This window comes from Nitratireductor sp. OM-1 (genome assembly GCF_003296175.1).
GTDB lineage: Bacteria > Pseudomonadota > Alphaproteobacteria > Rhizobiales > Rhizobiaceae > Nitratireductor > Nitratireductor aquimarinus.
Map to the genome: position 1 here is coordinate 1749753 of NZ_CP029208.1, position 56424 is coordinate 1806176.

Below are 56424 nucleotides of genomic sequence, written 5' to 3' on the forward strand. Positions count from 1 at the left end.
ACGCGATCCAGAGTGCAGCCGACGATCTGCTCGCGCTCGACACCGGTTTCATCGGCGAAGTGGTGATCCACGCGCTCGACACGCACGGCAATCACCGTGTCGTCAATCTCCATGGCCAGGGCACCGTTGCCTACTGGTTCTGGGAGCCTTCCATGGCCGCTCCGGAAAAGCGGCAATCGCAACCGATCTGATTTAAGAAGGAGGAGTTCAATGAAATCTCTCGTGAAGAAGACCATCGTGGCGCTGGCGGCCTGTGCCGCGCTCGCCGGACCGGCGGCAGCCGGCATGCTGGATGACATCATCGAGCGCGGCAAGGTGCGCATCGGCGTGTCGCTGGGCGGCGAGCCCATCGGCTTCCGCGACGACAAGAACAACCCCGTCGGCTACGACGTGGACGTGGCCACCCTGCTTGCCGAGAAGATCGGCGTGCCGGTGGAGTTCACCGACGTTTCGGGCGATGCGCGTGTTTCGATGCTGGTTTCCGGCCAGCTCGACATCGTGGTCGCAAACACGTCTGCAACGCTGCCCCGCGCCAAGGCGGTGAGCTTCTCGATCCCCTACAACCGCGCCGGCCTGCGCGTGATTGCCCAGACCGATGCAGGGATCAAGACCCTCGCCGACCTCGATGGCAAGCGCGTCGTTGTGGGGCGCGGCACCACGGGTGAAGCCTTCCTGAAGCGTGAAGTGCCGGGTGCGGAACTGGTCTACACCGACACGTTCTCGCCGGATGGCGTTCTGCTGCTGCGCCAGAAGCGCGTTGACGCCGGCATCGAGGATTCCTCCATGCTCGACTATCTCGCAGCACAGGAAGAAGGTCTGGTCACGGTGCCGGGTCTCTATTCCAACGATCCGATCGGCATTGCCGTCGCCAAGGGCGATCCGGATTTCGTGCGCTGGCTCGACATGTTTGTCTCGGACTACATCCAGTCCGGCGCCTATGAGGCAAACTACAAGAAGTGGTGGGGCGAAGACGCCAACCCGCCGGAGCTGAACCCGCTCTGGTAAACCCGAACGGCCCGCTGGCGAGCAACCTTGCCGGCGGGCATTCTCATTGATCGAATGTCGGTTTGTCAGCCGGTGCTGCGCTCGACGAAACGGGTGCGCAGTTCATGCACTTCCGGGTGGTCGCGATAGCCGGCCGGATCCTTCAGAAACATCGAAATGCCATGGATCAGTTCCGCCTTGTCAAAGCCGATCGAGGAGATGTCGAAGGCGTTGAAATTGGCGTTCACCACGGCGTCGAACCCGTAAAGACGATAGTCGCGCGGCGGCAGAAGATCACGCGCCCTCAGCCCGTCCATCATGCCCATGGCCATGGCGTCCGAGGTGCAGAAAATAGCATCGGGAAGGCTTGCGCCGTCGATGCGGCCGGCAAGGCTGAGCCCCGACGCATAGGAATAGTCGCCCTGCAGCTCCTGAACGAGATCGAGACCTGCCCCGGCGCAGATGTCGCGATAGGCCTGAATGCGGGCCTGCTCAATGAGCGAGGTCTGACGGCCGGTGACCAGCGCGCCGGTCTTCGCCCCGCGTTCCAGCGCGCGCGTCACGGCCTCGCGAATGCCTGCCGCCTCGTCGATGGTGATGTAGGCGGACTTGGCGTCGAAGCGCCCGTTGAGCATCAGAACATTGTCGCTGTGGAACAGCGTGCGCACGCCTTCGGCGTCGGCGAAGTCGGAAAAGACGAGCGCTGCATGAACGTGAAACGCGGCGCTGTTGCGCAGAAAATCCTCGATCTTCTCGGTGTTGCCGACACGGATGATGACGGCCTGCTTGCCGAGCGCCTGGATCGCTTCGAGCAGCGGGTCGAACAGGTCGAGATCGGAAAGATCGGTGATGTGGTTGACGATGACCGCCACCATGTCGAGCGAATTGGTAGCCAGGCCGCGCGCCAGCGGGTTCTGGTTGTAGCCAAGCTCCGCGGCCGCCTTCAGAACACGCTCGCGCTTCTCGCGCGAGACCGGACGGCGCTCCGGCGAGAGCGCACGGGAGACAATCGCCGGCGCCACGCCCGCCCGCTTTGCGACATCGGCAATCGTCGGCCTTTTGCGTCGCGCGGGTTTGTCTTCGGGCATGGATTCTTCCGGTCTTCTTGTAATGTTCTGGCCTTCGCGGCCTTATGCCATCAAACACGAAAGAATTGAAATGATATGTTGTTTTGACATCGGCGGGTCCAAGGCCATCGTTGCCGACATGGGATCGGACAACAGGCCCGTCATTCGCGGCAGGCAGGCGACGCCCGCGCGTGATTACGACGCTTTTCGCGAAACGGTGAAGGCGATGGCAGGCGAGGGCGATGTGCCGGTGGGCATCTCCATCGCGGCGGTTATCGATCCCGTGACCGGGCTTGCGCGCAGCGCCAACATTCCCTGCATCACCGGCCGCAACGTGGCCGCAGATCTGCGCGAAACACTCTCGCGCCCGGTCTATGTCATCAACGATGCAAACGCTTTTGCGCTCGCCGAAGCGCAGACGGGCGTGGGCATCGGACACCGGCAGGTGCTCGCCGCAATCATCGGAACGGGCATTGGCGGCGCGGTGGTGATCGATGGCCGGGTGATGACGGGCGCGACCGGCAATGCCGGGGAATGGGGTCACGGCCCGGCAAGCGCGATGCGCACGGGCACCGTTTTGCCGGCGATTGAATGCGGCTGCGGCCAGGTGGGCTGTGTCGACACGCTGGGGGCCGCGCGCGGCATCGAGCGGCTGCACCGGCACCTGCATGGCATCGAGAGCGACAGCGTGACGATCCTTGCGCAATGGCATGCCGGCGAGGAATGGGCGACACGCACCGTCGATGTCTTTCTCGACATTGTCGGCGGCGCGCTGGCCAACATCGTCAACATGGTCGATCCGTCCATCATCCCGGTCAGCGGCGGGCTGGCGCAGGATGAAACACTCATTGAAGCGCTTGATAGAGAGGTGCGTCAGCGCTGCCTGATCGAGCGCAGCGAACGGCTGCTTGTCCCGGTTCAGGGCGGTGCGGAAAAGGCGCTGGCGGGCGCTGCAATCTTTGCAAGGGAGGCACACAATGCGGGCAACGCTTGAGGTTTGCGTGGACACGCTTGAAGGCGTGGAAACCTGCGTCGAGGGCGGGGCGGACAGGATTGAGCTGTGCTCGGCGCTGCCGCTTGGCGGGCTGACGCCATCGCCGGGCCTGATGCGGGCGGCGGCAGGGTGCGGCGTGCCGGCCTATGCCATGATCCGGCCGCGCCAGGGCGATTTCTGCTTCGGCGAGCGTGAGGTTGCGCTGATGGTGGATGACATTGCGGCGGCGCGGGATGCGGGCCTTGCCGGCGTGGTTCTGGGGGCGGCGACCGCTAACGGCCTTCTCGACGAAGCCGTGCTTTCGGTGCTCTGCGCGGCCAGCGACGGCATGGGGCGCACCCTGCACCGCGTGATCGACACGGTGGAAGACCGGCTGGCGGCGATCGACACGGCCATTGCGCTTGGCTTTGAGAGAATTCTCACGTCAGGCGGTGCATTGACGGCCATTGACGGGCTCTCGGCACTCAAAGACATGCAGGCGCATGCCGGCGAGCGCATCGAGATCATGGTCGGGTCCGGTGTCGCTCCCGAGAATGCCGTCGCGATTTCCGAGCGGACGGGCATAAGCGCGTTTCATGCGTCTTGTGGAATCTCTGTTCCCACCGATGAACGGCTTGCCGCATTCGGCTTTGCGCCGCAGACCGAGCGCCGGACCTCGGCGGAGAAAATCCGGCAGATGAAGACGGTGCTCGAAAGCCTTTAGAGGCGAGGCAGTGTTTCTGGAAAAACGCCGCCTCGCCCGATCAGGCGATCAGGAGGCGTAGCCGGTGAGGAACGAAGTCAGATTGTCTGACAGCGCGTCACACAGATAGCCGCCTTCCTGCACGATGACGCTTGGCAGGCCGAGGCTGGAGATCGCCTCCGCCATGCGGGCGAAGCCCGGCGTGCTGACGGACAGTCCGCCGAAGGGGTCGCCCTCGAATGCATCAAGGCCGAGCGCCACGACCAGCGCGTCCGGCGCAAAGGCGCGGATGCGGCGGAAGGCGGGCTGAAGCGCTTCCAGAAAGGCTTCATCGCCCGATTTGCGCGGCAGCGGCAGGTTGAGATTGTAGCCAAGGCCCGGTCCTTCGCCGCGCTCGTCGGCGTGTCCCCAGAAGAAGGGGTAGAAGCGCACGGGGTCGGCATGGATAGAGACGGTGAGCACGTCGGGCCGGGCATAGAAAATGCCCTGCGTGCCATTGCCGTGGTGCAGGTCGACATCGAGAATGGCGACGCGGGCAGCCTGTTTGCGAAGATGCTGCGCGGCGATTGCCGAATTGTTGAAGAAGCAGAAGCCGCCGGCGGCATCGGCAAAGGCGTGGTGGCCGGGCGGGCGCGAAAGCGCATAGGCGGCGGGCGCGCCGCTCATCACGGCTTCGGCGGCTTCCACAGCACTCCACGCGCTCCAGCAGGCGCTGTCCCAGGTCTCGGCCGAGATGGGGCAGGCGGTGTCGGCCATGTGGTAGCCGGCCTGTCCCACGGCAGAAGCCGGGTAGCGGCCATTGCGGCCAAGCGGGTGAATGTTCGGGATCACCTCTTCGGATGCGCCCTCAATGCGCTGCCAGCGCGTGTAGATGTGCTCCAGAAAGTCCAGATATTCCGGCGTGTGGATGGCTGCGATGGGACCGCGCCCGTGTTCGCGGGGACGTTCGATGGCGCAGCCGGCGGCTTTCGCGCCCAGAAGAAGACGCTCGGTCCGCTCGGGCTGTTCCGGGTTCGGCTGCGGCGCACCGCTTGAGAGGAAGGCTTTCGGATTGTGCTGTTTCTGCTCTACGGCGTAGAAGGCTTTCATCATCACTCCTGTCTTGTCTGACGGCTGGCCAGCGCCTCGAATGTCGCCGCATAGGCGGCATGCGCGTGCTCGTTTTCGTTCCAGCCAATGCCCAGCCGGGCGTAGAATGCTTTTGCGTTGCGGTTTTCGGCATCGACCGAAAGCCGCAGATAGGCTCCGCCGCGCGCCTGCGACCAGGCCGCCGTGGCGGCCAGCAGGGCCTCGCCCACGCCGCGCCCGCGCGCCGCTGGCGAGACGTAGAGATCCTGCACGTAGACGCCGGGTTTGCCGAGCCAGGTGGAGAACACGGGGAAGAAGAGGCTGAGGCCTGCAAATGCCCCGTCGGCCTCTGCGATCAGGCAGGAGAAGGCGGCGTCCGGCCCGAAGCCGAAGCGGCGGAAATCCTCCACCTGCGAGACCGCGCGGTCCTGCTCGCCCAGATAGGCGGCAAGATCCATGATGGCGCGGTGGATGGTCTGCGCGTCATCCGCCGTCGCGGGGCGGATCGAAAAGCCGGTGTCGGCAACGGCGTGGTTCGGCATGGGATATTCCCCGGGGCGTTCTCACTTGCTCTAGAATGCGACCCGGTCGCCTCCCTTGAGGCCCAGCAGGTCGCGCGCCTCGGCAGGAGAGGCGATCTCCAGCGAGAGGGCCTCCAGAACGGTTCGGATGCGTTTTACCTGATCCGCATTGGAGCGCGCCAGTTCGCCGCGTCCATTGTACAGGCTGTCTTCCAGCCCGACACGCACATTGCCGCCCATGGCTGCCGACATGGTGATCATCGGCATCTGGTGCCGGCCGGCGGCCAGAACCGAGAAGCTGTAATCGTCGCCAAAAAGCTTGTCGGCAATGCGCTTCATGTGCGTGAGGTTTTCCGGGTCCGGGCCAATGCCGCCCAGCACGCCGAACACGAACTGGATGAAGAGGTGGCCGGAGACCAGCCCGCGATCGCGGAAATAGGCCAGCGAATAGAGGTGGCCGACATCGTAGCACTCGAACTCGAACCGGGTGCCGCAGCCCTGTCCGAGCCGGGTCAGGATGTTCTCCATGTCGGCGAAAGTGTTCTGGAAGATGGAGCTGCGCGTCGCCTCAAGAAGCTGCGGCTCCCATTCGTGCTGCCAGTCGGTCTTCTTTTCCAGCGCCGGAAAGAGGCCGAAATTCATCGAGCCCATGTTGAGCGAGCACATTTCGGGCTCGGCGCGCAGGGCTGCGGCGATGCGGTCTTCCAGCTTCATCAGCGAGGAGCCGCCGGTGGAGATGTTCACCACCGCATCGGTTGACTGCTTGATGCGCGGGAGAAACTGCATGAACAGCGCCGGATCGGCGGAGGGACGGCCATCCTCGGGATCGCGGGCATGCAGATGCAGGATCGACGCGCCGGCCTCTGCCGCCGCGATGGCCTCGGAGGCGATCTGGTCAGGCGTGATCGGCAGATGGGGCGACATGGAGGGCGTGTGCACGGAGCCGGTGACCGCGCAGGTCACGACGACCTTGCGGTTTGGCTTTTTCTTCATGCCATCGGTCTTTGTGTCTTTGGTCATGGTGCAGCTCAGCGGTTGACGGGAAGATCGAGTTCGGCGGCCAGTGCTTCGAGCGTGTCGCCCAGAATGGCCGTGATGGACCCGATTTCTTCGCGTGTGACGATCATGGGCGGGCAGACGAGGAAGTGATCGCCCTCGACCCCGCCACGCGTGCGCCTGGAATAGATGATGAGCCCGCGCTCATAGGCCATGTCGACCATGCGCTGATGCGCGTTGAGCTCCTTGGGCAGGGGCTTCATCGTTTCCCGGTCGGAGACGAATTCGGCAGCGAGCAGAAGCCCCTTGCCGCGCACATCGCCAATGAAGGGGAAGCGCTCGGAGAGGCGTTCAAGCTCGCCCTTCAGCACCTCGCCCATCCGGGCTGCATTGTCGATCAGGCCGAGACGGTCGATCTCGTTGAGCACCGCGACACCGGCCGCACAGGCGAGCGGATTGCCCGCATAGGTGAAACCGTGCTGGAAACCGCCGGCATCGAGAACAGGCTTCACGAGGCGGGAGGGAGCGGCCATCGCGCCAAGCGGACAATAGCCGGAGGCAAAGCCCTTGGAGAGCGCGATCAGGTCCGGCTTGCAGTTCCAGTGGTCGCCACCGAGGAATTTGCCCGTCCGCCCCACGCCGCTCATCACCTCGTCATGGATGAGGAGAATGCCGTAGCGGTCGCAGATCTCGCGGATGCGCGGGAAATAGCTGTCCGGCGCAACCAGCGCGCCGGTCGAAGCGCCGCCGATGGGCTCCATGATGAAGGCGAGCACGCTTTCCGGGCCTTCGGCCAGAATCTTCTCTTCCAGCATGTCGGCATATTTGATGCCGCGCTGCTCCATCGTGAGATTGTCACGGTCGAGATAGGCGGTGGGAGCCGGGATTTTCGGCATCTCGCGCATCATCGGCGAGAACGGGTCGCTGAGCGCCGCATAGCCGGTCACGCCAAGCGCGCCCAGCGTTCCGCCATGATAGGAGGGGAAGCGCGAGATCACTTTCCAGCGTTCGCTCTGGCCCACGGCAAGCGCCCACTGGCGGGCAAGCTTGATGCAGGATTCCACCGCTTCGGAACCACCGGAAACGAAGAAGATGCGGTCCATGCCTTCCGGCAGGCGCTCCGCCGCCATGCGGGCCAGGTCTTCCGCCGGCTCGTTCTCGAAATGCAGGCGATAGGCGAAGGTCACGCGGTCCATCTGGCGCTTCATCGCGTCGAGCACGTTGCGGTTGCCGTGGCCGATATTGACGACCATTGCGCCGCTCGACCCGTCGATCATCCGGCGGCCTTCCTGATCCCACAGATAGATGCCCTCGGCGCGGTCCACCAGCGGCCGGCGCAGGCGCGAATGGTAGAAGAGGTGAGACGGGGGGCGTTGTGTCGAAGTTTCATTCTGCATGGCGTGTCTCGCTCAGCGGGAGAGGTAACGGTCGAGGACATTCGATGTGACGCGCTCGACCATCGCGTCACCGCGTTTCAGCGCGGCCACCCATTCGCAGCTTCCGGCGTGGAACACCTCGCCACGGCCGCGCGGGAAATTGACGATCATGCCCGAGCCGCGCTTGATGCGGTTCACGGCCTCGTCGGACTGGTTGCCGACCAGCGTTTCGGCGACGAATTTTGCGTCGGCATCGGAGAGAAACTGGTCGTCGGCGGGAATGTCGGCGCTCTCCTCCTTGAGGGAGGACATGCCGAGCGCCAGGATTTCGAGCCCTTCGGGCGCGCCGGAATCTTCCGTTGGTTCCGGCAGACCGCCGCGGATCACATAGTCGAGACCGTCCACTTCATAGCCGAAGGCGTGACCATCCGCGCCCAGCAGGTCGCCGTAATAGATGCCGGTTCCGGCGAAGGCCCAGTGCTCGGGCCGGTAGACCGGGAACCCGCGCACGCCGCGCGGCGCGCAGCCGCCCCAGCCCACATAAAGGCCGCGCAGGGCGTTGAGGCCGAATGTCCCTGCGGCTGGCCGTCCGGTCTCTTCAGCTTCCCAGCAGCCGGAGGTGCGGCGCCTGTCTTCCGACTGGTAGACCGGGTCTTCAGCGCGGGCGCGGTATTTGTAGCAGACCTGCTTCTTGCCATCGTCTTCAAGCCGCGTCTGCCACATGAAGTTGCCGGCGAAACGGGCAGCCCTGCCGCCATTCTCGACATAGTTGTCGACAGCGTCGCGCATTTCCCATGTCCAGTATTCGTCATGGCCGACGAAGACCACGCAGTCATAGCCGTCGAGGATTTCCGGCGTGAAGTGCAGCTCGTGCTGGCTCGCCAGATCGACCGCGTAGCCGGCGCGTTCCGCCCAGCGGAAGAAATGGCTGTCATAGCTCGCCCAGCCTGCGGAGGCGTATTTCTTGGAATAGCCATTGGCATAGGCCCATTCCATGTGCGGATAGCGCGGGGGTGCAGCCGGCGGGGTGTAGATCTCCAGCGGCACGCGTGGCGCACTCTCCGGCAGAACTGCGAAGCCACGGCAGAACGGGCGCTCGGTGCTGACCATGGGCGCATACTGGTTGCGTCCGGGGCCGGTGATGCCCTGATAGTGGTTGGAGCCGCCCCAGGTGTTGTAGGCGGTCCAGGTGCCGGTGGCGGCGACCTGCAGGACGCGGCCGGGCTTGCGACCGGCAAGCGGGCGCACGATGAACACATGGTGGCAGGTGACGGGGTTGCCGTCGCGGCCCTCTGCCGTCAGCGTGATGCGATAAGCGCCCGACGGCCAGTCCTCACCGATGCGGAACGCGTGGGAGACGGACCAGCCGCAACCGATGACGGAGCACTGGTCGGGCGTGTCCTGCCAGGCGGCGGCAAGGCCGTCCTGCGACAGGACAGGGGTTTCGGTAGCGCCGTCGCGCACGATCTCCAGCCGGTATCGGGAAGCGGTCGCGCTGACATGCAGGTTGACCGTCGCGCCCGGCGGATAGGCATAGGCGTCGGTGTAGCACCAGATTTCGCCGCGTGCGCCGTCCATGCCGGGAATTTCGTAATAGTGGCCCAGAACCGCCTCGCGGCGTTGCTCTGGCGTCAGCCCGAAATCGGGAAACTCGGTTTCGATGATATGCATGGTCTCAGGCGGCAAGATACTTCTTGAGGAAGGAGCGGGTGCGCTCCTGCTTGGGGGCGGTGAAGATCTCGCCGGGCGGGCCTTCCTCCACCACGACGCCGCCATCCATGAACAGGACGCGGTCGGCGACCTCGCCGGCAAAGCGCATTTCATGGGTGACGATCAGCATGGTCATGTGCTCGGCGGCGAGCTGCTTCATCACCATGTTCACCTCGTCGACCAGCTCGGGATCGAGCGCGGAGGTGGCTTCATCGAAGAGCATCACCTTGGGCTGCATGGCCAGCGCGCGGGCGATGGCCACGCGCTGCTTCTGGCCGCCCGACAGGCGGGAAGGATAGGCGTCGATCTTGTCGGCGAGGCCGACCTTGGAAAGAAGCTCCAGCGTGAGTTCGCGCGCTGCGGCCTTGCTCATCCCCTTGAGGATGATCGGACCCATGGCGATGTTGTCGTGCACGGTGAGGTGCGGGAACAGGTTGAAGTGCTGGAACACCATGCCCATCTGCTGGCGCACCGCATTGATGTGGCGCTCGAAGGCGCGTCCGGTGAGCGGCTGGTTGACCTGAACGCCATCGAGCCAGACCTCGCCGCCATTGAGCGTTTCAAGGTGGTTGATGGAACGCAGGAGCGTGCTCTTGCCGGAGCCGCTGGGGCCGATGATGGCGACGATCTGGCCGCGCTCGACGGAAAGGTCGATGCCTTTCAGAACCTCGAAGGAGCCATAGGCCTTGCGGGCGTCCTTGACCTCGACCATGGGGTTGCGGGTGCTCATCGAGAGACCTCCACTTTCTTTTCGACCTGCCGCAGGCCAGCTTCCAGAACGAGGTTCAGGATGTAGTAGAGCGCGGCGGCCGTGATGTAGAATTCGAACGGACGGAAGGTTTCGCTGATGGCGAGCTGGGCGGCGTGGACCAGTTCGGCGATGCCGATGACCGAGACCAGCGAGGATTCCTTCAAGAGGGCGATCATGTTGTTGCCGATGGGCGGCGCGGTGTTGCGCACGGCCTGCGGGATGACGACATAGCGCAGCGTCTGCCAGCGGCCGAAGCCGATGCTGCGCGCGCCCTCGGACTGCCCGGGATCGACGGCGGTGATGCCGGCGCGCAGAATGTCCGCATTGTAGACGGCGAAGTGCAGGCCAAGACCGATGATGCCGGCGCCAAGTGCGGGAATGTCGATGCCGATCTGCACGAGGCCGAAATAGATCAGGAAGAGCTGCAGGAGCAGCGGCGTGCCCATGAACAGCCACATGAAGAAGCGCACGGGATAGGCGATGACGGCCGGAGCGTAGAGCACGGCGACGGCAAACAGAATGCCGCTGAAGAAGCTCAGTATGGACGATGTGACGGTGAGAACGATGGTCCACCAGACACCCATCCACAGGAGGCCGAGATAGGGAGTGACGACGCTGAAATCCAAACCTTGCATGGGTCGCTCCCTCAGCTCAGCGCGTAGCGGCGGTCGAGCAGGTCGACGACACGCGCAACGGCATAAACGATGATCATGTAGAGAAGGGCGGCGACGCCGAAGATCTCGAACGGCTTGTAGGTGGAACCGATGAAGCGCTGTGCGGTGTAGGTGAGTTCCACCACGGAGATGGTCGAGACCAGGGCGGAGCCCTTCACCAGCGCGACCGTGTTGACGCCGAGCGGGCGGATCATCAGACGGGCGGCCTGCGGCAGAACCACCTTGCGCATGGTCTGCGCCCGGCCGAAGCCGATGGTGCGCGCGGCTTCCGTCTGGCCCTTGTCCACGGAGAGGATCGCGCCACGGATCGATTCAGCCATATAGGCGCCGATGTTGAGGCCAAGACCGATGACGCCGGCGGCAAAGGCGTCGAGATGGATGCCGATCTGCGGACCGCCGAAATAGAGAATGAAGAGCTGGATCAGGCAGGGCGTGCCGCGAAAGATGCTGACATAGACCGTGCCGATCGTGCGAATGATGCGCGAGCGCGACAGTTTGGCGGCGGCGGCAAGCGAACCGGCGGCAAGGCCGAGAACGAGCGCCAGCGCGGAAATCTGAACGGTGACCAGTGCGGCTTCCAGAAAGAACGGGAAGACGCGCACCATCAGGGAGAAATCCATACGGAAGCTCCGGAAAGGGGCAGGCGGGGCGACCGGCGCTGGAACGCGCCGGCCGGATGGTCATTGCGGGATCAGCGGATGTCGCTGCCGACCCATTCCATCGAGATCTTCTCGTAGGTGCCGTCTTCCATCATCGCGTCGAGCGCTTCCTGCATGGCGGCTTTCAGCTCGGGGCTGTTCTTGCGGATGGCGATGCCGATGGCCACTGCGCCGCCCTCGATGTCCGGGGTCTCGAGCATGCGCACCTTGTCGCCGGTTTCCTTCACGGCCACGCGCACGGGGATGTTGTCGACGACAATGGCGTCGATGCGGCCGGACTTCAGCTCAAGCAGCAGCTCGGGCAGGCCCTTGTAGGTACGGATGTCCCAACCGCCCTTTTCGCGCGCCCACTTCTCATGGGTCTCGCCGAGCGTTACGCCGAGGGTCTTGTCCTTCAGATCGTCAAGCGCCTGAACCTCGGAATCTTCCATCACGAACACGGCGCGGCCGGCATGGTAGTACGGGCCGACAAAGTCTACGACCTTCTCGCGCTCCGGCGTGATGGTCATGGAGCCGACGATGGTGTCGTATTTGCTGGCCAGAAGGCCGGCGATGATGCCGTCCCAGGCGGTGGTGACGATCTCGCCCTCGACGCCCAGACGCTTTGCGATTTCCATGCCGATGGACGCATCGAAGCCAACCACCTGGTTCTGGTCGTTGACGAAGTTGAAGGGCGGGTACTGGCCCGACATGGCGATTTTCATCTCGCCGGCTTCCTTGATCGCTTCCAGTTCGTTGGCCCCGGCGGAAAACGCGCCAAACGAGGCGGCGAGGCCGAGCGAGACGGCCATCAGGCGAGACAGAATCTTGGTCATGAGATTGGGTTCCTCCGTTCCTCTGGGTGAATGCTGTTCTGATTTTTTGCAGGTCATTCGCGTTCATGATTGCGTTTGCCAATGCATTACGCAAATAGATAATGGGAATAGAAGTCATAGATTTGGTGAATGATGAATCAGCGCACCGACAGGCTCGTCTGGGACCTCGACTGGAACCTTCTGCGCACCTTTGTGGTGATCGCCGAGGTGAAGAGCATCACCGGCGCGGCCGACCAGCTGAACCTCAAACAGCCCTCAGTGAGCAACGCGCTGAAGCGGCTGGAAGACCGCATCGGACGGCGGCTGGTCGAGCGCGACGCAACGCGCTTCGAACTGACCGAGGTGGGCGAGCTCCTCTACGAGCAGAGCATTGAGGCGTTCGGCGCGATCTCGCAGCTGCCGCTCCTGATGCGCGGCATCAGCGACGAGGTGACGGGGCATGTGACCATCGCGCTCGCAAGCCATGTGGAATCGCCCCTGTTCGACCGCGCGCTTGCGGAATTTCACAAAAACTATCCGCGCGCCAGCATCACGCTGAACGTGTTAACGAGCATCGATGTGGCCAGGCAGGTGCGCGAGCGGCGCGCCTCGTTCGGCATCTGCCTTGTCAGCCAGCGCGACCCGGCGCTGGATTACACGATGGTCTATCGCGAGTTCTTCGGTTTCTTTTGCGGCCCTGAACACCGGCTGTTCGGCCATCACGGGCTGAAGCTTTCCGATCTGAAGGGCGAGACCTCCGTGTCCTTCCATACGGACCATATTTCGGATTCGCTGCGTCCGGTGGCGCTGTTGCGCAGCGAGGCCAAGCTGGACAGCAGCGTGGTTGGCGTTTCCTCAAGCCTTGAGGAGGTGCGGCGCATGATCCTTGCCGGGCTCGGCATCGGCCCGCTGCCGCTGCATGTGGCGCGGCGCGACGTCAATGACGGGTTGCTGTGGCGTCTGCCGCCCTATGACCGGCCGCCACAGATCGACATCTTCATGCTGACCAATCCGGAAAAGGCTCTGAACCGGGCGGAGAAGGCGTTGATCTCCGGGCTCCAGACACTGATCGCCGAAACCCCGTTCGAGGAACGCGTTTACGACCGCTGAGGCGTCAGTCCGAAGCGACGAGCAGCGCTTCGCCGCGGGCGCGCAGGCCGGTTTCGAGTTCCGCGGAGCGGCGTGCCTTGAGATCGAAGCGCACCGTGGTGGTGCGGTTCACGGCGCGCACGACGCCATCGATGCTGCCGGTCATGACCTGCTCGAAACTCACCGACGAGCGCCCCAGACGCGTCACATGGGAGTGGATCGTCAAAAGCGCGCCGGCTTCGGTCTCGTGCTTGTATTCGGTTTCGCTGCGCACATCGGCCCAGCCAAGGTCGTGGTTGTCGATGGCCTCGGGGCCGGCCAGGTGGCCGAGCAGCTGAAAGCTGGCGTCATCGAACATCGCCGCATAGTGGCGCACATTCATGTGCCCCATCGTGTCGCACATCCATGGATGCGCCACGCTGACGAGGGTTGTGAGCCGGGAAGGTGCCATGATGCGCCTCTTGGTCTGCGGGTGGTCGATTGACCGGTGCAATCTACGCGGCCTGACGCAATAGTCCACCAGGCGCACCTCGCATGTTGACGGGCTTTGCCCGGGTAAGGCAGGAATGGCGCTGGCGCGAAGTTGGGATGTCGCGCCGGAACTGGCGAAGTGGCGGGGCCTTGAGGGCTGCGCTATCGTGACAGGGGGAGGTTGATGCGCCGAGGAGGCGCGGCGATGCCGTGCGGCCTGGCCTCCCTGGGAGGAGAGCCTTTGCGCAGATTGTTACATTGCTGGGTGGTGTCGGCCTGCGTCTGGCTGTCGGGGGCGGCGTTTGCACAGGCCGCCGACACGGGGTGCCGGCTCCAGATCATCACCTCCTACCCCGAAAGCTTTTACCGGCCTTTTGTGGAGCGGTTCTCCAGCGATTATGGCCGCGCCTGCGTGACCAACAAGAACACGATCGCGCTTATGCGGCACATGCGTGAAGGTCGCCGCCCGGTCGCCGATGTGGTCTGGACAAGCTCGCCCGTTGCCTTTGCTGCGCTCGACGCCGACGGCCTGCTCGATCACCGGCCGGAGCTTTCTTCCGATCCGTCGCATTTCGGCGGGCTGGTGGTGGATGATGCAAGCGGCGCGCGTTTCGGCTTCGCGCTGTCGCAGATCGGCCTGATGTGGAAGCCCGATGGCGAGACGATAGGGCCAACCGCCGAGGTGGAGCTTCTGGCGCAGGACCGCTATCGCAACCGCATCGGCATGACATCGCCGGCGCGCAGCGGCACCACGCATCTGTTCGTGGAGACCGTTCTGCAGAACCAGGGCTGGGATGAAGGGTGGGCGCTCCTGTCGCGTATCGGAAGCAATCTGGCCACCGTCACGGCGCGCAGTTTCGGCGTGCGCGAGGGCATCGCCCGAAACCGGTTCGAGCTGGGCATTGGCATCGACTTTCTGGCCAAGGCGGCCAATGAAACGCAGCCGCCCATCGCCTTTGCGCCGCTGCGCGACAGTGCGGTCTTCCCGGCCAGTGTCGGCATTGCCCGCACCGGCGCGGAGAACCCGCTGGCGGTGGATTTTGTTGAGTTCCTGCGCTCCGACACGGGGCAGAACCTGCTCTTGCGCCCCGCCATTGCGCGCATCCCCGTCAATCCGGACCTCTGGGGGCAGGTGGGGTTCGAGCCTGAACACAGCGCAGGTGCGGCCTTCGATGCGGCCCTTGCCGCGCGCCGCCTTCCCATCGTCAATGCGCTGTTCGACGAGATGATCACCTATCGTTATCTGGAACTCGCCGAGATCCGGGCCGGCATCGACCGCCTCGTGGCGGCCCCGGAAGCCGTTGACGATCCGCAATTGCGCAATCTCATCGCCGAGGCGCGCGACCGGGTGGAGACCGTGCCGGTCGCCTCCTTCATGTCGGATGCCGCAGAGCTGATTTCGCAGCTCGAAGGAAGCGATCTGGTCGATCTTTCCGCCGATGGCGAAGGCACATTGCGGGACAGCTGGTCGCGCGACTTTTCAGGCCGCTTCAGCCGCGCCCGCGAACTGATCGCGCGCGGAGACGCCCGGCTGGCCGAACTCACATCCGGGCGCGCGCCGTGAACGGCCATTCCACCTCCCTGCGCAGCAAGCTTCTGGTCGCCATGGCGACGATTGCCGGCTTCGCCATCGTGGCGATGCTGGTGGCGAATTTCACGCTGGGCAATGTCGGCAACACCATTTCCAATCTGGCGTCGGACAATCTCAAGACGGCGGCGGCCAGCGCCCGGCTGGCCGAAATCGGTCAGGCCATTCGCGTCGATGTGCCCATGCTTGGCAGTGCGCGCACACGGTTCGAACGGGAATCCGCGCTGGAGCGGCTCGAGGACCATTTCGGGCACCTTCGCCAGCTTCTGGCGACGGGCATGGGAAAGGATGAGGCGTTCAGCGGGCTGGGCGGCGTTCTGGCCGAGGTGGAGGCCAATGTGCTGGCGCTCGACCGCAATGTGGCGCGGCGCTTCGTTCTCGCCAAGCAGCGGGAGGAGGAGACGGCGCGTCTCAACCGCCTGCACGGCGATTTTCTGCTGGAGGTCGATCCGCTTCTGGTGGACGCCAAGTTCAATGTGGAATCGGCGCTTGAGGCGCGGGCGGGCGAAGGCCTCGCCGACAATGCGCGGCGCAGTCTCGTCGAGCGCGAGGTGCGTCTGACGGAGGCGCTTGGCCGTCTGCACGCCAGCGCCAATCTGGCGGTGGGGATGATCCTGCGCGGCGCGAGCGAGACCGATTTCCGCCTGATCGAACAGTTGCAGGGGCGGCTTGCGGAAACGGTCGATGAGGGCAACGCCAATGCGGCGCTGATCGCGAGCAATGCAAGCGCCATCACGCTGCGCCAGATCTGGGACGACATCGCCCTGTTCGCCACCGAGCCCGACAACCTTCTGGATCGCCGGTTGAACGAAAGCGGGCTTCTGGCTGAAAGCGCGCAGTTGCAGGAAATGAACGCCTCGCTGCTTGAAGAGCTAGGCAATGTGGTTGCCGGTGCGGTGCGCGAAAGCGGCCTTCGGTCGAGCCTTGCGTCTGCGGAAATCAACGATGTCCTGTCGGGCTGGCGGGTGTTCAACGCGTTCAGCACCGCCATTCTTCTGCTCCTTCTGCTCGCCTTCTCCTACTTCTTCGTGCGCGGGCATCTGTTCCAGCGTCTGATGAAGGTGCTGGAGGCGATGGGGCGCATTGCGAGTGGTGAGAAGGGCATTCAGGTGGGCGTGTCGGGTTCCGACGAAATCGGCCAGCTTGCGGATGCGGTTCGCCTTTTCCGCGACAAATCCGAAGCGCTCGACCAGCGGGCGCGCGAGCTGCGGCAGGCCAATGTCAGCCTGACATCGGAGATCGAGCGGCGCAGACAGGTGGAGACCGAACTGCGCGAAACGCAGGCAGAACTGGTGCAGGCGGCAAAGCTTGCCGCGCTTGGGCAGCTTTCGGCGGGTATTGCGCATGAGTTCAACCAGCCGCTGACGGCGATGGGGTCCTATACGCACAATGCGCTGCGCTATCTGGAGCGCGGCGACATCGACAAGGGCAGGGAGAAGCTGGGCGACATCGAACGGCTGATCAAGCGGCTGGCGAAAACCTCCAATCATCTGAAGACCTTCGCCCGCAGGCCGCAGGATGTGCTGGTGCGCAACGATGTGACGGAGGTGGTCGCGAACGCGCTGACCCTGTTCAAGGAGCGGATCGAGCGGCAGGGGGTCGCGCTTGTCATGGAGCACCCGCCGCACCCGGTTCACGTGATGACGGAGCCGGCACTTCTGGAGCAGGTGCTCGTCAATCTCGTTTCCAATGCGCTCGACGCCACCGAGCCGGTTCACCCGGCACGGCTCACCATCCGCATCAGCGAGACCGAAATGCTGGCGCGCATCGAGGTGGAGGACAATGGCGAGGGCATTGCCGAGGGGCTTGAAGGAAAGCTGTTCGACCCGTTCTTCACGACAAAGCCGCCGGGCGAAGGGCTCGGGCTCGGCCTCTCCATATCGTACAATGTCATTCGCGATCTGGGTGGCCGTCTGGAACTGAAACGCAGGGAGGAAGGCGGCGTGATCGCAACCGTGGAGCTGTTCAAGACATGAATGCGATACCGGTAATTCTGGTGGATGACGACATGGAAATCCGTGACGCCTGGGCGGAGACGCTGGCGCTGGAGGTCTATGAACCGTTCACCTTCGCTGATGGGCGGGAGGCGCTGCGCGTGCTTGACCGGAACTGGCCGGGCGTCGTCGTCTCGGATCTCAGAATGCCCGGCATGGATGGCATTGCCCTTCTGGAGGCCGTTCAGGAGATCGACCGCGATATCCCCGTCATCATTATCACCGGTCATGGCGATGTGCCCATGGCGGTGTCGGCGGTGCGCAACGGCGCCTATGATTTCATCGAGAAGCCGGCGGAGCCGGAGGTGCTTCTGGCGGCGGTGGAACGCGGCGCCAGAATGCGCCAACTCATCCTTCAGAACCGCCAGCTGCTCAGCGGCGCGGGCGCGCCCTACGCGCTGGAAAAGCAGCTCATTGGCAACAGCGAGGCCATTCAGCGCTTGCGCAAGCGCATCGCCGCCGTTGCGCTGGCCGACGTCAACACCGTCATCTATGGCGAGACCGGGTCGGGCAAGGAAGTGGTGGCCAATGCGCTGCATTCGCTCGGCCAGCGCAGCGACGGCCCCTTTGTCGCGCTCAATTGCGGCGCGTTGCCGGACACGCTGATCGCCAGCGAACTGTTCGGCCACGAGCCGGGTGCCTTTACGGGGGCGGATCGCCGGCGCATCGGCAGGCTGGAACAGGCGAGCGGAGGAACGCTGTTTCTCGATGAGATTGAGAGCATGCCGCTTGCCCATCAGACCCAGCTTCTGCGCGCGCTCCAGTCGCAGACCATCACGCGGCTTGGCGGCAAGGACGAGATCGGCATCGATGTGCGGGTGGTCGCTGCCGCGAAGAAGGATCTCGAAGAGGCATCCGAGGAAGGCACGTTCCGCGCCGATCTCTACTATCGCATCGCCGTCGCGATGCTTTCCATTCCGCCGCTCAGGGAGCGCCCGGAAGATGTGCCGCTTCTTTTCATGCACTATGTACAGCAGGCGGGCCGGCGCATTCAGCGCGGCTTTGTCGAGCCGGACCAGAACCTGCTGGAAGAGCTGAGCCGGCGGCCATGGAAGGGCAATGTCCGCGAGCTGATCAATGTCGCAGAGCGTCATGCGCTGGGTATTGATGGCGAGACGCAGGGCAGCGCCATGGGCGGAGCGGAACCCGGCCTTGCCGACCAGCTTGACGCATTCGAAAAACGCGTTCTTGCCGCAGCCCTGCGCCGGACTGGCGGACGGGTGCAGATGGCCGCCGATCATCTGCGGATTCCGCGCAAGAAGCTCTATCTCAGAATGCAGCGCCACGGCCTCGTGCGGGAGGATTTCGTGGAGGATGAACGTGTCGAAAGTGACACGTGATTAAGGCGGATGGGTCAAAAGCGACCCGTTCGAAGGTCAGTCGCGCGTCCTGAATTTCCCATGAACATCAATGGATTGCCGAAAAATTCCGGCCAGCGCGCAAACTGGCACGCCGGTTGCTCCTGATTGTTCGCGATGAAAAAGATCGCGGTATATTTCTGGGAGGAATTTTATGCCTGACATCAAACGCAAGCCGTATCGCACGCTGGGACTGGGGGTCGCGGCAGCGGCCTTGCTGGCGGCGTCGCCGCTTTATGCGGCCGACGACAAGCTCGTCATCGTAACGTCCTTTCCCTCCGATCTGACGGATGTTTTCAAGACCGCCTTCATGAAGGAGAACCCCTCGATTGCCGTTGAGGTGGTGAACAAGAGCACGTCTTCGGGCGTGAAATATCTGATCGAGACGGCGCAGAACAACCAGTCCGACATTTTCTGGGCTTCTGCGCCGGATGCGTTCGAAGTGCTGAAGGGCGAAGAGCTTCTCGGCAGCTACTCCAAAGAGGTCGATGGCATCCCGGCCGATCTCAACGGCTATCCGATCAACGATCCGGACGGCCAGTATCTGGGCTTCGCCCTCTCGGGCTACGGCTTTATGTGGAACACCCGCTACATGGACGCCTACGAACTGCCCGCGCCGAAGGAATGGGACGACCTCGAAAAGCCGGTCTATCACGGCCATGTCGGCATTTCCTCGCCATCGCGTTCCGGCACCACGCACCTGACCATCGAGACCATTCTCCAGGGTGAAGGCTGGGAGGAAGGCTGGAAGACGCTGAAGGCGATTTCCGGCAATGCGAAGACGATCACCGAGCGCAGCTTCGGCGTGCCGGACGGCGTCAACAGCGGTTCGTTCGGCGTCGGCATCGTGATCGACTTCTTCGGGTTCTCGTCCAAGGCCTCCGGCTTCCCGGTCGAGTTCCATTATCCGAGCGTGACGGCGCTGGTGCCGGCCAATATCGGCGTTGTCGCCAATGCGCCCAATGAGGGGCCTGCGCAGAAGTTCATCGACTTCCTTCTGTCGGAAAAGGGCCAGGCACTGCTCTTCGATCCGAAGATCATGCGTCTGCCGGTGAACAAGAACGCCTATGCGGGCGCGCCGGAAGGTCTGCCCAACCCGTTCGACGGTTCGATCGAAACCAAGGTGAACTTCGACAGCGACGTGTCGGAGCAGCGCTACAATGTGATCAACTCGCTCTTCGACGTGATGATCACCTACCGGCTTGACGATCTGCGCAACGCCACGGCTGCCGTGCAGGCGGCGGACGCCGCGCTCGCCGAAGCCGGCTCCGGCAATGCCGAGGCCGCCAAGCTGATCGAGGAAGCAAAGGCCCTCATCAACGCGCTTCCGGTCTCCGCTGAAGAAGCCGCCGATCCGGACTTCAATGCGATCTTCACGGTGAAGCGCAAAGAGGCCGACACCAAGGTCGAAGGCCGCCAGGCCGAGATCGAGCAGCAGTGGGACGCCATGGTGGTCGAGAACTACCGCAAGGCCACTGAACTGGCCGAGAAGGCCAAGTCTCTGCTTTAGGTCGTCCGGCGTCCATTCGGACGCTCAAGGAACGATCTGATCCATTGATTGAGCATCGGGCCGCGACCGGTTCCCGGTCCGATGCTCCAGGGCCGGTTTGGCCATTCAAGATTTCCTGTTCCCACGGAGCATTTCCATGCCCACTGCAGCCCTTCGGCGGCCGGCGCTCAACGTGTCTGTCGGACCCTATCTGGCGGCTGGCATCGTCGTCCTGTTTCTCGGCGCATTTCTGGTTGTCCCGGTTCTGAAAGTCATCCAGGTCGCCTTTCAGGATCCCTCCAGCGGCGCGTTCACACTGGTGAATTTCCAGGACTTTTTCGCCAGCACGCTGTTTCGCCAGTCTTTCTACAATTCCGTCTATGTGGCGGGCATGTCGGTGGTCATCGCATCCGCCATCGCTCTGCCGCTGGCCTATTTCACCACGCGGTTCAACTTCTCCGGCTCGGTCATCATCCAGACACTGGCCTTCGTGCCGCTCATCATGCCGCCCTTCATCGGCGCGGTGGCGATGCAGCTTCTGTTTGGCGCGAATGGCAGCGTGAACCTGCTTTTGCGTGAATATTTCGGCATCACGATCCCCTTCATGAAGGGGCTGAACGGCGTCATTTTCGTGCAGAGCCTGCACTATTTCCCATTCATCCTGATCAATCTTTCGGCCAGCCTGCGCAACATCGACCGCTCCATGGAAGAAGCGGCCCAGATGCTTGGCTCCAGCGGCGTGCGCATGTTCCGGCGCATCGTGTTTCCGCTGGCCATGCCCGGCTATATCGCCGGCGCATCGCTGGTCTTCGTCAAGGTGTTCGACGATCTGGGCACGCCGCTTCTGCTCAACGTCAACACCATGCTCGCCCCGCAGGCCTATCTGCGCATCTCCTCGGTCGGCATCTCCGATCCGATGGGCTACGTGATCTCGTGCATCCTGATCGTGTTCTCGATCTTCGCCATGTGGGTGTCGTTCCTCGGCATGCGCGGCAAGGATTATTCGACCACGCAGAAGGGCGGTGGCGGACTTTCCAGGCGCGATCTCACACGGCGCGAGGCGGTGCTCTGCTACATCGTCGTTCTGTTGATCCTGGCGCTGGTTCTCGCGCCGCATCTGGGGCTCCTGCTTCTGTCCTTCGGCACGGTCTGGTCGTTTGGCGTCCTGCCCGACGGGTTTACGCTCGCGCACTATGAGACAGCGCTCACCTCGGCCTGGGGCTTCATCCAGAACACGCTTCTCTATGCCGGGCTCGCGGGCCTGATCGACATCATCATCGGCACGGCCATCGCCTATCTGGTTCTGCGCACAAACATCATCGGGCGCAAATGGCTGGACTATATGGCGGTCTCCGCACTCGCCGTTCCCGGCGTGGTGCTGGGTATTGGCTATCTGCGTGTCTATTACGGTGTGGAGATGCCGCTCACCGGCCAGCCTCTGGCAACCTGGTGGGGCATCATCGTGATCGCGCTCGCGGTCCGGCGTCTGCCCTATGCGCTGCGCTCATGCACCGCCGCGTTGCAGCAGATTTCACCGGCACTCGAAGAAGCGGCCGAGAACCTCGGCGCATCGAAACTGCGCACGGTCCGGCGTGTCGTCGTGCCGCTCATGGTGAGCGGTCTGGTGGCCGGTTTCGTGACCAGTTTCGCAACCGCAGCCGTGGAGCTTTCGGCGACGATCATGCTGGTTTCCAGCGAGAAAGACGCGCCGCTGGCCTACGGACTTTATCTTTTCATGCAATCGGCGGCAGGCCGCGGCCCCGGCGCAGCGCTGGGCATCATGGCGGTCGTGATCGTCGGGCTTGCGACCTACCTGTCGCATCGCCTGGTCGAGAACGCCCGCCGCAACCAGGCTGCCGCCAGCGCCCCAGGGGGAGGACATTGAGATGAACATGCCCATGAAATCCATGACGGGCGACGGCCCCGCTGAAACCGCAGACAAAGGCGCAGGCCGGGTGGAGCCGGTCGAGATCGACATTCGCAACGTCTCGCTTTCCTTTGGCAGGACGGAGGTGCTGAAAGGCATCGACCTGAAGATCGAGCCCGGCGAGTTCTTCGCCTTCCTCGGTCCCTCGGGCTCCGGCAAGTCCACATTGCTGCGCGCGATTGCCGGTTTCGGACCGACGCCCAGAGGGCAGATCCTGCTTGGCGGGCAGGATGTTGTCGGCACCGCGCCGTGGAAGCGCAATGTCGGCATGGTGTTCCAGAGCTACGCGCTCTGGCCCCACATGACGGTCGCGCGCAATGTCGCCTTCGGTCTTGATGAACGCCGTGTGCCGAAGGCGGAGACTGCAAAGCGCGTCAGTGCGGCGCTGGAGATGGTCGGCATGAGCCAGTATGCCGAGCGTTATCCCTCGCAGCTTTCCGGCGGCCAGCAGCAGCGTGTTGCGCTTGCCCGCACCATCGTCGTGGAGCCGCGTGTTCTGTTGCTCGATGAGCCGCTTTCCAATCTGGATGCGAATTTGCGCGTACAGATGCGGCAGGATCTCCTGAAACTGCAAAGGCGGCTCGGCATCACGACCATCTTTGTCACGCACGATCAGGAGGAGGCCAACACGATCTGCGATCGCATCGCGGTCATGGCCGATGGCGTCGTGCAGCAGGTGGGGCGGCCCGACGAGGTTTACGACACGCCGGCCAATGCCTTCGTGGCAAAATTCCTCGGCACGGCCAATGTGCTGGAAGGCGTGGTGGAACAGCGGACGGACGGAAACGCATTCGTGCTTCCGTCCGGCATCGCCATCCCCTGTGCGGCGGATGCAAGGGCCGGCGCCGGCAAGCTCGTTCTGCGGCCGCAGAGCATTTCGTTTGCGCAGAATGGGGACGGGAGCCTCACCGGCACGGTTCAATCCGCCGAGTTCCTTGGCGGCATGATCCGCTACGCGGTCGAGGTCTCCGGCCAGACGCTCCTCGTGGACGAAGTCCATAACCGTGGCAGCGGGCGGCGGCAGGCCGGTGAGGCGGTCAGCCTCGACGTGCGCCATCAGGAGGGCGTTCTGATCCATGACTGACGAGATGCTTGCCCGTGAAGCGGGTCATGCCGGTGACGCATGTGAGGCGTCGGGCCGGGAGCCCGGTCTTTATCCGCCCATCCTGCTCATCCGTCACGGGGAGACCCAGTGGAACCGGCAGGGGCGGTTGCAGGGGCGCAGGGACGCGCCCCTGACGCTCAATGGCATGCGGCAGTGTCTTGCCGTCGCCGCAACGGTCGATGCGCATATGCGAACCCTGCCCGGGGATGTGTGCTTCTGGGTCAGCCCATTGGGCCGCGCCCGGCAGACGGCGTCCATTCTGGCGGATTGCTGGCAGATCGGCTTTGACCGTTTCATCGAAGCGCCCGACATCGCCGAGCGCGCCTATGGCGCCTGGGAAGGAAACACGCTCAGTGACGTGGAGACCGACCGGCCCGAGGAATTCAGACAGCATGCAGCCGATCCATGGGGCTACCGGGTGCCCGGGGGCGAAAGCAAGGATGAGCTTTTCGCGCGGATTGAAGGCTGGCTCGATGGGCTCGACCGTCATCAGGCGCATGTGGTCGTCACCCATAGCGGCTGCTTTCGCGCCATCCGCGCCCTGTGCACGGGCGCATCGCGCGCGGCGACGGAAGCCTATCGCGAGCCGCAGACCACAGCTTTCCTGCTTCAGTCGGGCAGTGAGCGGGAAGTCGCACCGCCGACGGCGCTGCTACAGGCTTTCGGCGTTGGCGGCTCCGGCCGCACGGTGGAAATCTGAGCCTTGAAGCCGGGCCGGATCTGAAGTCCGGCCCGGCGCGCAATCGCGTGTCCGGGGACGGAAAACCGGTTCCCACTTTCCTGAGACTTCTCTAGTGAACGCCGGCCACGCCGCGCCTCCAGTAGGACACGACCAGATGCTGCCGGTTGGGCAGGCGCAGCTCCTTGCGCAAATGACTGCGGATGGATTTGAAGGCGGAGAACTCGCATCCAGCCCAGACGAAGAGATCGGGGTCGTCTCCCTTGATATCCAGAGCTTTTGCCGCCTCAACCAGAAGCGTCGTCGTTCCAGCCTCTGCATAGCCGCGCACGAGCCATTCCAGATCGAGTGTCGCGCGGGTGGAAAGCAGCTGCTTCTCCTCCTCACTGGCGATCTCGATGCGCACGATGGCGTTCGTCTCCTTCGGCAGTCCCTCCAGAATGCGGCCGATGGCGGGCAGGGCGGTTTCATCGCCCAGAAGCACCAGCGTGGCGGTGTGCGGGGCTTCGCCGCCGCCCGGTCCTGTCATGCCGACGATATCGCCCGGCTTTGCACGCGCCGCCCAGCCTGCGCCGGGATAGGCGTCGCCCTCATGGAGAACCATGTCCACGTCGATCAGCCCGGCGGCCACGTCAATCGTGCGGATCGTGTAAACGCGTGCGACCGGGCGGTTTTCATCGTCGGGCCAGACGGCGTCGCCATTCCTGCCGATCTGCGGCCAAGAAGGGGAGGCGCTGCCGGCGGGCGGAAACAGAAGCCGCATGTGAAGCCCGTTGCGGGAGAACCGTTCCAGATCCTCACCGGCAAGCCGGACACGCCGCATGGAGGGCGTGATGTGTTGCGTGGAGACCACCTGCATCTTGCGGAAATAGGGGAGCAGCATGCCGGGCCTGTTGTCGCTGTCCCATGGAAGCTCAATGCCCTTTTCGAGCGATTGCAGGCGGTGGCTGATGCTGAGCTGCAGATAGGCAAGCGACGTACGGTCATCCGCATCGAGGCTGATATCAAGGCCCGATGCCTGCGTCTCGACGGCGATGCGGCCGAATGTGTGCGCGAGCCGCATGCCCTGCGTCGTCTCTTCGAGAGGCTCTGCGCCCATACCCTTGATCAGCGCATCCGTTAATCGCGAACCGGCCATCTGCGGGAGACGCAACTGCGCGCGAAAAGAACCTGGCATCGTCATGAATGCACCCTGCTGCAACCGTTGAAATTAAACTTGAGTCTTATAGTCTAATTTATGATTGTTGCAATCGTCGCCGCAGGGCTTTTGCCTGAGGCGGGGCATCCATGGACGGGCGTTCTGCGCCCATCCGGAAAACTATGTTGTCGCCTGTGAAGCGGTTTTGCGGGCGTTGTCGATTGTTTCGACCTGCCTGCTTTCACGCATCATCAGAACTGCGCCCACCAGAAAGCCCGTGGCTCCAAGGAACAGATGGATGTTGGCAACATCCGCGATCCAGCCCGGTTCAGGCCCTCTGGGCACAAAGGCCAAAACGCCGGCGGTCAGAAAGAAGATGCAGCCCAACAGGTTGGAAAAGGCGATCCACCAGTCGATGTCGCGCGAGCTGTATGACCAGTAGCCATGGCTGATTTCCATGAAGGCCAGATAGCCGGAGATCATGAACAGGATGGAGCCGACAATGCCGGGCAGCCAGATGGTCAGGTCCTGCGCATACCAGCCCGGCAGCGGATGGATGGCGTCGAGCGTGTTGAAGTTGAAGGCAATGGTGCCGACGAACTGCGTGATCGTGCTCAGCCAGCCCAGATTGCCCGGCCGCCAGCCGATCACCCGGAAAGGCTGCGGAGCAGCCCGCGCCTTGGGAGGTGCGTCGTCGGGCGCATTTGCGGCCTGCAGGTTCTGCATGAAGGCAGCGGTGGTGAAGGGGATGGACCCCAGAAAGAAGACGAGGCCGATCTGCCAGTTCGCCAGCGAGGTATGCACGAGGGAGAGCGCCGCGCCGAGCATGAAAAGCGAAGCGCCACAGGCGAAGATGAGACCCATCCACCAATTGTAGGCGGGTTGCCGCCAGGCAGGCGCATCATCGTGCTGCAGGAAGCGGATCAGCCCCTTGCGCCGCTCACGCGATTTCAGAACGATGTGCTGGCCGTGCAGCACGAAACTGCGCAATGTGATGAAAGGCCAGGGGCCACGAGCGTGCGTGGCCCCCTTGTTCTCGGTATCAGACAGCGTGCTCATCGCGTGTCCCGGTTGGAGGGCAGCCGTGCGGCCGCGCTCAATGGTGGAAACCGGAGAAGTCTTCGCTGCCGAGCGGCGTCTTCTTCGGGTGCGCTTCGAGATGCTCGAGCGCGGCCTTCATGTCCTCGATCAGGAGCGAGCAGAGGTCGAGGCTCACGCCGTTGCGCACGAGAATGCGCTGCACCGCATGGTCCTGGCAATTGGCCGGCAGCGTGTAGGCCGGCACCTGCCAGCCGCGCACGCGCAGGCGGTCCGCCAGATCGAACAGGGTGAAGCCCGGCTCCGTGCCGTCCTTGATCTTCCAGGACACGGCCGGAATGCCACGCGCCCTGTCGCCGTCGAACACGATCTCGAACGGGCCCAGCTTGGCGATCTCGTCAGCCAGATACTTGGCACTCTTGTAGCAGGCGTTGTGAACCTTGGCGTAGCCTTCACGGCCAAGACGCAGGAAGTTGTAGTACTGGCAGACGATCTGGCCGCCCGGGCGCGAGAAGTTCAGGGCGATGTCGCGCATGTTGCCGCCGAGATAATTGACCCAAAAGATCATCTCTTCGGGCAGGTCGGCTTCTTCGCGCCACATGACCCAGCCCACACCCAGCGGCGAGAGGCCGAATTTGTGGCCCGACGCATTGATGGAGCGAACGCGCGGCAGGCGGAAGTCCCATTCCAGCTCCGGTGCGCAGAACGGAGCGAGGAAGCCGCCGCTTGCGCCATCGACATGGATCGGAATGTCGAGGCCGGTTTCGGCCTGCAGCTTGTCGAGCGCGTCGCTGACAGCCTTGACCGGCTCGTACTCGCCGGTAAACGTCACGCCGAGCGTCGGCACGACGCCGATCGTGTTCTCGTCGCACAGCTTCAGCACCTCTTCGGGCGTCATCAGCAGGCGGCCGTTCTCCATGGGAATCTCGCGGTGCTCGATGTCCCAGTAGCGGGTGAACTTGTGCCAGCAGATCTGCACCGGGCCGGTGATGATGTTGGGCTTGTCGGTGGGCTTGCCTTCGGCCTTGCGTTTGGCTTCCCAGCGGCGCTTCATGGCCAGACCGCCAAGCATGGCAGCCTCGCTCGAACCGGTGGTGGAGCAGCCGGTGGCGGGGCCTTCCGGTGCGTGCCAGAGATCGGCAAGCATGCGCACACAGCGCATTTCGATCTCCGCAGTCTGCGGATACTCGTCCTTGTCGATCATGTTCTTGTCGATGCAGTCATCCATCAGCTGATGGATTTCCGGCTCTTCCCAGGTCTGGCAGAAGGTGGCCAGGTTCTGGCGCGCATTGCCATCGAGCATCAGCTCGTCGCGCAGGGCGGAATAGACATGGCGCGCATCGCGCTCGGTGCCGGGGAACTGCGACTTGGGCAGCGCCTGCGCCAGATCGCCGGCGCCGTAGACTTCGTCCAGATTGTCGTTTCGATGTTTGCTCATGGGGGCTCTCCATCGCGTGGCGGACGGGGGTGTTGCACCAGCCCGTCGGTTATCGAATTCGGTTGGGGCAGGGAGGAGCGTCATGCGGCGGCAAGCGTTTTGCCGGCCGCATGACGTCGTTTCGTGATCAGGCGGCCTTGGCCTGCTTGAGAAGGTCGGTCGCGTCTGCGGAGAGACCGTCGAACTTGTCCATCTGCAGCACGAAGACCTCTTTCGAACCAGCCAGTTCATTGAGGTCGAAGCAGGTGTAGTTCAGGCTGCGATAGGTGCGCAGATAGAAGCGGCGGCGGGCCAGATCCGACAGGTTCGTCCAGCAGGTGAACTCCGTCGCATAGGCTTCGCTGCTCGAATTTGAGAGGCCTGCGACCTCCAGATGGCCGCCATCCTCGCTCGGATAGTCAATGGTCACGCCGCGCGGGCGGTCGAAATTGTTCATGACATGCGCCAGCGTCTGCACGGCCTGATCGGCGGTCTTCGCCTTCTCGGTGTACTGGGCGTAGTAGGCGGCCCGGACGAAACGTCCCACCGACGTGTTGGAGGCGGGAAGGCCGGCCGTGGCGATCCCTGAATCCGGCTGCACGGCCTTGTAGCTTCCGAAGGTCGCGCTCGTCTTGTCCACATTGCTGAGGAACGTGTAATTGTCGAGATTGGTCAGGTGCCAGCTGAACTCCGGCCCGTTGGTCATCACGCCGACGGGGTTGTCATAGAGCTTCATCTCACCCTTGTTGAACTCGATCACCAGGCAGGCGCCCGATGCGTCGTGAACGACGTAGTGGAACGGCGATTCAACGCCCCCCAGAAGCGCCAGCGCTTCCAGAAGCACCGGCTGCTCGCCGAGGGCCTGCTTGACCTCGGCCACAGTGGCGAACTGGCTGAGCGCCCACGAACCCAGATCCGTGGCCGAAAGCACGGCCTGCGTTGCAGCGACGGCCTTCTGGGCGCCACCGGCAGCGGGGTAGGAGAGGAGGCTGAAGGTCAACCCGTTTTCGTTCATGCCTTCCAGCGGCTTGAGATCCTGAAAGCCCAGCGGGGCCTCTGCCGTCGGCAGGCGGCCGGGCATGGTTACGGCGACAAATCCGTATTTACCTGTAAACTTGAGGGCCGGGTGACCTTCACTTTCTGAGGAAAACGGAACACCGGCCGGGAAATAGACGACCTGGTATGGCAGGTCGGTCGTAAGCTCCAGTGTCCGCCCGAAATAAACGTTGTCGGAGACGTCGCGGTAAATAAGAGATGTGCACATATACGATATTCCTCAATGCGATTCAGGGAAACACTAAGCTGGCGAACAATACTTGTCCATTAACGTGACACGAGTTCGGTGTTTGCGATTACAAATTTGTAATCTTCTCCAATCTGAGCTTTGAACTCTTTGTTAACCACGCTGTTTCGGTCTCCGGAGCACGGCTTTATGCCCTGGCCTGAAGGCCACAGAGCCGGTTGCGCATGTCCTCCAGCGTCACGCGATACCCATCAAGCTGCTCATTGGGCGCGCGCTCGCTGCGAGGCTCGAAATAGGCCATGTCCAGCATCTCGTCAGCGTGTTCCAGATCGCCAAAGGCGCGCATGGAAATTGCCAGATCGCTGTCGCGCCGATCCTTGGTTTCGCCAGCCAGAGATTTGAGATCGCGACTGACGCGGTCGAGCGTGTCGCGCACCTCGTTGACGACGCTTTTCGGCCAGAACTGCGTGAAAATGACGTAGATCACGAAGATGCCGACGAAAATGCCCATGATCCTGTCGCCGGCCTGCGAGAACTCGAAGCTGGGGCCAAATCCGTTCAGCGTGGTCAGCAGGAAGGCGAGGGCGATCTGGACGCCGCTATAGGAGATGCGCTCGTTTCCGGAGGAGACCCACGCGCCCACCAGCGTGCCGGCGAAGACGAGGATCATCAGTCCGCCAATGCTGGTGAGGTGCGGCATGACGAACAGGAGCGCGCCAACGCCCATGGCAGCGCCGATGAGGCAGCCAACGATGCGCAGCGTGAGCTTGCGCACGGTTTCACCCGTCGTGCCGAGCGCGGCCACATAACAGGTGATCAGGGCCGTGTGGATGCCGTCCCACTGAATGCCGGTGTAGATCAGGTAACAGATGATCGCGGCCAGCGAGGTTTTCAGCGCATAGCGCTGGTGATCGGGGTTGGTGAAGGCGTCAGCCGCAAGAAGCCGCTGCGGGGCGGGCTTCGGCGACGCGCCGCCATCGGGTTGTGAAAGCGCTGCAAGCGCCTCGGACAGTTTGCGTGCGGCAGCACTGTCATCGGTCGCGTTTTCGGGTGCAGGGGCAGCCGGGATGTTGCCCGAGGCGATCTCATCGGCAGCCTGCCGGAGGGCGTCTGCCAGTGCACGGGCGCGTTCCGGGGTAATGCTGCCCGCAGGTGCGAGCGACGCAAGCATGACGCGATAGCTGGTCTCGACAGCACCGTTCAGCCATGTCGATTTCTCTTTGGAGATCAGGTGAAGCAGCTTCACCGTCAGCATCTGCTGCAGGGAAAGGTCGTTGCCTTCGGCCAGCAGCTCCTGCAGTTCTTCGCCTGCGTCAGGGTGCTCCAGCACGTCTGCACTGGCGCGCAGCCGGCGCACGATCCTGTTGCGCACCAGTGTCTGTGCGGGAATGCCGAGGACCAGATTGAACAGGATCATCAGGGCCATGGGCATGCAGGCCATTTTCCAGGCCGCGAGAAGCCCCTGATTGCCGATCTGGCCAATCGGCACATCCGTCACCAGCGTCATGATGAAAGCGACGATGAGGCCGACAATGGCGGCCTGCTCTCCGAGCGGTGTGGTCGAGCTCAAAAACAGGAAGACATAGGAGACGCCGAACATGATCGCCAGCCGCATGGCCGGGCTGTCGATGCTCATATTGATCACCGGGATCATGAGCACGACCACCAGCGTGGCCAGCAGGATCAGCCCGAAACCCATCAGGCAGTTCTGAACGGCGTCTTCCTTCATCAGGAAGATGATCAGGTAGCAGCTGATCGACGCTTCCGGAATCTTGAACATCATCGCCGCAGCGGTGACGATCGCGCACAGAAGCGCGACCCGCCAGGTCAGCCCGAAGCGGCCGGCAAAAGGCTGCAGGTCGGCCCAGGCCTGGCTGAGCAGGCGCGAAAGGGGTGAGCTAGCAGGAGTCATCGCGGTGGATCACCGAAACGGCGGATGCGCCCACTCTCATGAGATCTTCCGGGGGATCGACCAGCCGGATGCGCACCGGAAAGCGCTGCTGAACGCGCACCCAGTCGAGCGACTTCGGCACGATCGGCAGGCCCACGGGCAGCCTGATGAAATCCTTTGACGAAACGCCCCAGCCGATACTCTCCACGGTTCCCTTGATTGCCCGCTTGCGGTCGGCAAGTGCGTAGACGGTGGCGCAATCACCGACGGAAATGCTCGGGAGAACGGTTTCGACATAGGCGGCGGAGGCAAACCACGCATCGGTCTTGATGAGGGTGAACATGGACTGCGCTGGCAGCACATATCCGCCCTTGCCGACCGTCAGATCCACCACGCGCCCATCGGCGGGTGCGCGGATCACCGTGCCGGCCAGCTCATGTTCGGCGATGGCGAGGGCGGCCTGACGGGCGCGGATCAGCGCTTCGACGCCTTCTTCATCGCCCACCAGCGCCTCGGCGGCTTCCTGCTGACGCAGCGCCTCGTTCAGGCTGACTTCCGCATCGCGCTTGACGGTCCTGGCGTCATCGATCTGCTGCGCGGAGACATAGCCCTTGGACTGCATCGGAAGCAGGCGGTCGAGCGTCTGGGTCGCCAGTTCGAGATTGGCCGTGGCGCGCGCAACCTGCTCGGCGGCGATCTGTGCATTGGCGCGCTCGGCCTGGATGTTGCGTGTCTGGTCGTGGGCGGCCGCCGTTGCGATCTCCAGGTCCGCACGGGTCTGCTCCACCGCCATCCGGTATGCGGAATCGTCCAGCTCGACAAGAATGTCGCCCTCGCGGACCATGGCGTTTTCGCTCACATGCAGGGCCTTGATGCGCCCGGCAACGCCGGCGGCGATGCTCACCGTTTCGGCATCGAGCGATGCATCGTCGGATAGCGGATTGGCCTGTGTCTCGAGATGGCTGCGATAGGCGAGCGCGCCTGCGCCAGCGATGATCGCCAGACTGATTGCACCACCGAGGACGGCGAGAACGCGACGGGAAGGGGAGTGCTTCATTTTCTAGCGCCCAAATGCCAGGAAAGAGATGATGAAGGTGAGCCCCAGAGCCATGCTCATATAGACAGGGACACGCCAGCGCAGGATGTCATCGAGACCGATCAGGACGAAAACCAGCCGCACGATGACCGTCAGAATGACGCCGGCAAAAAGGCTGAGCAGCCAGTAAGGGAAAAAACTGCCGAACATGGGCACCGAGGGCGCTGCCGCATGAGCGGGCGCACTGGCGGCCAGAAGCGTGGCCAGCGGCAAGAGGAACCTGAAACGGCCACCGGTGCGGGGGCTGGATTGTCTTCGCACGGTAACCTCCTTTTCGTCTGTCGGTCGTCGCTCCGGACGACGCTGCTGGTTGCGGGCGGTTTCGGGCCATGCATGCCCGAAACCGTTATGCCGATTGGTCAGAAGCGATAGGTAAGACCGATAACCGGCCCGCTCATGGTCGTGTCGAACACGTGCCCGTCATCTTCGTAATTGATGTCGAGATATTTGTAGCCGGCTGACACGGACAGGTGATCCGTCATCGTGTAATTCGCCGTGGCCAGAACCGACCAGGTGGAGTTCGATCCACCGCCAAACCCGCCGACATCGGCCTGTGCCTGAAGCGAGAGCTTCTCCGTCATGCGCAGAAACGCGCGCGCGCCGATGACCGGATCGACCCAGCCGAAATCCTCGCCATAGCTGATCCTGCGCTTCTGGCCGGCGACCTCGACGTCCAGATCGACATCATTCGAGATGTGCCAGAAGCGCACGCCGCCGAGCACGTCGAATGTGAAGTCAGGCGTTTCGATCACGCGGTAGCCGGCCTGCAGCGTCGAGGTGAACTGCCTGGTGTCGATCGATGCATCAAGCCGCACGGAGACGGGCGGGCGCGGGATCGTGCCGTGGACGACCTTGCTGTCCGTGGTCGAGACGTAGAGCATGTCGGCTGAAAACACGAAGCGCTCATACCGGCCCCAGACATTCACGAAGCCGGCAAAGTCGAGATCCTCAATCACATCGGAGAAGCTCTTCTTGATGCCGATTGTCGGGCCGCGGCGAAACGGCGATACATCGCCGCTGAGGCCCGTGCCCCACACATAGGGCGTGATCTGCAGCACCCACGGGCGCTCGGTTTCGCCCTCGTTCCCTGCGGGAACAGGAAGGTCCGAGGCATTCGCGCCAAGTGCAGTCGCTGTAAGGGTGGCGGCAGCCAGAACAGCCAGTGATGCACGCATTCCTATGCTCCCAGTGTATTTTTCTGGATGCGGCCATCCTTGATGATCAGCTTCATGCTGGTCTCGGGATCGGCGATCAGGTCGATGTTTTCCAGCGGATTGCCGTCGAGCAGCAGAAGATCGGCAAAGGCGTCGGCTTCAACGACGCCGAGCTTGCCGGAATAGGGGTTGCGCGGTCCCGACATCGCCAGCAGGTCGGCATTGCCGCTCGTCAGCATCCGCAGAACGTCGGCATTGTCATACCAGCGGGCGAACTTGGTCAGCTGCTTGCCCTGGCTGGCGGTCGCCTGCGGGTTGAACAGGATGTCGGTGCCCAGCGCCATCTTGACGTCGAACTTCTTGCCCAGCTCCACGGCGCGCACCGTGCCTTCGGCAATCAGCTTCTGCTGCTCGCGCTGCAACGGATTGGGATACATGTTGGAATCTTCATCGGCGAGGAATGGCTGAATGGACCACCACGCGCCCATGTCGGCCATCTGGCGCGCCGCCTCTTCATCGGCAAGCTGCCCGTGCTCGATGGAGCGGACGCCGCCGGCCAGGGCGCGCTTGATGCCATTCGAAGTGTAGACATGGGCGCACACATAGGTGCCCCAGTCTTCAGCGGCCGTCACGGCCATGCGGATTTCTTCCTCGGTGAACTGAAGGCTGTCGAGCGGATCGTAAGCGGAGGCAACGCCGCCGCCCGCCATGATCTTGATCTGGCTCGCTCCGAGCATGAGCTGTTCGCGCACCCGGCGCAGAACTTCCGGCACGCCATCGGCGATCGCCGAAATGCCCGCTTCTTCCGCATGGCTCAGATTGGTCTGGGGCGAACGCGGCAGCTCGTAGAGCGGGCGGAAGTCGCCATGGCCCGAAGTCTGCGACACCATGGCACCGCACGGATAGATGCGCGGGCCGGGGATGCGGCTTTCATCAATCGCACGCTTGACGGAGAAGGAGGGGCCGCCCGCATCGCGAACCGAGGTGAAGCCGCGCATGACGGTGCGCTCCGCCTCTTCGGCCGCAACGAGATGCACATAGGGCACCTGCGCTGTCATCGCGGTCACCTGGGAAATGCCGGCAAGCATTGTGTGCCAGTGCGCGTCGATCATGCCGGGCATGATCGTGCGTCCGCCGCAATCGATGATTTCGGCATCGCTCACGGTGTCGTCCTGCGCCGGCAGGGCTGCGATGCGCGCGCCTTCGATCAGGATGGATTTGCCATCGATGAGCTGCGCCGAACGGCCATCGAAAATACGCACATTCTTGAGCAGGATCGGCTTTGGAGCCGGCTGTGCGAAGCTTGGCGAGGCAACGCCAAGAGCGGGCGCGGCCAGTGTTGCCGCGATGCCGCGCAGGACCGAGCGGCGCGACAGGCCCTTGTCGACACGCTGAAAAAGGCTGAGCGCTTCAGGACTGTGGCAGGCACAGTTAAGGCCGTGAACCAGGTGCCCGTATTTCTTTCCCAAACGAAGCCGCATCATATTCTCCTGGGCGAATGGATTGTGTTCCGGCGCAACAATGACCGGAACTAGCGAACCGCCTGTGACGGTGCGTTCTTGGAGGTCATGTTCCCGAGCGAGAAGGCGAGCGTGGAGGCCGCGATCAGCGAGGCGGCATGGGCGTCGGCCTGCGCCTGTCGCGCGTCCAGAAGCCCGGTCTCCGCCGTCGTCACATCGGTGATCGGCACGAGCCCGTTCTTGAAGGCCTCGAACGACGCGTTGTAGGTGACGCTGGCCGCATTGACGAGTTCGCTCGCAGCGTTGTGCGAAGCCAGCGCCGAGCGCAGCGTGTCGGAGGCGACGACAATCTCGCGGATGGCTGCGGTGCGTACCTGCTCATGGGTGGCGATGGCCGCCCTCGTTACCGACTGCGCCTGACGGCGCTGGTTGGCGCGCAGGCCGCCATCATAGATCGGCACCGAAGCGCCGACGACGATGCCGGTCGAGGTGTTCTGAAGCCCGAGGCCCGGCAGGCTGCCGGCCTGAATGCGGCCATTGTTCGCGGCTGCCATCGCGCCGAGATAGACTTTTGGCATGAAGGCGGCGTCGGCGGCGCGGGCATTGGCCTCGCTGGCTTTCACCGCTGCGTAGCTTGCCAGAACGTCGGGCCGGCGGGCGAGCGCGGTCCTGACCAGCTCTTCGGTCGGCAGGGCGCGCGGACGCGGCAGACGACGCGCCGCATCGCTGGCAATCTTGATGTTGGTGTGGGGCGAGAGGCCAACTGCGCCAAGCAGATCCTGATAGGAATCGCGCGCCGTGTCTTCGGCCTGCACGAGGCGGAAACCGGACTGGGCGACGATCTGTTTCGCCTGTGCGGTTTCGATCGTGGTGCCAACACCGTTCTTGTAGCGTGTGTTGGCGGCATCCTGCAGACGCCGGCTGTTGGTCAGCGTCTGCCGCGCGATCTGCAGGTTCCTGCTGGCCGCACCATACTGATAATAGGCGCGCGTGATGTTGTAGATCAGCGCCTGATGCGTGCCGTTGAAGCTCACGCTGGCTGCATAGGCGTTCTGCTTGGCGGCGTCGCGCCATGCCTGTCGTTCGCCGAAATCGAAGATCAGCCATTGCAGGGTGACGCTCGGAACCGCGCCGCTGACGGTCGTGTCGAGATAGGCTGTGCCGCCTGTCAGCGTGGGGATCGGCGTTGTCACCTCCTGCTGACCGGCGATGATGTTGGCCGTGATGACGGGCAGGAAGGTGGCCTCGACCATGCCCACGGCGGTGGCCGCCTGCCGCGCCTGCTCCCATGCAACGCGCGTCGCAGGGTTCAGCCGCTGCCCCATGTCGATCAGCTCGGGCAGCGTGTAGGCGTGGTCCCTGCGGATCTGCGGGGTGGACGATGCGGGAGAACGTTGGTCGGCGCTGGAGATGGGGGAAGCCGCCTCCATATTTGCCGGCACAGAATAGTCGCCGCTCTTGCCTTCAGCATTCCACGCCTGGTCGGGCGCGGGCGAGGTCAGCTCGGACATCTCGGATACACAGGCTGCCGGTAAGGCGCTCAGGGCCAGTAGCAGGGCAAGCCTGGGGAGACGGGAAACAGTGACTCTTGTTGTTCGCGACACACAACGCCCCATTGCTACTCAAACCCGCAGCGGTCGCGCTGCACTTGCTTCCAGACTTAGGTCACCAATTCGACACCAAGATTACAGCGTTCCTGCAAAAAGCGTGTCGGCGCCAATAGCATCTATTGGAGTTCTTTCGTTTCCCGAAGGCAAGGTCAAGACCGTCGTTTTACTTCTTCTCACGCGTTTAGCCGCGGCAGGACTCCGGAAAAATACGTCATGTTGACGGTTGACTCGCCGGAAATTCGGGAAAAACCGTCTGAATCCGAATGGATGGGCCAAAGAACCGTGTTTCCTGTGAACAGGTTTTCAGAATGCGCGGGTTTCATTCGTACAGGGCGCAGGATAATGCTTCGATGCGCATAATCGTAATATGGCTAACCGTTTGGCGTCAGGCCCCTCACATACGCTTCGATATTTATTGCTTGGAAGATTGGCGAAATGATTCGTAATCCAGCCTGGACACTCGCAGCGCCCATTGTGGCGCTTGGCTTATCGTTCTTCATCGAACATCAGGCCGGTGAAACGACTTCAGTCTTTCTGTTACTCCTCGCTGCGCCGTTTCTGTTTCTGTCGGTTTTTTCCGCAGTCCATCATGCCGAGGTGATTGCCCATCGGGTTGGCCAGCCCTTCGGTTCGATCCTTCTGGCGCTGGCCGTGACGATTATCGAAGTGTCGCTGATCGTGTCCGTTCTTTTGGCTGATCCCGCAGGCGACAGCCCGGTGGCCCGCGATACCGTTTTTGCAGCCATCATGATCGTGTTGAACGGCATTGTCGGCGTCTGCCTGCTGGTCGGCGGCATTCGCTATCATGAGCAGGGCTTTCAGGGGCGCAGCGCCACGGCGGCTCTGGGCGTTCTGGGCACGCTGGCCGTGCTCGGTCTTGTGCTGCCAAACTTCACGGTCGGCGAGCCGGGGCCGGTTTATGCGCCGGCACAGCTTATCTTCGTCGCCGTCGTTTCGCTCAGCCTTTATGCGCTGTTCCTGTTCGTCCAGATGTTCAGCCATCGCGACGACTTTCTCGATATAGGAGAGCCCCAGGGACATGGGCAGGATCATGCGCATGAGCCTCCGCCACGCCGTATGCTCATATCCTCGCTTCTGGCGCTGCCTGTGTCGCTTGTCGCCGTTGTCATGCTCGCGGAAATCCTGGCCGATCCCGTGGGGGAGAAGATAGAACAGGCCGGCCTGCCCGACGCACTGGTTGGCGTGGTCATCGCCCTGATGGTGCTCATGCCCGAAGGCATTGCGTCCATCCGCGCGGCTGCACAGAACCGTCTCCAGACCAGCCTCAATCTGGCGCTCGGTTCGGCGCTCGCCAGCCTCTGTCTGACCATTCCGACCGTTGCGTTGATTTCGGTTTTTCAGGGCAAGACGCTGATCCTCGGTCTGGCGTCCGAGCACATGGTGCTTCTCGTGCTGACGCTCTTCACCAGCACGCTGTCGCTGGCGACCGGGCGAACCACGATCATGCAGGGCGGCATTCACCTGGTGATCTTCGCCGCCTTTATCACCATCTCGATCCTTCCCTGATTTTCCGTGCACGCCACCATGACGAACCAGCAAACGCCACCTCGTAATCGCGGCCTTCTTCGCTTTACCGCCATCTGGTTTCAGCGTCTGGCGCTGGCTGTCATCTGCGCCATGACCCTGGGCGTCGCGGCACCCGCGGCCGCACAGGACGAACCTTTGATCGTCGGGGTTCACGAAAGCCCGCCCTTCGTTTCCGAAGAGGAAGGGCGCTTCTCCGGCATGGCCATCGATCTCTGGGAGTATCTGGCCAAAGAACTGGAGCTGGAATATCGTTACGTGCCGTTCGACACCGTCAGCGAGATGGTCAATGCAACGGCCGCAGGCGAGTTGGATGTCGCCGTCACCAATCTCACGATCACCGAGACGCGCGCCGAACGCATCGAATTCACGCAGCCATGGTTCGATTCCGGTCTGCGCATCATGGTCAATGACAGTGGTTCGAACGGCTTGTGGGAGCTGCTGCGGGGCCTGCGGGATTCAGGCTTTCTTACAGCCTATGCGTGGCTTGGTTTCGTCGTTCTTGCCGCTACGTTTGGCTACACGCTCTTTGACCGGCATTTCGACACATCATTTCCCAAACGCTGGCGCGACGGGCTGGCGGAGAGCTTTTACTCTGTCATGACGATTGCCACCTCGGGCAAGCCGCCTGCGCGCAAGAACCTGTTTGGCTGGTTCGGGCGTGTCTGGCAGGGCCTGTGGCTCGTCTTCGGTGTGATTGTCGTCGCATTCGTGACCTCTTCGGTAACCAGCGTGATGACCACCCTGTCCCTGCGTGGCGAAATTCACAGCGTTGCCGATCTCGGTGGCCGCGTTATCGCGGTTACGGACGGGAGCACGGCCGAGGAGTTCGCACAGGCTGCGGGACTGGCCGTGGTGCCGTTCCCCAATATTTCGCGCTCCGCCGATGCCCTTCTCAAAGGGCATGTGGATGCGATCATCGGCGACAAGCCGGTGCTGGAGTATTTCGCCAACAACCACCCGGCAGCGCCTTTCTCGGTTGTCGGCGCGGTTTTCAATCCCGACAAATACGGCTTCGGCCTGCCGCCGCAGAGCCCGCTGCGCAAACCGCTCACCGTCGAGGTGATCGGGGCCCGGGAGGACGGGACGATCCGCGAGCTTGCGGTGCAGTATTTCGGGAGCAATCCCTGAAGGCATGAGAACGGTTGAGGTCCTGACCCTAGCTCAGGTCGGGACTGCCGATCTTTCCGGCTGCGCTGAAGGAATAGCCGACGCCGTAGACGGATTTTATCGGTGGGTCGATGTCGGTCTGGTCGAGGATCTTGCGTCGTAAGCGGCTCACCACCGCGTCGAGATGGCGGTTGTCGAACTGGGTCTGCCGCCGGGAGAGGATCCGGGCCAGTTCCTCGCGGGAGCGTGGCGTGCCGGAATTCTCGATCAGTGCGCCGATGAAGGAATTCTCGGTCGCGGTGAGCTTTACCGAACTGCCATCGGGAGAAAGCAGGGTCCAGCTCACCGTATCGAGCACCCAGGTTCCTGTCTGCCCGTCATGTGCCTGGTTCTGGGGCAGGCGGCGCAGCAGGCTGTGAACCGCTGCGGTGATCTCCCGCAGGCTGCTGTGCTTGACGAGATAGATATCCGCGCCGCTGTCAAAGCCGCGCACCCGACTTTCTGTGTCGCCATGCGCAGTCAGCATGATGATGCCGCAATCGAGCCTTGCCCGGATCATCTCCGCCAGATGGAAGCCGTCGCCGTCCGGCAGGGTTATGTCGAGGATCACAACGTCGGGCCGTGCCTGCACTTCAAGGGCTTTTTTCAGCTCACCGGCCGTTCCAACGCCGGCTGCGTCAAACCCCTGCAGGTGCATGTAGTCGATCAGGTCGCCCCTGAGAGCATCTTCATCTTCGACAATCAGTATCCGGCTCATGCGGTTTTCTCCTCCCACCGCTCCGTATCGTTCATCGGCACCAGGCCGGGCATCGGCAGCATGACGGTTGCGACAGTGCCGCCGCCGCTGCGCGCCTTCAGGTTTACCGCGCCACGGTGGTAGCCAAGCAATTGCCGGCATGTGTGAAGCCCAAGACCGTTGCCCGCCGTCTTTCCCGTGTTCGGGGCGCGAAAGAAGCGTCGTCCCACATGGCTGAGCGCCCCTTCGGGAATGCCGATGCCGCGATCAGACACCTCCATGATGAGAAGTTTGTTGCGCGCGGAAATGGCGATCTCGACCGGTTTGTCGTCGGCTGAATATTTGAGCGCGTTGTCGATCAGGTTGACGATTACGGTGCGCAGCATCTCGACATCCGCCCAGTAATCGGAAACCGCCTCGATGGTCGTGAAGTGCAGTCGGTCGCCAAGACCAACCTGATCGAAATGCCGCTGGATGTCCTGCGTCAGTTCGCCGATGTCCAGCTGCTCGACCTTGAGCACGCCCTCGACCTGTCGTTCGGTCGACAAAAACCGGTCGATGAGCATGGTCATCCGGGAGACGGCGTCATCAATGCTCCTGAGGCGCTTGGTGACGGCCTCCGAGCGGCGCTTGAGCATCATCTCGAGCATCTCGCTGGCATAGCGGATGCCGGCCAGCGGGGTGCGGAATTCGTGGCTCACCATCCGAATGAGCTGTCGCTGCTCTTCGCGCGCGGCCTTTTCCGCATCAAGGCTGGCGGAGAGTTCGCCTTCCAACCGCCGCCGTTCGGCAACCTCGCCGGCGAGCGCCGAGTTCCTGTCGCGCAGGTCGTTTGAAAGGCGCATGCCGACCATGAACAGAAGGCAGATGAAAAAGCCGACGATGAACAGATGGCCCTGGAAGAAGTACCAGGCGTTCACATCGCTCAGCAGCGCGCCATTCGCGAAAGTGTCCGGGTACCAGTAGAGCAGGAAACTCTGCAGGAGGCTTGCGCTGATATATTCCCCCAGCAAAGCGATGGTGATCCAGCGCAGGAAGGGCGGCTGGGTGCGGTCCATGTAGAGGGTCTTGATCATGACCCCCATCATGACGACGGTGAAAGCCGTGGAGGCATGGATGCGTAGTTCGAGGCGCTCGGGTGCGAGCGCCACCGCCATGGACCAGAAGACGAGATGTGCGACAAGGCAGAAGATGCCGATCCTCAGGCATCTTGGCTGGCCGAGAAACCGGGCCATGCCATCGGCAAGCAGAACCAGGCCGATCTTGATGATCATGTTGTCGAGTACAATGCGCAGCGCCGAGGCTTCCTGACCGCGCTGAAGCAGGAGAAGCAGGCCGAGCGCGATGGCCACGAAGCCGGCGGCGATGACTTTCAGCTCATAGAGATGACGCCAGGACATCCACACGAGAACCCAGGCGATTGCCTGGAGTGTCGTCGTGCAGAATTCCAGCAGCAGCAGCGTCTTGAGGTCGAGCATGACCTTTGATGACGCAAGCTTTGGGCCGGTGCAAGAAGGCAAGGCCGGTGAAAACCGTCATTTCTCGTGAAGCGGCTAAAAAGCGGCGATACCTGTAAGATTTGGTCAGTATTCGTCAGAATTTGCAGGAGTTCGCTGGCCAGGTATGGCCCCGAAGGCGGCTTGCGCATCCATGGGCGCCTTTTCGACGGCCTGGAGGGGTGGGGAGTGTGTGAGTCGCTGGCGCTTTTTTAGAATGCGAAGCTGTCAACACGTATGGATACCAGTTTTTGAGAATAGACCAGTCGACATATATCGGTTTATATCAGGCGGTTTCTTGATTGTATATTTTCAATTTTTATTTATGTAGTCAAGTATATTAAAAATTCCATATGAATTCATTGCGTGTGTGAGTCCGGTGTATTAATGGTTTACATAGGTAATGGATTTCAGTGGGGCTTGCTGGGGCGATGAATTACTTTTCTCTTGCGCTTCTTGTCGCTTTCGGTGGAGCCGTTGGCTCGGTTGGGCGCTGGTCGGTCGGGCTTCTCGCCAACCGCATCTGGGGAGATGCTTTCCCCTGGGGCACGATGATCGTCAACATCATCGGCTCTTTCGTGATCGGTGTTGCTGTCGAGATCATATCGCGCGCCGCCGTCAGTTCTGCAGAGTGGCGGGCCCTTGTCGTTACCGGCGTTCTGGGCGGCTTCACGACATTCTCCTCGTTCTCGCTTGATACGATCCAGTTGATCGATAAGGGCGAAAGCCTTGCCGCCTTCTACTACGTCTTCATCACGATCGTCGTTTCGTTCGGATTTGCGTTCATTGGCGTGCACGCCGCCAAGTTGTATTTCAATGGAGTGCAAGCGTTTTAGTATATGTATGGCGTTTTTCTATGTTAACCTCTGGTTAATCAATAAAAAATGAAATACGCTTGTATGCGTTCTGTATTATATGGCAGGTATTAGAGGGTTTTTGAAGGAGGGTGGCTTTTACGTGGCGGCGCGACGTTCGCCTTGGGTGTTTTTACAATCAAGCGGGCTTTTTTGTCTTCTTTGAGCGATAAAAGCATTTGGGAGGTGTGTCGCTAAATCGTCGTCAAACAGCTCTGATCCGGAGGAGTTGCGCTTTTTCTGGATCTGCGGCTGGCAGGGATTGTCTGCATGTCGGTGCCCCACCGACCTGCGCGACGTGCAAGTTTATCCATTCTGACAGGGAAGAAGTACATGCACTTTACACCAAGAGAGATCGACAAGCTTCTGATTTACACGCTTGCGCAGGTCGCTCAGCAGCGGAAGGATCAGGGGCTGAAGCTCAATCACCCCGAGACCGTTTCGCTCATTTCAGTGGCCGCTCTCAACGGCGCGCGCGCCGGCAAGACCGTCGAGGAAGTGATGGAGATCGCCCGCAAGGAGATCACCCGCGACGATGTGATGGAAGGCGTCGTCGAGATGATTCCTTTCGTGCAGGTGGAAGCCGTGTTCACCGATGGTAGCCGGCTTGTGACGATCCACGATCCTATCCAGTAGTGCGTGCCGCGAAGGGAGCTTCTTAAATGACCGAACAGAAAAAAACGCCAGTCGGCGGACTGGTGCTTGGCGAAGGCGACATTGAAATCAATGCCGGCTACCCGACCACGGACCTGAAGGTGCGCAACACGGGCGACCGTCCGATCCAGGTTGGTTCCCACTTTCATTTCTTCGAAGTGAACGCCGCTCTGGAATTCGACCGGGAGCAGGCCTTCGGAAAACGCCTGAACATCCCTGCCACGACAGCCCTGCGCTTCGAGCCGGGCGATGAAAAGGAAGTCACGCTGGTCCCGTATCAGGGCAAGCAGCGCGCGATCGGCTTCAACGGCCTCGTCAATGGCTGGGTCGGCGACGAGAGCTACGACGATTCCCGTCCGCGTCTCGCCGATGCCATGGAGCGCGTCGAGCGGTACGGCTTCAAGACGGAAAAATAATCGCCCGGGCGCAATCTCGTTTTACAGGACTTATGAAATGGCAAAGATTTCCAGGCAGCAGTATTCCGACCTTTACGGACCGACGACCGGCGACAAGATCCGCCTCGGCGATACCGATCTCTACATCGAGATCGAGGAAGACCTGCGCGTCTACGGTGAAGAGGCCGTCTATGGCGGCGGCAAGACGCTGCGCGACGGCATGGGCTTCGACAATGAGCTGACCAGCGCCGCCGGCGCGCCCGACCTCGTCATCACCAACGTCACCATCGTTGACGCGGTGCAGGGCGTTATCAAGGCCGATGTCGGCATCAAGAACGGTCTGGTCTGCGCCATCGGCAAGGCCGGCAACCCGGCGATCATGTCGGGCGTTACGGCCGGTCTCGCGCTTGGACCGGGCACCGATGCGATCTCCGGTGAGCACCTGATCCTCACGGCCGGCGGCATCGATGCGCACGTGCACTTCATCTCCCCGCAGCAGGCCGAGGCCGCGCTCAGCAATGGCGTGACTTCGCTGTTTGGCGGCGGCATCGGCCCCACCGACGGCACCAATGGCACGACCATCACGCCCGGCACGTGGAACGTGGAGATGATGCTCCGCTCGTTCGACGGCTGGCCGGTCAATGCAGGCGTTCTGGGCAAGGGCAACTGCTCGACCCGTCTGCCGATGGAAGAGCAGCTGCGCGCCGGCGTCATGGGCCTCAAGATCCATGAGGACTGGGGCAGCACGCCGGAAGCGATCCGCACCGCGCTCGGTGTCGCAGACGATTTCGACATCCAGGTCTGCATCCACACCGATACGCTGAACGAAGCCGGCTTCGTGGAAAACACGATCGCCGCTTTCGAGGGCCGCACGATCCACACCTACCACACGGAAGGTGCGGGTGGCGGACACGCGCCGGACATCATCCGCGTTGCCGGGCAGTCGAACGTCATTCCGAGCTCGACCAACCCGACGCTGCCCTACGGCATCAACTCGCAGGCAGAATTGTTCGACATGACAATGATCTGCCACAACCTCAGCCCGAAGATCCCGACCGACGTGTCGTTCGCGGAAAGCCGCGTTCGTCCGGAAACCATCGCCGCAGAGAACGTGCTGCACGATCTCGGTGCGATCTCCATCCTGTCCAGTGACAGCCAGGCCATGGGCCGTGTCGGCGAAAACTGGGTCCGCGCGATCCAGACCGCAGATCTCATGAAGAAGCGCATGGGAGCCTACGAGGGCGACACGTCCGGCAACGACAACCAGCGCGTGCTGCGCTTTGTCTCCAAGGTCACCATCAACCCGGCCATCGCACAGGGCGTCAGCCATGTGGTTGGCTCGATTGAAGTGGGCAAGATGGCCGATCTGGTTCTCTGGGAGCCGGCATTCTTCGGCGCGAAGCCGAAAATGGTCATCAAGGGCGGTTTCGTCTCCTGGGCGCTGATGGGCGATCCGAACGCATCGCTGCCGACGCCGCAGCCGGTTCGCTACCGCCCGATGTATGGTTCGTTCGGTTCGGCGCTGCCGAAGACGCGCGTCACCTTCACGTCGCAGGCGGCCTACGAAGACGGCATTGTCGACCATTACGAGCTCAAGTCGCACGTGATTCCGGTCCACGGAACGCGCACGATCAGCAAGGACTCGATGGTTCGCAACAGCGCGCTGCCGGTGATCGAGGTGAACCCCGAAACCTTCGCGGTCACCGTCAATGGCAAGCATGCAACCATTGAGCCGGCAACCAGCCTGCCGCTGAACCAGCTCCACTTCTTCAGCTAAGAGACATGACGCCCGCGCAGGAGCTTCGGCTTTTCTGCGCGGGCGTCTCAATACCCTTCACAGAAGTCTGTTTCGGAGAAACGCCGATGCAGTTTCCGCCGCAGCCCGGCGGTTTCGCGGGCATGGCGGACGAATTTTGGCGCAACCGCTACAGCATCCAGGGATAGAAAATGATTCTTGTCGAAAATGCTCTTGGAAACCTGAACGATCCGGTCTGGCAGGAGAAGGCCAAAGACCTGCAGGTGGATTATCTGGCGCTTGAACAGTGGGAAGCCCCCAAAAGCCGTCTGCGCAAGATGAGCGAAGGCGGTGTCGAGATCGCGATTTCGCTGCCGCGTTCGCAGCACCTGCACAATGGAGACATCCTCCACCATGACGAGGCGAAGAACCTCATCGTCGTGGCCCGCATCGCGCTCAAGGAAGTGATGGTGATCGAGCTTGAGAGCCTCGAGAGCCGCACGCCGCAGGAAATCCTGAACATCTGCTTCCAGCTTGGCCATGCGCTCGGCAACCAGCACTGGCCTGCCGTGATCAAGGGAAGCACGGTCTATGTGCCGCTTTCCGTCGACCAGAAGGTCATGGCTTCGGTGATGAAGACCCACGCCATTGAAGGTGTGAAGAGCCATTTTGCGCCGGGCGAGGAAATCGCCGCCAAACTGGACGCAAGCGAAGTGCGCATGCTGTTTGCCGGTGCCGACGCGACGCCGCACCATCACCACCACCACGTGCACGAACACTGAAGGCCGATGGCGGATCGAAAGAAGGGGGCGAAACGCCCGAAGAATGACATGCTGCTTCTGTCGCGGCTGCTGCAATTCTCCGACTCGACGCTTCCGGTTGGTTCGTTCGCGTTTTCGAATGGCCTGGAATCGGCGCTGCAGACCGAGGTTGTCACCGATGCTGACAGCCTCCAGCGCTTCGTCGAGGTTGTTCTGCGGCAGGCGGCCCACATGGACGGGATCGCCCTGCTGCACGCGCACCGGGCCATCACCGCGGGCGACTATGACGGCGTTCTGGCGGCAGACCAGGCATTGTGGAACCGGCGTGTCGGCGAAGAGCAGCAGCTCATGCTCGCCCGCATGGGCCGCAAGCTTGCCGAACTGTCGCTGAAGATCAGTGCGTTTCCGCATCTCGAGCGCTGGCTGGCCGGGATCAAGGCAGGCGAAACGCCCGGCTGTTTCCCGATCGGTCAGGCCATGGCTTTTGCGCAGCTCGGCGCGGACGAGAAGCAGGCTTTCGTCGTCCATCAATATGGCGTCGCCGCGATGATCATGAGCGCGGCCGTGCGCCTCATGCGGATCGATCACCTCGATACCCAGCGCATTCTCTTTGCGGCGCAGGAAAGCGTCGAGGACGAATATGCGAGCGTCTGCGGCCTGGAGCTGGAAGAGATGTCCAGCTTTGCGCCGGTCTTCGACGTTCTGGTGGCGCATCACACGACAACACATGTCCGGCTGTTCATGAACTGAGTGGCTGGCTGAAGCAGGATTGGCAAAATGAAGAAAATCACACGCATTGGCATTGGCGGTCCGGTTGGCTCCGGCAAGACGGCCGTGATCGAGACCATCACGCCGCGTTTGCTTGATCTCGGCGTGAAGCCGCTGATCATCACCAACGACGTCGTGACGACCGAAGATGCGAAGCAGGTTCGCCGCACGCTCAAGGGCATCCTCGTCGAGGAAAAGATCGTCGGTGTTGAAACCGGCGCGTGCCCGCACACGGCAGTGCGCGAAGACCCCTCGATGAACATCGCCGCCGTCGAGGAGATGGAAGAGAAGTATCCCGACAGCGACGTGATCCTGATCGAGTCCGGCGGTGACAACCTGACGCTGACCTTCAGCCCGGCGCTTGCCGACTTCTACATCTACGTCATCGACGTGGCCGCAGGCGACAAGATCCCGCGCAAGAATGGCGCCGGTGTCTGCCAGTCCGACATTCTGGTCATCAACAAGACGGACCTCGCTCCCCATGTGGGCGCGGACCTTGGCGTGATGGACCGCGATTCCAAGCTCATGCGCGGCAAGAAGCCGTTTGTCTTCACCAACTGCAAGACCGGTGAAGGCGTCGACGAGCTGATGCAGCTCATCATGGATATGGCGCTGTTCGACGTGAAGCCGGCAGCCAAGGCTGAAGACACGGTAGCGTAACGCCATGGCATTGCACGAACGCCTGCGAAGGCTCGACGATTATCGGGAGCTCAGTGGCTTCAAGACCGAACCTGCGCAGATGCGTGCTGCCGGCCCGGGAAAGATCGGGGAGCTGCGTCTGGGGTTTACCAGGCGCGGCGACCGGTCGGTCCTCTCAGACCTCTACCGCGTGGCCCCGCTGCTCGTGCAGCAGGCGCTCTACTGGGATGAGGCCATGCCGGAATTGCCGATATGCGCGATCATCTCGGTCGGCGGCGGCATCCTGCAGGGCGACCGCTACACGATCGACATTTCGGTCGGTGAGGGGGCCTGCGCGCAGGTCACCTCGCAGGGCGCGAACCGCATTCACCAGATGGACGCCAACTATGCCTCGCAGCATCAGGAGGTTGTCGTCGGCGCGGACGCGTATCTGGAATATCTGCCGGATGTCACCATTCCCTACCGGGATTCCCGCTTCATCAACGACACGGACCTGATCGTCGATGAGAGCGCCACGGTGATCTATGGCGAGATGATGATGACCGGCCGCAAGCATCACCATGCAAGCGAGCGTTTCGGCCTCGATCTCCTCTCCATGTCGGTCAATGTGCGCCGCCCGGACGGGCGCAAGCTCTTCACCGAGAAGGTGCTGATCGAAAAGGGCAACAACACCGGCGACTTCGCCGCCGTGATGCGCGGCTTCGACGCGTTTGCAAACATCATGTGCCTGACGCCGCCCGAAACGGCCGAGCGCATCAAGGCGCGCATGGACACGAACTGGCCGGATGAGAATCCGCGCGCAATCTCCGGCGTTTCCGCGCTGCCCAACGGGGCGGGGCTGATGCTGCGCGCCGTCGGCATCGAAAGCTACGATGTGCGCCGCGAGGTCAGGCGTTTCTGGAAAGTCGTACGGGAAGAGGCTCGCGGGCGCACACTGCCCGAAGAGTTCCTTTGGCGCTAATCAATCCGTGAGGGGGCTGCTGTGAACGAAAATCGGCAAGGCTTTTTATTTCAGTGCCTGCGTGGCGCAGGGCAGGTGTTCTTCATGGAGAACGCGCTGACGGGCCTGTTGTTCCTGGTGGCGATTGCCTATGCGAGCTTCGCGGGCGGAGACTGGGCGACGACCATCGGCGCGCTTGTCGGTCTGGTGGTGGCAACACTCACGGCAAGGCTGCTTGAGTGCGACGAAGCCTCCATCACGTCCGGCCTGTTTGGCTTTAACGGCATCCTCATCGGCATCGCCATGCCGACCTTTATCACCGCATCGCCGGAACTCTGGTTCTATGTGATTGTCGGGGCGGCCATGAGCACGGTCGTGACCGCCGCCATGGGCGCGACCATCACCAAGAGCTGGGGCATTCCGGGATCGACGGGGCCGTTTGTCCTGACGGGCTGGCTGCTCATGGCGGGCGCTTACGCATTTGGTGCGCTCGACATTTCCAGCGAGCAGCCGAAACTGGTGTCCGACTATGTGCAGGGCGCGGAAGTGATCCCGTCTTCGGTCGAGCTCGTTCAGATCTTCTTCCGGAACATCGGTCAGGTCTTCCTGCTTGGCAACGAGATCAGTGGCGTCATTATCCTCGTTGGTATTCTCATCGCCTCGCGGCCTGCCGGCATCGCGGCAGTGCTTGGCTCTCTGATTGCCATGATCGCCGCCATTGTCCTGCGGGCAGACCCGTCATCGGTCAGCCAGGGGCTCTTTGGTTTCAGTGCGGTGCTCACCGCCATGGCGATCGGCGTGGTGTTCCTCAAGACATCGCCGAAGGTCATTGCCTATGCGCTTCTGGCGACGATTGTGACGGTCTTCCTGCAAGGGGCCTACGATGTGCTTATGTCGCCACTCGGGCTGCCGTCCTTCACGGCCCCTTATGTTCTGACGCTCTATCTCTTCATCGTGCCAAAGAAGCTTCTGGCCCCGCATCCGCACAAGCGTGTGCGCGAGCATCTGGTCGGCAAGGCGGCGGACGCACCGGCGAAGTAGAGAAAACCTGTCTGGCGCACCGCGCCAGCAACGAAGCATCAGGCGCGATGGCCTGACGGTTGATGGCCTGACGGTTTAAGGATTGTCAGGCCATCGTCCTGTTTCAAAACTGCAAGTCCTTTTGCCTGCCGTGGCTTGTTTCCGTCGGCGGGCCACAGGGGGAAATCGTGGATATCACCGTCATCATCTTCCTGCTGGTCTATCTGGCGCTCATGCTCGGCTATCTTCCGGGCTTTCGCGTCGATCGCACAGGTGCGGCGGTGATTGGCGCGCTCGCCATGATCGGTTTCGGACGGATTTCGCCGGAGGCCGCATGGGCTGCCATCGACTACCAGACGTTGGGGCTTCTGTTCGGCCTGATGATCGTGTCGGGGGCCTACACGGTTTCGGGCTTCTACCCCTGGGCGGCAGCAAAGGTCGCTTCGATGCAGGTGTCGCCGCCAGCCCTGCTGGCCATTCTGATCGTCACGGGCGGCGCGCTTTCCTCGGTTCTGACCAAGGATGTGGTCGTGGTGGCCATGACGCCGCTTCTGGTCGCGATCACGCTGTCGCGCGGGCTCAATCCGATCCCGTTTCTTCTGGGCTTCTGCTTTGCCGTCAACACCGGGTCCGTCGCCACGATCCTCGGCAGCCCGCAGAACATGATCGCGGCCCAGACGCTGAACCTTTCCTTTACGGGCTTCATGGAGATCGCGCTCGTGCCTGCGCTCATCTCCCTGCCGGTTGTGTGGGCGACCGTCTCGTGGCTTTACCGCAATCGCTGGACGCTGGACACGGTGTCCGCCGGCCCCGCTACCCCAACCGCAGCCCCCGTCGAGAACCCCCCGCTCGACCGCCTCGAAACGCTGAAGGCAGCGGTGATCACCGTCGCCATCATCGCGGCTTTCGTCTTCACCGACTGGCCGCGCGAAATGGTGGCGATGTCGGCGGCAGCGGTCATGCTCGTCAATCGTCGTGTCGCGTCGAAGGATGTTCTGGGAACCGTGGACGGCAATCTGATGCTGCTCCTCACCGGGCTGTTTGTCGTGAACGCCGCTTTGACGGCGACGGGGCTGCCGGAAAAGGTCATTCACGAATTGCAGGCAGCCGGCATCGACTTTTCCGATCCGGCGACACTCTTTCTGGTCATAACGGGCCTGAGCAATGTGGTCGGCAACAATCCGGCTGTCATGCTTCTGGTGCCGTTCATTCCGCATTCGGGAGAAACGGATGCCCTCGGCGCGGCGCTGGCGCTTGGCACGGGTTTTTCGAGCAACCTGATCGTGTTTGGAAGCCTCGCCGGTATTATCGTCGTCGAGCGCGCAGCCGCTGCTGGTATCAAGATCAGCATGCGGGAATTCTGCCGGGCGGGCATTCCTGTCTCGATCCTGTGTATCGCCCTTGCACTCATCTGGATCGCAATCCTGACATGAGTGGAACGACACAGCTTCTCCAACCGTCGATGAACGACGCCGCCAAAAGTCACATGAGTCAAAGTCGCAGCCATGGATAACCCAATCGCAACACTGGACCGGCCGGGACACCGGGGCGCGCAGATGCGCTACATCGCTCTGGCAAGCCTGACAGGCATCCTGACGGGCGCGGTCGGCTCCGTGTTCCACCTGATGATCGACAGGCTGCAGACCTGGCCTCATCTGCTTTCGGCATATGTGGACGGCGCGTCGCTCGTGGTCGCGGCTGCGCTCATCACCATGTGCATCACGCTGCTGGCGGTTTATGTCGTGCGCCGCTATGCGCCCGAGGCGGGCGGCAGTGGCGTGCAGGAAATCGAGGGGGCGATGCAGGGCCTGCGGGTCGTGCGCTGGCGTCGGGTTCTGCCGGTCAAGTTCTTCGCCGGCATTGCTGCGGTCGGCTCTGGACTGGTGCTGGGCCGCGAGGGGCCGACGATCCATATCGGCGCATCGTTCTCGGCGGCCATAACGGACTTCTTCAAGGTCAGCGAGATCGAGCGGCGGGGCATGCTGGGCGCAGGTGCCGCGGCAGGTCTTGCATGCGCGTTCGACGCGCCTCTCGCGGCTGTTCTCTTCATCGTGGAAGAGACGCGCCGGCAGTTTCCCTACACGTTCCGCACCTATATGGGCGTGATCGTCGCGGCCTTCCTGGCCACCGTCATGACGCAGATCATCGGCGGCACCGCGCCGGACCTGTCCATGCTGGTCGATAGCCCGGCGGTCTGGATGCTGCCTGCCTTCGTTTTGCTCGGCTGTCTGCTTGGCGTCCTGGGCGTCACGCTCAATGCGGGCCTGTTATGGACCAGCACGTTTGCCGCGCGCGTCAATGCCCGCGCATCCTATCTCTTTCCCGCAATCGTGGGGCTGGCCATTGGCGCGCTGTTCATCGTGATGCCGATGGCCGTGACCGGCGGCGACAGTGTCATCAAGTCGCTGGCGGCAGACGGAGCAGGTCTGAAAATCCTGCTGATGCTGGCGGTGCTGCGTTTCGTGACCATGGTCACCAGCTATTCGGCGGGCACGCCGGGCGGCATCTTCGCTCCCATGCTGGCGCTTTCCATGTGTGTCGGTCTCGCCTTTGGTGAGGTCATGACATTCGCCGTGCCGCATGACGCGATGGTTCCGCTGGCCTTCGGCATCGCCGCCATGGGCGGGCTGTTCTCCGCCTCCGTGCGGGCGCCTGTCGTCGGCGTGGCGCTGACGCTGGAACTGACCGGCTCTTACACGATGGTGATGCCGCTGATCGCCACCTGCGTGACGGCCAATATGGTGGCGCAGTGGATTGGCGGGCGGCCGATCTATGATCTGCTCCTCGAAAAGACACTCATGCAGGCCGGCATCGACCCGAGAAAGAAGGGGGAAGACAGCACCGGTCTGGCGTGATGGTTAATTGATTTTCTGAGAAATGAACCCGCATCGGAAATTCCGGAAAAGTCAGAAAAATTCCCAATTTCTCTGCTGATTTTCTGATTTTTACGCGCGTTTTGAGCCGTTTTTCTGAATTCTCGGAATGGGTGAAAATCTGATCGAAACGCGCCGTGAAACGAATTCAGAAAGTATGATGTTTTTCTATTGACGTCATACTTTCTGTTGGTAGCTTGCAGGCTGGCATGAAATTGATTTGAGGGGCATTTGTAGATGAATCGCAGTTTCGCGGGCTGGGCCGGTCTTTTATTCTTTTCAACAAGCTCCCTGATTGCCGGCGCTCCGGCATTCGCCAAGAATGATCTTGTTCTGGCAATCGGCGGCGAGCCGGACACGGGCTACGACCCGCTTCTTGGCTGGGGCCGTTATGGCCATCCGCTGTTCCAGTCGACCCTCTTGCGCCGCGATGCGGATCTGAACACGGTCCCTGATCTGGCGACCGAATGGAAACTGTCCGACGACCGGCTGGTCTGGACCGTGACCCTGCGTCCGGGCGTGGTCTTTTCCGATGGCACGCCGCTCACGGCGGAAGACGTCGCGTTCACGTTCAACGAGGCTGCTTCGGCTGGCGGCGCACTTGACCTGACGGTGATGGAAAAGGCCGAGGCGGTTGACGATCTGACCGTCAGGATCGAACTGAAGCGCCCCTGGGTGACGTTCTCGGAAAACTTCTATTCGCTGGGCATCGTCCCGTCAGACAGTTACGGGCAGGGCTATGCCCGCAACCCGGTCGGGTCCGGTCCCTACAGGCTGGTTTCGTGGACCGAGGGCGAACAGCTCATCGTTGAAGCCAATCCCGATTATTACGGCCCGAAATCACAGTTCGAGCGGCTTACATTCGTCTTCACCGGAGAGGATGCAGGGCTTGCCGCAGCGCGCGCTGGTCAGGTGGACATGGTGTCTGTTCCCGCCCTGATGGCCGATGACATGATCGACGGCTTCAAGCGCCTCCAGGTGATGTCCGTTGACAATCGCGGACTGACCTTCCCGATGCAGGAGCCGGGTGAGGTGAATGCACAGGGAGAGGCCGTGGGCAATGCGGTGACCTCCGATCCCGCCATTCGCCGGGCGATCAATCTCGGTGTGGATCGTGAGCAGCTTGTCGAGGTGGTGCTGAATGGTTTCGGCAGGCCCGCAGCCGGACCGGCCGATGGCATGCCGTGGTCGAACGCCGATGCCGCCGTGACATACGCTCCCGACGAAGCGCGGGCGATGCTGGATGCGGCCGGCTGGCCGGTGGGCGATGACGGCTTTCGCGCGAAGGATGGCGTGAAGGCGGGTTTCAAGATCTATTACCCGGCATCCGATGCGGTGCGTCAGGCGCTGACCGTTGTGGTGGCCGAGCAGCTCAAGGCGCTCGGAATCAACGCGCAGCCCACCGGCGCGTCCTGGGAGCAGATCGAACGGTTCGCCCATCAGGAACCGGTGATGCTGGGATGGGGCAGCCACAGCCCGCTGGAAGTCTACAGCCTCTACAATTCCGACTGGGGCGGCGTGGGTTTCTACAATCCGGGCTATTTCTCCGACACGGTCGTGGACGCGCATCTGGCCGCCGCCCAGCAGGCGGCGACGCTGGAGGCCTCCTATCCCCACTGGCAGGCGGCGGAGTGGGATGGCGAGACCGGGTTTTCGGCGCGCGGCCTTGCCGGCTGGGCGTGGCTCGTCAATCTGGACCACATCTATTTCACGAATGAGTGCCTCGATATCGGCAAGACGCAGATTGAGCCACACGGGCATGGCTGGCCGATCACATCCATGATCGATCAGTGGGCCTGGACGTGTGACTAGGCCTTTAGCGCAATCTCTCGCTGTCGGGCTGGCCTACAGGCTGGGGCGGCTCGCCGTCGTGCTGCTGCTGGTCGCGGCAGTGGCGTTTTCGCTGGCGAAAATCTCTCCCATCGATCCGGTCAACGCTTATCTCGGCGATGACATTGCGCGGGTCGGGCCGGAACAGAAGGCGCTGATTGCGGAGCGGTGGGGCCTGAACGAGGCCCCGCTGACGCAGTTCGTTCGATGGGCGCAGAACATTCTCCAGGGCGATCTCGGCTATTCGATGATCTACAACGCCCCGGTTTCGGAGGTGATCGCCAGCCGCTTCTGGACCTCGCTTCCGCTCGTCGGGCTGGCGTGGCTTCTGTCCGGCATTCTGGGTTTTGCGCTGGGTGTCGTGGCCGGCGCGAATTCCGGGTCGTGGATCGACCGGGTGATCCGTGTCTATGCCTATGTTCTTTCCTGCGCGCCGACCTTCTGGATCGCGATCCTTCTGCTGCTCGCCTTTGCTGTCTTTCTTGGATGGGCGCCGGTGTGTTGCGCGGGGCCAATCGGTGTCGTGCCGGAGGACGTCACCTTCTCAGACCGGCTGCGCCACCTCGCCCTGCCGCTGGCGGCGCTGACCGTTTTCGGCGTTTCGCAGGTGGCGCTGCACACGCGCGCCAAGATGATCGAGATCCTCAACCTCGATGCCGCGCTCTATGCCCGCGCACAGGGCGCGACGAAGCTGGACATCGTTCTGAGGCACGGGCTGCGCAATGCCGCGCTTCCCGCCGTGACCATTCTGTTTGCCTCTCTGGGAGAGTTGTTTGGCGGCTCCATTCTGGCGGAGCAGGTCTTCTCCTATCCGGGGCTCGGGCAGGCGACGGTTGCCGCCGGCATCAAGGGAGACGTGCCGCTGCTTCTGGCGATCACGCTTTGCCTGACGCTGTTCGTCTCCGTGGGCAACATGATTGCGGACATGCTGTACCGCCTCGTCGACCCGCGCATTCGCGATGGCGACCTTTTGACGGGAGGCGATCATGGCTGAGCTCGGTGAGCGGCAGAGCCTTGAACCGCTGATTCTTCCGCGCATGGACAACCGTGTTCGCTCATTCGCCGCCGCTGCGGTGTGCCTGTTTTTGATCCTGTTGATCCCGGTGGCAGCGCTCATGGCTGGAAGTGCGGGCGTCGCGCCGGACTTCACGGCACGCCTTGTCCCGCCGGACTGGGCCCACTGGTTCGGTACGGACCAGATGGGGCGCGATATGTTTGCGCGCACCGCCAAGGCGCTGACAACCAGCCTCTGGGTCGGCCTGTTCGCATCGGCCTGTTCCGTCCTCATCGCAGTCGTGATGGTTCTGGTTTCAGCTGCGTCCGGCCGCTGGATGGATGCGCTGGTGTCGCTTGCAATCGACGCCACGATCGGTCTTCCGCATCTGGTGCTGCTGATCCTGATCTGCTTTGCGCTGGGCGGCGGGCCTTTCGCGGTGACGCTCGCCCTGGCGCTGACGCACTGGCCGCGTCTGGCGCGCATCCTGCGTGCGGAGGTCATGCAGATAAAGCAGGCGGACTACATCATTTCGGCCCGCCATTTCGGAAAGTCGTGGGCGGCCATCGCAGTGGGCCATGTTCTGCCGCAGCTGGTGCCGCAGATGCTGGTGGGGTTCGTCCTGATGGTTCCCCATGCGATCCTGCATGAGGCAAGCCTGACCTTTCTCGGCTTCGGCCTTGAGCCGACTTCGCCGGCCATCGGCGTGATGCTGGCCGATTCCATGCGCTATCTGACTGCCGGAAAATGGTGGCTTGGCCTGTTTCCGGGGCTGTGCCTGCTCCTGTTCGTTCTGTGCTTCGATGCGGTGGGCAACGGGTTGCGGCTGATCTTCGACCCGAGAACGGCGCAGACATGACGCTTCTTTCCTTCAGCGGCTTCGGCCTGTCGTTTCGGCGCTATCATGGGCTTCTCGCCTCCTGCGAGACGCCGGTTCTCAACGACATTGCCTTCACCATCGGGCGCGGGGAGGTGGTGGCGCTTGTCGGTGCGTCCGGTAGTGGCAAAAGCCTGATCGCACATGCGGCCTTCGGCATTCTGCCGCCCAATGCCCGCATGCTTGGGAGCATTCGTCTGGACGGCCAGCCGGTGGACGAGCGCACTCTCCCCGCATTGCGTGGCCGGCGCATGGCGCTCGTGCCGCAATCCATCAGCCATCTGGAGCCGCTGGCGCGGTGCGCGAAGCAGTTGCGCTGGGCGGCGCGGCGGGCAGGGCGGCCCACTGACAGGGAGACGCTTGCGCGCCATCTTGAGGCTTTCGGGCTGGATGGAGGTGCGGCAAAAGCCTTTCCTCACCAGCTTTCCGGCGGCATGGCGCGCCGCATGATGATGGCCATTGCGACAGTTGGTGACGCGGATCTGCTCATCGCCGATGAGCCGACCAGCGGGCTGGATGACGGGAACGCCGAAATCGTGCTGTCGAAACTGCGGGGGCTGGCGGATCAGGAGAAGGGCGTGCTTCTGATAACGCATTCGCTGGCTGCCGCGCTGCCCTATGCCGACCGGGTGTGCCTCATCCGCAATGGAAGGATGGAGGGCGAGGAGGCGGCCTGCGCGTTTGATGGCGCGGGAGAGGGCTTGCGCAGCGCATACGCCCGCGCCCTGTGGCAGGCCCTGCCGCAGAACGGCTTTCAGGTGGCGCAACATGCTTGAAGCAAGGGATGTCTGTTTCTCCTATGGCGCGGCAGGGCGCGTGCTCGATCATGTGAGCCTTGCGGTCCGCCCCGGCGAGGTGGTCGGCCTCACGGGCAGGTCCGGGGTCGGCAAATCGACACTGGGGCGCATTCTTTCAGGTCACTACCGGCCGTTGTCCGGGCGGGTCACCATCGACGGTGAGCCGCATGCGCGCGGGTTCAATCCGGTTCAGTATCTTTCTCAGTCGCCAGCCTTCTCGGTTGATCCGCGCTGGACTGTCGGCAGGGTCATCAGCGAGGCTTGGCGTCCTGACGAAGCCATGCTGCGCGCCTTCGGCGTCTCAGAGGCGTGGTATGACCGCTATCCGCATGAAATCTCCGGCGGGGAGCTGCAGCGGGTCGCCGTGCTGCGCGCGC

53 protein-coding genes (2 of these 53 running past the window's edge) are annotated in these 56424 nt (G+C 62.6%); 30 read left to right on the top strand and 23 right to left on the bottom strand.

Annotated features, from left to right (window positions below):
* On the top strand, window positions 1-191 hold the final stretch of the coding sequence (locus DEJ54_RS08250; RefSeq protein ID WP_113154145.1) for an isoaspartyl peptidase/L-asparaginase. 727 nt of this gene lie to the left of the window's left edge; 191 of the gene's 918 nt are visible here — the last part of the coding sequence; its start codon lies off the left edge, out of view; the stop codon is at window positions 189-191.
* Between the two features lie 19 nt (window positions 192-210).
* Window positions 211-1005: a transporter substrate-binding domain-containing protein gene (locus DEJ54_RS08255; RefSeq protein WP_113154146.1), complete on the top strand. Its 795-nt coding sequence runs from the start codon at window positions 211-213 to the stop codon at window positions 1003-1005.
* Between the two features lie 65 nt (window positions 1006-1070).
* Here the strand turns inward: DEJ54_RS08255 and DEJ54_RS08260 are convergent, their stop codons facing one another.
* Window positions 1071-2072 carry a LacI family DNA-binding transcriptional regulator gene (locus DEJ54_RS08260; RefSeq protein ID WP_065815699.1) on the bottom strand — a complete coding sequence of 334 codons (1002 nt, stop codon included), beginning with the start codon at window positions 2070-2072 and terminating at the stop codon, window positions 1071-1073.
* Between the two features lie 70 nt (window positions 2073-2142).
* Between DEJ54_RS08260 and DEJ54_RS08265 the strand changes: the two genes are divergently transcribed.
* Together DEJ54_RS08265 and DEJ54_RS08270 are read left to right on the top strand one after the other, a co-directional pair.
* Entirely contained in the window at window positions 2143-3045 is a 903-nt protein-coding gene (locus DEJ54_RS08265; RefSeq protein WP_113156165.1) for an ROK family protein, read from the top strand.
* Window positions 3029-3748, top strand: a complete 720-nt coding sequence (locus DEJ54_RS08270) for a copper homeostasis protein CutC (RefSeq protein WP_113154147.1) — start codon at window positions 3029-3031, stop codon at window positions 3746-3748. The genes DEJ54_RS08265 and DEJ54_RS08270 overlap by 17 nt, the downstream gene beginning before the upstream one ends.
* A gap of 48 nt (window positions 3749-3796) precedes the next feature.
* On the opposite strand, the gene DEJ54_RS08275 is transcribed toward DEJ54_RS08270, so the two are convergent.
* From DEJ54_RS08275 to DEJ54_RS08315, 9 genes are all read right to left on the bottom strand, one after another.
* On the bottom strand, window positions 3797-4816 hold the full coding sequence (locus DEJ54_RS08275; protein ID WP_113156166.1) for a histone deacetylase family protein: 1020 nt from the start codon (window positions 4814-4816) through the stop codon (window positions 3797-3799).
* A 2-nt stretch (window positions 4817-4818) separates the two neighbouring features.
* Complete coding sequence (locus tag DEJ54_RS08280; RefSeq protein WP_113154148.1) at window positions 4819-5337, bottom strand: GNAT family N-acetyltransferase; 519 nt, start codon at window positions 5335-5337, stop codon at window positions 4819-4821.
* Window positions 5338-5367: 30 nt separating this feature from the next.
* On the bottom strand, window positions 5368-6336 hold the full coding sequence (locus tag DEJ54_RS08285; RefSeq protein ID WP_162742241.1) for a 3-keto-5-aminohexanoate cleavage protein: 969 nt from the start codon (window positions 6334-6336) through the stop codon (window positions 5368-5370).
* An 8-nt stretch (window positions 6337-6344) separates the two neighbouring features.
* Entirely contained in the window at window positions 6345-7709 is a 1365-nt protein-coding gene (locus DEJ54_RS08290) for an aspartate aminotransferase family protein (RefSeq protein WP_113154149.1), read from the bottom strand.
* A gap of 12 nt (window positions 7710-7721) precedes the next feature.
* Window positions 7722-9359, bottom strand: a complete 1638-nt coding sequence (locus tag DEJ54_RS08295) for a N,N-dimethylformamidase beta subunit family domain-containing protein (RefSeq protein WP_113156168.1) — start codon at window positions 9357-9359, stop codon at window positions 7722-7724.
* 4 nt (window positions 9360-9363) lie between these two features.
* Window positions 9364-10128, bottom strand: coding sequence for an amino acid ABC transporter ATP-binding protein (locus tag DEJ54_RS08300; protein WP_007008957.1), 765 nt, complete (start codon window positions 10126-10128; stop codon window positions 9364-9366).
* Window positions 10125-10784 carry an amino acid ABC transporter permease gene (locus DEJ54_RS08305; RefSeq protein ID WP_065815904.1) on the bottom strand — a complete coding sequence of 220 codons (660 nt, stop codon included), beginning with the start codon at window positions 10782-10784 and terminating at the stop codon, window positions 10125-10127. The genes DEJ54_RS08300 and DEJ54_RS08305 overlap by 4 nt, the downstream gene beginning before the upstream one ends.
* 11 nt (window positions 10785-10795) lie before the next feature.
* The gene (locus DEJ54_RS08310) at window positions 10796-11443 is read right to left on the bottom strand and encodes an amino acid ABC transporter permease (protein WP_113154150.1); all 648 of its coding nucleotides are present in this window, start codon (window positions 11441-11443) and stop codon (window positions 10796-10798) included.
* 71 nt (window positions 11444-11514) lie between these two features.
* A complete protein-coding gene (locus DEJ54_RS08315; protein ID WP_113154151.1) occupies window positions 11515-12297 on the bottom strand; it encodes an ABC transporter substrate-binding protein in 783 nt (260 codons plus the stop codon).
* A gap of 129 nt (window positions 12298-12426) precedes the next feature.
* Here DEJ54_RS08315 and DEJ54_RS08320 point away from each other — a divergent pair, with 129 nt between their 5' ends.
* Window positions 12427-13386, top strand: coding sequence for a LysR family transcriptional regulator (locus DEJ54_RS08320; protein WP_113154152.1), 960 nt, complete (start codon window positions 12427-12429; stop codon window positions 13384-13386).
* 4 nt (window positions 13387-13390) lie between these two features.
* Here the strand turns inward: DEJ54_RS08320 and DEJ54_RS08325 are convergent, their stop codons facing one another.
* Window positions 13391-13816 carry a thioesterase family protein gene (locus DEJ54_RS08325; protein WP_113154153.1) on the bottom strand — a complete coding sequence of 142 codons (426 nt, stop codon included), beginning with the start codon at window positions 13814-13816 and terminating at the stop codon, window positions 13391-13393.
* Between the two features lie 261 nt (window positions 13817-14077).
* On the opposite strand from DEJ54_RS08325, the gene DEJ54_RS08330 reads away from it, so the two are divergent.
* From DEJ54_RS08330 to DEJ54_RS08360, 7 genes are all read left to right on the top strand, one after another.
* Window positions 14078-15400: an ABC transporter substrate-binding protein gene (locus DEJ54_RS08330; protein ID WP_245447750.1), complete on the top strand. Its 1323-nt coding sequence runs from the start codon at window positions 14078-14080 to the stop codon at window positions 15398-15400.
* Window positions 15397-17400 carry an ATP-binding protein gene (locus tag DEJ54_RS08335; RefSeq protein ID WP_113154155.1) on the top strand — a complete coding sequence of 668 codons (2004 nt, stop codon included), beginning with the start codon at window positions 15397-15399 and terminating at the stop codon, window positions 17398-17400. The genes DEJ54_RS08330 and DEJ54_RS08335 overlap by 4 nt, the downstream gene beginning before the upstream one ends.
* A complete protein-coding gene (locus DEJ54_RS08340; protein WP_113154156.1) occupies window positions 17397-18758 on the top strand; it encodes a sigma-54 dependent transcriptional regulator in 1362 nt (453 codons plus the stop codon). Before DEJ54_RS08335 ends, DEJ54_RS08340 begins: the two co-directional genes overlap by 4 nt.
* Before the next feature lie 172 nt (window positions 18759-18930).
* Window positions 18931-20286, top strand: coding sequence for an extracellular solute-binding protein (locus DEJ54_RS08345; RefSeq protein ID WP_204360865.1), 1356 nt, complete (start codon window positions 18931-18933; stop codon window positions 20284-20286).
* A 136-nt stretch (window positions 20287-20422) separates the two neighbouring features.
* On the top strand, window positions 20423-22150 hold the full coding sequence (locus DEJ54_RS08350; RefSeq protein ID WP_113154157.1) for an iron ABC transporter permease: 1728 nt from the start codon (window positions 20423-20425) through the stop codon (window positions 22148-22150).
* A 1-nt stretch (window position 22151) separates the two neighbouring features.
* Window positions 22152-23276 carry an ABC transporter ATP-binding protein gene (locus tag DEJ54_RS08355; protein WP_113154158.1) on the top strand — a complete coding sequence of 375 codons (1125 nt, stop codon included), beginning with the start codon at window positions 22152-22154 and terminating at the stop codon, window positions 23274-23276.
* Window positions 23269-23997: a histidine phosphatase family protein gene (locus DEJ54_RS08360; protein WP_245447752.1), complete on the top strand. Its 729-nt coding sequence runs from the start codon at window positions 23269-23271 to the stop codon at window positions 23995-23997. Before DEJ54_RS08355 ends, DEJ54_RS08360 begins: the two co-directional genes overlap by 8 nt.
* Window positions 23998-24088: 91 nt before the next feature.
* Here DEJ54_RS08360 and DEJ54_RS08365 read toward each other — a convergent pair whose 3' ends face one another.
* The 10 genes from DEJ54_RS08365 to DEJ54_RS08410 all read right to left on the bottom strand — a co-directional run bounded on the left by DEJ54_RS08365 (window position 24089) and on the right by DEJ54_RS08410 (window position 35924).
* A complete protein-coding gene (locus DEJ54_RS08365; RefSeq protein WP_113154159.1) occupies window positions 24089-25159 on the bottom strand; it encodes a siderophore-interacting protein in 1071 nt (356 codons plus the stop codon).
* Window positions 25160-25294: 135 nt separating this feature from the next.
* Window positions 25295-26173 (bottom strand): hypothetical protein, encoded by an 879-nt coding sequence (locus tag DEJ54_RS08370; protein WP_113154160.1) that lies wholly within the window; start codon window positions 26171-26173, stop codon window positions 25295-25297.
* Between the two features lie 37 nt (window positions 26174-26210).
* Window positions 26211-27590, bottom strand: coding sequence for a glutamate decarboxylase (locus tag DEJ54_RS08375; RefSeq protein ID WP_113154161.1), 1380 nt, complete (start codon window positions 27588-27590; stop codon window positions 26211-26213).
* 127 nt (window positions 27591-27717) lie between these two features.
* Entirely contained in the window at window positions 27718-28833 is a 1116-nt protein-coding gene (locus DEJ54_RS08380; protein WP_113154162.1) for a linear amide C-N hydrolase, read from the bottom strand.
* A 166-nt stretch (window positions 28834-28999) separates the two neighbouring features.
* Window positions 29000-30724, bottom strand: a complete 1725-nt coding sequence (locus DEJ54_RS08385; protein WP_113154163.1) for an FUSC family protein — start codon at window positions 30722-30724, stop codon at window positions 29000-29002.
* On the bottom strand, window positions 30711-31760 hold the full coding sequence (mdtN, locus tag DEJ54_RS08390; protein WP_113154164.1) for a multidrug transporter subunit MdtN: 1050 nt from the start codon (window positions 31758-31760) through the stop codon (window positions 30711-30713). Before mdtN ends, DEJ54_RS08385 begins: the two co-directional genes overlap by 14 nt.
* Before the next feature lie 3 nt (window positions 31761-31763).
* A complete protein-coding gene (locus DEJ54_RS23465; protein ID WP_245447754.1) occupies window positions 31764-32060 on the bottom strand; it encodes a YtcA family lipoprotein in 297 nt (98 codons plus the stop codon).
* A gap of 98 nt (window positions 32061-32158) precedes the next feature.
* On the bottom strand, window positions 32159-32974 hold the full coding sequence (locus tag DEJ54_RS08400) for a DUF481 domain-containing protein (protein ID WP_245447756.1): 816 nt from the start codon (window positions 32972-32974) through the stop codon (window positions 32159-32161).
* 2 nt (window positions 32975-32976) lie between these two features.
* Window positions 32977-34434: an amidohydrolase family protein gene (locus DEJ54_RS08405; RefSeq protein WP_113156173.1), complete on the bottom strand. Its 1458-nt coding sequence runs from the start codon at window positions 34432-34434 to the stop codon at window positions 32977-32979.
* 50 nt (window positions 34435-34484) lie between these two features.
* On the bottom strand, window positions 34485-35924 hold the full coding sequence (locus DEJ54_RS08410; RefSeq protein ID WP_204360866.1) for a TolC family protein: 1440 nt from the start codon (window positions 35922-35924) through the stop codon (window positions 34485-34487).
* A gap of 534 nt (window positions 35925-36458) precedes the next feature.
* Here DEJ54_RS08410 and DEJ54_RS08415 point away from each other — a divergent pair.
* The gene (locus tag DEJ54_RS08415; protein WP_113154166.1) at window positions 36459-37550 is read left to right on the top strand and encodes a calcium:proton antiporter; all 1092 of its coding nucleotides are present in this window, start codon (window positions 36459-36461) and stop codon (window positions 37548-37550) included.
* An 18-nt stretch (window positions 37551-37568) separates the two neighbouring features.
* The gene (locus DEJ54_RS08420; protein ID WP_245447758.1) at window positions 37569-38699 is read left to right on the top strand and encodes a transporter substrate-binding domain-containing protein; all 1131 of its coding nucleotides are present in this window, start codon (window positions 37569-37571) and stop codon (window positions 38697-38699) included.
* Between the two features lie 28 nt (window positions 38700-38727).
* Here DEJ54_RS08420 and DEJ54_RS08425 read toward each other — a convergent pair whose 3' ends face one another.
* Together DEJ54_RS08425 and DEJ54_RS08430 are read right to left on the bottom strand one after the other, a co-directional pair.
* A complete protein-coding gene (locus DEJ54_RS08425) occupies window positions 38728-39435 on the bottom strand; it encodes a response regulator transcription factor (protein ID WP_113154167.1) in 708 nt (235 codons plus the stop codon).
* Window positions 39432-40892 (bottom strand): sensor histidine kinase KdpD, encoded by a 1461-nt coding sequence (locus tag DEJ54_RS08430; RefSeq protein ID WP_113154168.1) that lies wholly within the window; start codon window positions 40890-40892, stop codon window positions 39432-39434. Before DEJ54_RS08430 ends, DEJ54_RS08425 begins: the two co-directional genes overlap by 4 nt.
* Before the next feature lie 449 nt (window positions 40893-41341).
* Here DEJ54_RS08430 and crcB point away from each other — a divergent pair, with 449 nt between their 5' ends.
* The 16 genes from crcB to DEJ54_RS08510 form a co-directional block, all read left to right on the top strand.
* On the top strand, window positions 41342-41746 hold the full coding sequence (gene crcB / locus DEJ54_RS08435; RefSeq protein WP_113154169.1) for a fluoride efflux transporter CrcB: 405 nt from the start codon (window positions 41342-41344) through the stop codon (window positions 41744-41746).
* 351 nt (window positions 41747-42097) lie between these two features.
* Window positions 42098-42400, top strand: a complete 303-nt coding sequence (locus DEJ54_RS08440; protein ID WP_113154170.1) for an urease subunit gamma — start codon at window positions 42098-42100, stop codon at window positions 42398-42400.
* A gap of 26 nt (window positions 42401-42426) precedes the next feature.
* Complete coding sequence (locus DEJ54_RS08445; protein ID WP_113154171.1) at window positions 42427-42834, top strand: urease subunit beta; 408 nt, start codon at window positions 42427-42429, stop codon at window positions 42832-42834.
* A 37-nt stretch (window positions 42835-42871) separates the two neighbouring features.
* Window positions 42872-44590: an urease subunit alpha gene (locus DEJ54_RS08450; RefSeq protein ID WP_113154172.1), complete on the top strand. Its 1719-nt coding sequence runs from the start codon at window positions 42872-42874 to the stop codon at window positions 44588-44590.
* A gap of 170 nt (window positions 44591-44760) precedes the next feature.
* Window positions 44761-45330: an urease accessory protein UreE gene (ureE, locus tag DEJ54_RS08455; RefSeq protein ID WP_113154173.1), complete on the top strand. Its 570-nt coding sequence runs from the start codon at window positions 44761-44763 to the stop codon at window positions 45328-45330.
* Window positions 45331-45378: 48 nt separating this feature from the next.
* Window positions 45379-46059, top strand: coding sequence for an urease accessory protein UreF (locus tag DEJ54_RS08460; protein WP_113156175.1), 681 nt, complete (start codon window positions 45379-45381; stop codon window positions 46057-46059).
* 27 nt (window positions 46060-46086) lie between these two features.
* Window positions 46087-46737, top strand: a complete 651-nt coding sequence (gene ureG, locus DEJ54_RS08465; protein ID WP_113154174.1) for an urease accessory protein UreG — start codon at window positions 46087-46089, stop codon at window positions 46735-46737.
* 4 nt (window positions 46738-46741) lie between these two features.
* A complete protein-coding gene (locus DEJ54_RS08470; protein WP_113154175.1) occupies window positions 46742-47677 on the top strand; it encodes an urease accessory protein UreD in 936 nt (311 codons plus the stop codon).
* Between the two features lie 21 nt (window positions 47678-47698).
* Window positions 47699-48697, top strand: a complete 999-nt coding sequence (gene yut, locus DEJ54_RS08475; RefSeq protein ID WP_256370536.1) for an urea transporter — start codon at window positions 47699-47701, stop codon at window positions 48695-48697.
* Window positions 48698-48864: 167 nt separating this feature from the next.
* On the top strand, window positions 48865-50109 hold the full coding sequence (locus DEJ54_RS08480) for an SLC13 family permease (protein WP_113154176.1): 1245 nt from the start codon (window positions 48865-48867) through the stop codon (window positions 50107-50109).
* Between the two features lie 72 nt (window positions 50110-50181).
* Window positions 50182-51531 (top strand): H(+)/Cl(-) exchange transporter ClcA, encoded by a 1350-nt coding sequence (gene clcA / locus DEJ54_RS08485; RefSeq protein WP_113154177.1) that lies wholly within the window; start codon window positions 50182-50184, stop codon window positions 51529-51531.
* A gap of 255 nt (window positions 51532-51786) precedes the next feature.
* The gene (locus tag DEJ54_RS08490) at window positions 51787-53361 is read left to right on the top strand and encodes an ABC transporter substrate-binding protein (RefSeq protein WP_113154178.1); all 1575 of its coding nucleotides are present in this window, start codon (window positions 51787-51789) and stop codon (window positions 53359-53361) included.
* A complete protein-coding gene (locus DEJ54_RS08495; RefSeq protein ID WP_222473798.1) occupies window positions 53354-54373 on the top strand; it encodes an ABC transporter permease in 1020 nt (339 codons plus the stop codon). Before DEJ54_RS08490 ends, DEJ54_RS08495 begins: the two co-directional genes overlap by 8 nt.
* Window positions 54366-55232, top strand: a complete 867-nt coding sequence (locus DEJ54_RS08500; RefSeq protein WP_113154179.1) for an ABC transporter permease — start codon at window positions 54366-54368, stop codon at window positions 55230-55232. Before DEJ54_RS08495 ends, DEJ54_RS08500 begins: the two co-directional genes overlap by 8 nt.
* Window positions 55229-56026: an ATP-binding cassette domain-containing protein gene (locus DEJ54_RS08505; protein ID WP_113154180.1), complete on the top strand. Its 798-nt coding sequence runs from the start codon at window positions 55229-55231 to the stop codon at window positions 56024-56026. Before DEJ54_RS08500 ends, DEJ54_RS08505 begins: the two co-directional genes overlap by 4 nt.
* Window positions 56019-56424 carry the 5' portion of an ABC transporter ATP-binding protein gene (locus tag DEJ54_RS08510; RefSeq protein ID WP_113154181.1) on the top strand. 182 nt of this gene lie beyond the right edge of the window, so 406 of the gene's 588 nt are visible here — the first part of the coding sequence; it begins with the start codon at window positions 56019-56021; its stop codon lies off the right edge, out of view. Before DEJ54_RS08505 ends, DEJ54_RS08510 begins: the two co-directional genes overlap by 8 nt.

Excerpts from the sequence above, each read along its gene's own strand:
- DEJ54_RS08440 (WP_113154170.1), top strand. The coding sequence starts at position 42,098 with ATGCACTTTACACCAAGAGAGATCGACAAGCTTCTGATTTACACGCTT.
- DEJ54_RS08375 (WP_113154161.1), bottom strand. The coding sequence starts at position 27,590 with ATGAGCAAACATCGAAACGACAATCTGGACGAAGTCTACGGCGCCGGC.
- mdtN (WP_113154164.1), bottom strand. The coding sequence starts at position 31,760 with ATGAAGCACTCCCCTTCCCGTCGCGTTCTCGCCGTCCTCGGTGGTGCA.
- DEJ54_RS08425 (WP_113154167.1), bottom strand. The coding sequence starts at position 39,435 with ATGAGCCGGATACTGATTGTCGAAGATGAAGATGCTCTCAGGGGCGAC.
- DEJ54_RS08400 (WP_245447756.1), bottom strand. The coding sequence starts at position 32,974 with ATGCGTGCATCACTGGCTGTTCTGGCTGCCGCCACCCTTACAGCGACT.
- crcB (WP_113154169.1), top strand. The coding sequence starts at position 41,342 with ATGAATTACTTTTCTCTTGCGCTTCTTGTCGCTTTCGGTGGAGCCGTT.
- DEJ54_RS08260 (WP_065815699.1), bottom strand. The coding sequence starts at position 2,072 with ATGCCCGAAGACAAACCCGCGCGACGCAAAAGGCCGACGATTGCCGAT.
- DEJ54_RS08315 (WP_113154151.1), bottom strand. The coding sequence starts at position 12,297 with ATGACCAAGATTCTGTCTCGCCTGATGGCCGTCTCGCTCGGCCTCGCC.
- DEJ54_RS08405 (WP_113156173.1), bottom strand. The coding sequence starts at position 34,434 with ATGCGGCTTCGTTTGGGAAAGAAATACGGGCACCTGGTTCACGGCCTT.
- DEJ54_RS08370 (WP_113154160.1), bottom strand. The coding sequence starts at position 26,173 with ATGAGCACGCTGTCTGATACCGAGAACAAGGGGGCCACGCACGCTCGT.
- DEJ54_RS08290 (WP_113154149.1), bottom strand. The coding sequence starts at position 7,709 with ATGCAGAATGAAACTTCGACACAACGCCCCCCGTCTCACCTCTTCTAC.
- DEJ54_RS08385 (WP_113154163.1), bottom strand. The coding sequence starts at position 30,724 with ATGACTCCTGCTAGCTCACCCCTTTCGCGCCTGCTCAGCCAGGCCTGG.
- DEJ54_RS08470 (WP_113154175.1), top strand. The coding sequence starts at position 46,742 with ATGGCATTGCACGAACGCCTGCGAAGGCTCGACGATTATCGGGAGCTC.
- DEJ54_RS08310 (WP_113154150.1), bottom strand. The coding sequence starts at position 11,443 with ATGGATTTCTCCCTGATGGTGCGCGTCTTCCCGTTCTTTCTGGAAGCC.
- DEJ54_RS08255 (WP_113154146.1), top strand. The coding sequence starts at position 211 with ATGAAATCTCTCGTGAAGAAGACCATCGTGGCGCTGGCGGCCTGTGCC.
- DEJ54_RS08360 (WP_245447752.1), top strand. The coding sequence starts at position 23,269 with ATGACTGACGAGATGCTTGCCCGTGAAGCGGGTCATGCCGGTGACGCA.
- ureG (WP_113154174.1), top strand. The coding sequence starts at position 46,087 with ATGAAGAAAATCACACGCATTGGCATTGGCGGTCCGGTTGGCTCCGGC.
- DEJ54_RS08280 (WP_113154148.1), bottom strand. The coding sequence starts at position 5,337 with ATGCCGAACCACGCCGTTGCCGACACCGGCTTTTCGATCCGCCCCGCG.
- DEJ54_RS08305 (WP_065815904.1), bottom strand. The coding sequence starts at position 10,784 with ATGCAAGGTTTGGATTTCAGCGTCGTCACTCCCTATCTCGGCCTCCTG.
- DEJ54_RS08345 (WP_204360865.1), top strand. The coding sequence starts at position 18,931 with ATGCCTGACATCAAACGCAAGCCGTATCGCACGCTGGGACTGGGGGTC.
- DEJ54_RS08420 (WP_245447758.1), top strand. The coding sequence starts at position 37,569 with ATGACGAACCAGCAAACGCCACCTCGTAATCGCGGCCTTCTTCGCTTT.
- DEJ54_RS08365 (WP_113154159.1), bottom strand. The coding sequence starts at position 25,159 with ATGACGATGCCAGGTTCTTTTCGCGCGCAGTTGCGTCTCCCGCAGATG.
- DEJ54_RS08490 (WP_113154178.1), top strand. The coding sequence starts at position 51,787 with ATGAATCGCAGTTTCGCGGGCTGGGCCGGTCTTTTATTCTTTTCAACA.
- DEJ54_RS08350 (WP_113154157.1), top strand. The coding sequence starts at position 20,423 with ATGCCCACTGCAGCCCTTCGGCGGCCGGCGCTCAACGTGTCTGTCGGA.
- DEJ54_RS08275 (WP_113156166.1), bottom strand. The coding sequence starts at position 4,816 with ATGAAAGCCTTCTACGCCGTAGAGCAGAAACAGCACAATCCGAAAGCC.
- DEJ54_RS08430 (WP_113154168.1), bottom strand. The coding sequence starts at position 40,892 with ATGCTCGACCTCAAGACGCTGCTGCTGCTGGAATTCTGCACGACGACA.
- DEJ54_RS08320 (WP_113154152.1), top strand. The coding sequence starts at position 12,427 with ATGATGAATCAGCGCACCGACAGGCTCGTCTGGGACCTCGACTGGAAC.
- ureE (WP_113154173.1), top strand. The coding sequence starts at position 44,761 with ATGATTCTTGTCGAAAATGCTCTTGGAAACCTGAACGATCCGGTCTGG.
- DEJ54_RS08355 (WP_113154158.1), top strand. The coding sequence starts at position 22,152 with ATGAACATGCCCATGAAATCCATGACGGGCGACGGCCCCGCTGAAACC.
- DEJ54_RS08500 (WP_113154179.1), top strand. The coding sequence starts at position 54,366 with ATGGCTGAGCTCGGTGAGCGGCAGAGCCTTGAACCGCTGATTCTTCCG.
- DEJ54_RS08265 (WP_113156165.1), top strand. The coding sequence starts at position 2,143 with ATGATATGTTGTTTTGACATCGGCGGGTCCAAGGCCATCGTTGCCGAC.
- DEJ54_RS08415 (WP_113154166.1), top strand. The coding sequence starts at position 36,459 with ATGATTCGTAATCCAGCCTGGACACTCGCAGCGCCCATTGTGGCGCTT.
- DEJ54_RS08460 (WP_113156175.1), top strand. The coding sequence starts at position 45,379 with ATGCTGCTTCTGTCGCGGCTGCTGCAATTCTCCGACTCGACGCTTCCG.
- DEJ54_RS08505 (WP_113154180.1), top strand. The coding sequence starts at position 55,229 with ATGACGCTTCTTTCCTTCAGCGGCTTCGGCCTGTCGTTTCGGCGCTAT.
- DEJ54_RS08340 (WP_113154156.1), top strand. The coding sequence starts at position 17,397 with ATGAATGCGATACCGGTAATTCTGGTGGATGACGACATGGAAATCCGT.
- DEJ54_RS08450 (WP_113154172.1), top strand. The coding sequence starts at position 42,872 with ATGGCAAAGATTTCCAGGCAGCAGTATTCCGACCTTTACGGACCGACG.
- DEJ54_RS08410 (WP_204360866.1), bottom strand. The coding sequence starts at position 35,924 with ATGTCCGAGCTGACCTCGCCCGCGCCCGACCAGGCGTGGAATGCTGAA.
- DEJ54_RS08270 (WP_113154147.1), top strand. The coding sequence starts at position 3,029 with ATGCGGGCAACGCTTGAGGTTTGCGTGGACACGCTTGAAGGCGTGGAA.
- DEJ54_RS08445 (WP_113154171.1), top strand. The coding sequence starts at position 42,427 with ATGACCGAACAGAAAAAAACGCCAGTCGGCGGACTGGTGCTTGGCGAA.
- DEJ54_RS08325 (WP_113154153.1), bottom strand. The coding sequence starts at position 13,816 with ATGGCACCTTCCCGGCTCACAACCCTCGTCAGCGTGGCGCATCCATGG.
- DEJ54_RS08285 (WP_162742241.1), bottom strand. The coding sequence starts at position 6,336 with ATGACCAAAGACACAAAGACCGATGGCATGAAGAAAAAGCCAAACCGC.
- DEJ54_RS08295 (WP_113156168.1), bottom strand. The coding sequence starts at position 9,359 with ATGCATATCATCGAAACCGAGTTTCCCGATTTCGGGCTGACGCCAGAG.
- DEJ54_RS08300 (WP_007008957.1), bottom strand. The coding sequence starts at position 10,128 with ATGAGCACCCGCAACCCCATGGTCGAGGTCAAGGACGCCCGCAAGGCC.
- clcA (WP_113154177.1), top strand. The coding sequence starts at position 50,182 with ATGGATAACCCAATCGCAACACTGGACCGGCCGGGACACCGGGGCGCG.
- DEJ54_RS08380 (WP_113154162.1), bottom strand. The coding sequence starts at position 28,833 with ATGTGCACATCTCTTATTTACCGCGACGTCTCCGACAACGTTTATTTC.